The organism is Rouxiella sp. WC2420 (assembly GCF_041200025.1).
GTDB lineage: Bacteria > Pseudomonadota > Gammaproteobacteria > Enterobacterales > Enterobacteriaceae > Rouxiella.
This window is the reverse complement of record NZ_CP165628.1, coordinates 5224693-5274856: the sequence shown is the minus strand read 5'-3', so window position 1 is coordinate 5274856 and position 50164 is coordinate 5224693. Positions and strand designations below refer to the sequence as shown.

The 50164-nt window shown below is 49.8% G+C and carries 47 protein-coding genes, 1 tRNA gene, 2 rRNA genes and 1 pseudogene (1 of these 51 cut by a window edge); 20 read left to right on the top strand and 31 right to left on the bottom strand.

Features of this window, described 5'->3' with window-relative positions; all coding sequences use genetic code 11:
- Positions 1-763 precede the first annotated feature (763 nt).
- The 5 genes from rpmH to mnmE all read left to right on the top strand — a co-directional run bounded on the left by rpmH (position 764) and on the right by mnmE (position 4600).
- Positions 764-904, top strand: coding sequence for a 50S ribosomal protein L34 (gene rpmH / locus AB3G37_RS24285; protein ID WP_009637487.1), 141 nt, complete (start codon positions 764-766; stop codon positions 902-904).
- Between the two features lie 18 nt (positions 905-922).
- A complete protein-coding gene (gene rnpA / locus AB3G37_RS24280) occupies positions 923-1282 on the top strand; it encodes a ribonuclease P protein component (RefSeq protein WP_369789303.1) in 360 nt (119 codons plus the stop codon).
- Positions 1246-1503 (top strand): membrane protein insertion efficiency factor YidD, encoded by a 258-nt coding sequence (yidD, locus tag AB3G37_RS24275; protein WP_009637489.1) that lies wholly within the window; start codon positions 1246-1248, stop codon positions 1501-1503. The genes rnpA and yidD overlap by 37 nt, the downstream gene beginning before the upstream one ends.
- Positions 1504-1505: 2 nt before the next feature.
- Positions 1506-3140 (top strand): membrane protein insertase YidC, encoded by a 1635-nt coding sequence (gene yidC / locus AB3G37_RS24270; protein WP_009637490.1) that lies wholly within the window; start codon positions 1506-1508, stop codon positions 3138-3140.
- A 95-nt stretch (positions 3141-3235) separates the two neighbouring features.
- Positions 3236-4600 carry a tRNA uridine-5-carboxymethylaminomethyl(34) synthesis GTPase MnmE gene (gene mnmE, locus AB3G37_RS24265; protein ID WP_369789302.1) on the top strand — a complete coding sequence of 455 codons (1365 nt, stop codon included), beginning with the start codon at positions 3236-3238 and terminating at the stop codon, positions 4598-4600.
- A 67-nt stretch (positions 4601-4667) separates the two neighbouring features.
- Here mnmE and AB3G37_RS24260 read toward each other — a convergent pair whose 3' ends face one another.
- Complete coding sequence (locus tag AB3G37_RS24260; RefSeq protein WP_369789301.1) at positions 4668-5561, bottom strand: hypothetical protein; 894 nt, start codon at positions 5559-5561, stop codon at positions 4668-4670.
- Between the two features lie 498 nt (positions 5562-6059).
- Here AB3G37_RS24260 and AB3G37_RS24255 point away from each other — a divergent pair, with 498 nt between their 5' ends.
- Together AB3G37_RS24255 and AB3G37_RS24250 are read left to right on the top strand one after the other, a co-directional pair.
- Complete coding sequence (locus tag AB3G37_RS24255; protein ID WP_369789300.1) at positions 6060-6782, top strand: 4'-phosphopantetheinyl transferase superfamily protein; 723 nt, start codon at positions 6060-6062, stop codon at positions 6780-6782.
- A 41-nt stretch (positions 6783-6823) separates the two neighbouring features.
- Positions 6824-7393 (top strand): NADPH-dependent FMN reductase, encoded by a 570-nt coding sequence (locus tag AB3G37_RS24250; protein WP_369789299.1) that lies wholly within the window; start codon positions 6824-6826, stop codon positions 7391-7393.
- A 66-nt stretch (positions 7394-7459) separates the two neighbouring features.
- On the opposite strand, the gene AB3G37_RS24245 is transcribed toward AB3G37_RS24250, so the two are convergent.
- Positions 7460-8794 carry an NCS2 family permease gene (locus AB3G37_RS24245; RefSeq protein ID WP_369789298.1) on the bottom strand — a complete coding sequence of 445 codons (1335 nt, stop codon included), beginning with the start codon at positions 8792-8794 and terminating at the stop codon, positions 7460-7462.
- A gap of 266 nt (positions 8795-9060) precedes the next feature.
- On the opposite strand from AB3G37_RS24245, the gene yieH reads away from it, so the two are divergent.
- Complete coding sequence (gene yieH / locus AB3G37_RS24240; protein WP_369789297.1) at positions 9061-9726, top strand: 6-phosphogluconate phosphatase; 666 nt, start codon at positions 9061-9063, stop codon at positions 9724-9726.
- Positions 9727-9808: 82 nt separating this feature from the next.
- Positions 9809-10453, top strand: a complete 645-nt coding sequence (locus tag AB3G37_RS24235) for a TetR family transcriptional regulator (protein WP_192807952.1) — start codon at positions 9809-9811, stop codon at positions 10451-10453.
- A gap of 80 nt (positions 10454-10533) precedes the next feature.
- On the opposite strand, the gene phoU is transcribed toward AB3G37_RS24235, so the two are convergent.
- From phoU to glmU, 13 genes and pseudogenes are all read right to left on the bottom strand, one after another.
- Entirely contained in the window at positions 10534-11274 is a 741-nt protein-coding gene (gene phoU / locus AB3G37_RS24230) for a phosphate signaling complex protein PhoU (RefSeq protein WP_009637498.1), read from the bottom strand.
- A gap of 27 nt (positions 11275-11301) precedes the next feature.
- On the bottom strand, positions 11302-12069 hold the full coding sequence (gene pstB / locus AB3G37_RS24225) for a phosphate ABC transporter ATP-binding protein PstB (RefSeq protein ID WP_009637499.1): 768 nt from the start codon (positions 12067-12069) through the stop codon (positions 11302-11304).
- 42 nt (positions 12070-12111) lie between these two features.
- A complete protein-coding gene (pstA, locus tag AB3G37_RS24220) occupies positions 12112-12999 on the bottom strand; it encodes a phosphate ABC transporter permease PstA (protein WP_009637500.1) in 888 nt (295 codons plus the stop codon).
- A 1-nt stretch (position 13000) separates the two neighbouring features.
- Positions 13001-13957, bottom strand: a complete 957-nt coding sequence (gene pstC, locus AB3G37_RS24215; RefSeq protein WP_009637501.1) for a phosphate ABC transporter permease PstC — start codon at positions 13955-13957, stop codon at positions 13001-13003.
- 108 nt (positions 13958-14065) lie between these two features.
- Complete coding sequence (pstS, locus tag AB3G37_RS24210) at positions 14066-15106, bottom strand: phosphate ABC transporter substrate-binding protein PstS (RefSeq protein WP_009637502.1); 1041 nt, start codon at positions 15104-15106, stop codon at positions 14066-14068.
- Positions 15107-15379: 273 nt separating this feature from the next.
- Entirely contained in the window at positions 15380-15748 is a 369-nt protein-coding gene (locus AB3G37_RS24205; RefSeq protein ID WP_369789296.1) for a GNAT family N-acetyltransferase, read from the bottom strand.
- Positions 15684-15917 (bottom strand): GNAT family N-acetyltransferase, encoded by a 234-nt coding sequence (locus AB3G37_RS24200; protein ID WP_369791032.1) that lies wholly within the window; start codon positions 15915-15917, stop codon positions 15684-15686. The genes AB3G37_RS24205 and AB3G37_RS24200 overlap by 65 nt, the downstream gene beginning before the upstream one ends.
- The gene (locus AB3G37_RS24195) at positions 15917-16282 is read right to left on the bottom strand and encodes a hypothetical protein (protein ID WP_369791027.1); all 366 of its coding nucleotides are present in this window, start codon (positions 16280-16282) and stop codon (positions 15917-15919) included. Before AB3G37_RS24195 ends, AB3G37_RS24200 begins: the two co-directional genes overlap by 1 nt.
- A 195-nt stretch (positions 16283-16477) precedes the next feature.
- Positions 16478-17473 (bottom strand): annotated as a pseudogene (locus AB3G37_RS24190) (AMP-binding protein); the annotation flags it as partial.
- 48 nt (positions 17474-17521) lie between these two features.
- A complete protein-coding gene (locus AB3G37_RS24185) occupies positions 17522-18574 on the bottom strand; it encodes a hypothetical protein (protein ID WP_369789295.1) in 1053 nt (350 codons plus the stop codon).
- Positions 18561-19844 carry an aminotransferase class I/II-fold pyridoxal phosphate-dependent enzyme gene (locus AB3G37_RS24180; RefSeq protein WP_369789294.1) on the bottom strand — a complete coding sequence of 428 codons (1284 nt, stop codon included), beginning with the start codon at positions 19842-19844 and terminating at the stop codon, positions 18561-18563. The genes AB3G37_RS24185 and AB3G37_RS24180 overlap by 14 nt, the downstream gene beginning before the upstream one ends.
- Positions 19845-20273: 429 nt before the next feature.
- Entirely contained in the window at positions 20274-22103 is a 1830-nt protein-coding gene (gene glmS, locus AB3G37_RS24175) for a glutamine--fructose-6-phosphate transaminase (isomerizing) (RefSeq protein WP_369789293.1), read from the bottom strand.
- A gap of 224 nt (positions 22104-22327) precedes the next feature.
- Positions 22328-23695 carry a bifunctional UDP-N-acetylglucosamine diphosphorylase/glucosamine-1-phosphate N-acetyltransferase GlmU gene (gene glmU, locus AB3G37_RS24170; RefSeq protein ID WP_369789292.1) on the bottom strand — a complete coding sequence of 456 codons (1368 nt, stop codon included), beginning with the start codon at positions 23693-23695 and terminating at the stop codon, positions 22328-22330.
- A 21-nt stretch (positions 23696-23716) separates the two neighbouring features.
- Between glmU and AB3G37_RS24165 the strand changes: the two genes are divergently transcribed.
- Positions 23717-24001 carry a hypothetical protein gene (locus AB3G37_RS24165; RefSeq protein WP_369789291.1) on the top strand — a complete coding sequence of 95 codons (285 nt, stop codon included), beginning with the start codon at positions 23717-23719 and terminating at the stop codon, positions 23999-24001.
- Here AB3G37_RS24165 and AB3G37_RS24160 read toward each other — a convergent pair.
- From AB3G37_RS24160 to ravA, 15 genes are all read right to left on the bottom strand, one after another.
- Positions 23995-24420, bottom strand: coding sequence for a F0F1 ATP synthase subunit epsilon (locus tag AB3G37_RS24160; RefSeq protein WP_009637510.1), 426 nt, complete (start codon positions 24418-24420; stop codon positions 23995-23997). The two genes, AB3G37_RS24165 and AB3G37_RS24160, sit on opposite strands and share 7 nt — an antisense overlap.
- A 52-nt stretch (positions 24421-24472) precedes the next feature.
- Entirely contained in the window at positions 24473-25855 is a 1383-nt protein-coding gene (gene atpD, locus AB3G37_RS24155) for a F0F1 ATP synthase subunit beta (protein WP_009637511.1), read from the bottom strand.
- 32 nt (positions 25856-25887) lie between these two features.
- Positions 25888-26754 carry a F0F1 ATP synthase subunit gamma gene (atpG, locus tag AB3G37_RS24150; protein WP_009637512.1) on the bottom strand — a complete coding sequence of 289 codons (867 nt, stop codon included), beginning with the start codon at positions 26752-26754 and terminating at the stop codon, positions 25888-25890.
- Positions 26755-26811: 57 nt separating this feature from the next.
- Positions 26812-28353, bottom strand: coding sequence for a F0F1 ATP synthase subunit alpha (gene atpA / locus AB3G37_RS24145; RefSeq protein WP_009637513.1), 1542 nt, complete (start codon positions 28351-28353; stop codon positions 26812-26814).
- 12 nt (positions 28354-28365) lie between these two features.
- Complete coding sequence (gene atpH / locus AB3G37_RS24140; protein WP_009637514.1) at positions 28366-28899, bottom strand: F0F1 ATP synthase subunit delta; 534 nt, start codon at positions 28897-28899, stop codon at positions 28366-28368.
- Between the two features lie 14 nt (positions 28900-28913).
- Positions 28914-29384 (bottom strand): F0F1 ATP synthase subunit B, encoded by a 471-nt coding sequence (gene atpF / locus AB3G37_RS24135; protein ID WP_009637515.1) that lies wholly within the window; start codon positions 29382-29384, stop codon positions 28914-28916.
- Between the two features lie 65 nt (positions 29385-29449).
- Complete coding sequence (gene atpE / locus AB3G37_RS24130) at positions 29450-29689, bottom strand: F0F1 ATP synthase subunit C (protein WP_004093904.1); 240 nt, start codon at positions 29687-29689, stop codon at positions 29450-29452.
- A gap of 50 nt (positions 29690-29739) precedes the next feature.
- Positions 29740-30522, bottom strand: coding sequence for a F0F1 ATP synthase subunit A (gene atpB, locus AB3G37_RS24125; RefSeq protein ID WP_009637517.1), 783 nt, complete (start codon positions 30520-30522; stop codon positions 29740-29742).
- Positions 30523-30564: 42 nt separating this feature from the next.
- Positions 30565-30957, bottom strand: coding sequence for a F0F1 ATP synthase subunit I (atpI, locus tag AB3G37_RS24120; RefSeq protein WP_037378640.1), 393 nt, complete (start codon positions 30955-30957; stop codon positions 30565-30567).
- A 640-nt stretch (positions 30958-31597) separates the two neighbouring features.
- Positions 31598-32218, bottom strand: coding sequence for a 16S rRNA (guanine(527)-N(7))-methyltransferase RsmG (rsmG, locus tag AB3G37_RS24115; RefSeq protein WP_009637519.1), 621 nt, complete (start codon positions 32216-32218; stop codon positions 31598-31600).
- Positions 32219-32282: 64 nt separating this feature from the next.
- Complete coding sequence (gene mnmG, locus AB3G37_RS24110) at positions 32283-34172, bottom strand: tRNA uridine-5-carboxymethylaminomethyl(34) synthesis enzyme MnmG (protein ID WP_009637520.1); 1890 nt, start codon at positions 34170-34172, stop codon at positions 32283-32285.
- Between the two features lie 375 nt (positions 34173-34547).
- A complete protein-coding gene (mioC, locus tag AB3G37_RS24105) occupies positions 34548-34991 on the bottom strand; it encodes an FMN-binding protein MioC (RefSeq protein ID WP_009637521.1) in 444 nt (147 codons plus the stop codon).
- A gap of 88 nt (positions 34992-35079) precedes the next feature.
- Positions 35080-35541 carry a transcriptional regulator AsnC gene (gene asnC, locus AB3G37_RS24100; RefSeq protein ID WP_009637522.1) on the bottom strand — a complete coding sequence of 154 codons (462 nt, stop codon included), beginning with the start codon at positions 35539-35541 and terminating at the stop codon, positions 35080-35082.
- Positions 35542-35555: 14 nt separating this feature from the next.
- The gene (gene viaA, locus AB3G37_RS24095) at positions 35556-37025 is read right to left on the bottom strand and encodes an ATPase RavA stimulator ViaA (protein ID WP_369789290.1); all 1470 of its coding nucleotides are present in this window, start codon (positions 37023-37025) and stop codon (positions 35556-35558) included.
- Positions 37026-38534: an ATPase RavA gene (gene ravA, locus AB3G37_RS24090; RefSeq protein WP_369789289.1), complete on the bottom strand. Its 1509-nt coding sequence runs from the start codon at positions 38532-38534 to the stop codon at positions 37026-37028.
- A 323-nt stretch (positions 38535-38857) separates the two neighbouring features.
- Between ravA and kup the strand changes: the two genes are divergently transcribed.
- From kup to rbsR, 7 genes are all read left to right on the top strand, one after another.
- Positions 38858-40726: a low affinity potassium transporter Kup gene (kup, locus tag AB3G37_RS24085; RefSeq protein ID WP_009637525.1), complete on the top strand. Its 1869-nt coding sequence runs from the start codon at positions 38858-38860 to the stop codon at positions 40724-40726.
- A 251-nt stretch (positions 40727-40977) separates the two neighbouring features.
- Complete coding sequence (rbsD, locus tag AB3G37_RS24080; protein ID WP_009637526.1) at positions 40978-41397, top strand: D-ribose pyranase; 420 nt, start codon at positions 40978-40980, stop codon at positions 41395-41397.
- Positions 41398-41404: 7 nt separating this feature from the next.
- Entirely contained in the window at positions 41405-42910 is a 1506-nt protein-coding gene (gene rbsA, locus AB3G37_RS24075) for a ribose ABC transporter ATP-binding protein RbsA (RefSeq protein WP_369791026.1), read from the top strand.
- A gap of 6 nt (positions 42911-42916) precedes the next feature.
- Positions 42917-43891: a ribose ABC transporter permease gene (gene rbsC / locus AB3G37_RS24070; protein ID WP_369789288.1), complete on the top strand. Its 975-nt coding sequence runs from the start codon at positions 42917-42919 to the stop codon at positions 43889-43891.
- Positions 43892-43920: 29 nt separating this feature from the next.
- Complete coding sequence (rbsB, locus tag AB3G37_RS24065) at positions 43921-44811, top strand: ribose ABC transporter substrate-binding protein RbsB (protein ID WP_369791025.1); 891 nt, start codon at positions 43921-43923, stop codon at positions 44809-44811.
- Between the two features lie 52 nt (positions 44812-44863).
- Positions 44864-45793, top strand: coding sequence for a ribokinase (gene rbsK, locus AB3G37_RS24060; protein ID WP_369789287.1), 930 nt, complete (start codon positions 44864-44866; stop codon positions 45791-45793).
- Positions 45794-46798 carry a ribose operon transcriptional repressor RbsR gene (rbsR, locus tag AB3G37_RS24055; protein ID WP_009637531.1) on the top strand — a complete coding sequence of 335 codons (1005 nt, stop codon included), beginning with the start codon at positions 45794-45796 and terminating at the stop codon, positions 46796-46798.
- Positions 46799-46836: 38 nt separating this feature from the next.
- On the opposite strand, the gene AB3G37_RS24050 is transcribed toward rbsR, so the two are convergent.
- Complete coding sequence (locus AB3G37_RS24050; protein WP_009637532.1) at positions 46837-47526, bottom strand: FadR/GntR family transcriptional regulator; 690 nt, start codon at positions 47524-47526, stop codon at positions 46837-46839.
- A 535-nt stretch (positions 47527-48061) separates the two neighbouring features.
- On the opposite strand from AB3G37_RS24050, the gene AB3G37_RS24045 reads away from it, so the two are divergent.
- The 3 genes from AB3G37_RS24045 to AB3G37_RS24035 all read left to right on the top strand — a co-directional run.
- Positions 48062-49604: ribosomal RNA gene (locus tag AB3G37_RS24045) — 16S ribosomal RNA — on the top strand.
- A gap of 139 nt (positions 49605-49743) precedes the next feature.
- Positions 49744-49819, top strand: a tRNA-Glu gene (locus AB3G37_RS24040).
- A gap of 257 nt (positions 49820-50076) precedes the next feature.
- Positions 50077-50164: ribosomal RNA gene (locus AB3G37_RS24035) — 23S ribosomal RNA — on the top strand (it continues 2820 nt past the right edge of the window).
- The 16S and 23S rRNA genes sit together here with 1 tRNA gene alongside, the layout of an rRNA operon.

The following is a 50164-nucleotide window of genomic DNA, read 5'->3' as shown; positions in this document are numbered from 1 at the left end:
GGCGGACTCCACTCGAACAAGACCAAAAAAGAAAAAGGATCAGGATATTTTTTAAATCATGATTTTAGACACACGCCTCGCTCTGACATTTACAGCGATGCCACGGGATTTAACCGTAGTGGCTACTATAAATATTGAGGAGATGTCTTCAGGTCACCCTGTCAGCGACCAAAAGCGACGTGTGAACCGATTTATACGGTTTTTTGTCGGCTATAAGTTTCGTTTAAAAAATCTACAGGCCGATCAGGCGTCCGGGACGGATCGCGATCGGAATGGCGGATCATAACGCAAACCGCGGCAGAGATCCTCCCCTTCCTCACAGAATAGATCCATTTTATCCACAGGCGATGTCCAATGAGTGGGTAAGATTCGCTGAACCCGCGATTGAACCTATGAATAGTAGGCGGGTGTCAGCCGCTTTGCACCTAAAAATAAGTTTTCTCCTCAGGCCATTCACAGCTTTTCAACCGGGATCACAATAAGAATGTTCAAGGATCAAGCGGCGATCCTTGCGATTTGGGCAAGAGTCCGTATAATCCTCAGCCCTACGTGTGATACCTGTGCTCCTGATGGTCATCGGTGAGCACGGGAATATTTGGTAAACATTTAGGCACGCTTTCTAGCAATGTAAATTGACTCAGGACTGTACAATTATTACAATCCAGCTTCTTTATATGTTGCGACAAAGGCATCGGCTGCTTCGGCACCGAAAGCCCACGCGTTTACTGATCAGTTTTAATTTTAAGTTTAGGTAGAAATCGCCATGAAACGCACTTTCCAACCGTCCGTACTGAAGCGCAACCGTAGCCACGGTTTCCGTGCTCGTATGGCCACCAAGAATGGTCGTCAGGTTCTGGCTCGCCGTCGCGCGAAAGGCCGTACCCGTCTGTCTGCTTCTAAGTAATAAAAGCTAACCTGTTTAGTGGTTAAGCTAGCTTTTCCCAGGGAGTTACGTTTGTTAACTCCCCGTCATTTCACTTTCGTCTTCCAGCAGCCACAACGGGCCGGCACGCCTCAAATCACCATCCTTGGCCGCCTGAACGAGCTGGGGCATCCCCGCGTCGGTCTCACAGTCGCAAAAAAACATGTCAAACGCGCTCATGAACGTAATCGGATTAAACGCCTAACCCGCGAAAGTTTCCGGTTAAATCAGCATGCGCTGCCGTCAATGGATTTTGTCGTACTGGTGAAGAAGGGGGTTGCCGATCTCGATAACCGTGCGTTAACGGAAGCGTTGGAGAAATTATGGCGTCGACATTGCCGACAGGCTCCCGCATCCTGATAACCTTGATACGCGGGTATCAACTGGTTATCAGCCCAATGTTGGGGCCTCATTGTCGTTTTCGACCAACCTGCTCTCAATACGGTATTGAGGCAATTGGTCGTTTTGGCATGGTAAAAGGTAGTTGGTTGACGCTGAAGCGCGTATTAAAATGCCATCCTTTAAACCCAGGTGGTGATGACCCCGTACCGCCGAAAACCGACAATAACAGAGAACACTAACGATGGATTCGCAACGCAATCTTTTCCTCATCGCTCTGCTGTTCGTGTCTTTCATGATCTGGCAGGCCTGGCAAACGGACCACGCTCCGCAACCAGCCAATCAGACCACGCAACAGACTGCGAACACAGCCACCGGTGATGCTGCCAACCAGGCTGTTCCTGGAAGCGGACAGGGCAAACTGATCACTGTTAACACTGACGTTCTCTCTTTAACCATCAATACCCGTGGTGGCGATATCGAGAAAGCGCTGTTGACCCAATATCCGGTAGCGCTGAAATCTACGGCTCCATTCCAGCTGCTGGAAACTTCTCCTAATTTCGTTTATCAGGCTCAAAGCGGTCTGACAGGCAAAAATGGCCCAGACAACCCTGCTAACGGTGAGCGTCCTCTTTACACCACTAGCCAGGACACCTTTACTTTAGGTGAAGGCCAGACTGAATTGCGTATCCCGATGACCTACACGGCTCAGAACGGCGCAGTTTATACCAAAACTTTCGTTATCAAACGCGGCTCTTACGCGGTGAACGTTGACTATAACGTTAACAACACTACCAAAGCTCCGTTGGATCTGACCCTGTTCGGTCAGCTGAAACAAACTTCAGAACTGCCAAAAGATCGCGATACGGGTAACCACAGCTTTGCTCTGCATACCTATCGCGGTGCGGCTTACTCTTCCAGCGATGACAAGTATCAGAAATACGCGTTCGACAAGAGCGAAAATCTGAACGTCACCACGCAGGGCGGTTGGGTTGCAATGTTGCAGCAGTACTTTGCAACGGCGTGGATCCCTTCTGCGAAAGATACCAATACTTTCTACACCGCGACCAACGACGGTATCTCGTCTATCGGCTTTAAGGGCGCACCGTTTGTTGTTCAACCAGGCGCTCAGCAGCAGGTGGGTTCTACCCTGTGGGTTGGCCCTGAAATTCAGGACAAAATGGCCGCTATCGCGCCACACCTTGACCTGACTGTTGACTACGGATGGTTGTGGTTTATTTCTCAGCCGCTGTTCAAGCTGTTGAAATTTATCCATAGCTTCATCGGTAACTGGGGCTTCTCCATTATCATCATCACCTTTATCGTGCGCGGTATCATGTACCCACTGACCCGTGCGCAATATACGTCGATGGCGAAAATGCGTATGCTGCAGCCGAAGCTGGCCGCAATGCGTGAGCGTATCGGTGATGACAAACAGCGTCAGAGCCAAGAGATGATGGCGCTGTACAAGTCGGAAAAAGTTAACCCGCTGGGTGGCTGCCTGCCGCTGGTTATTCAGATGCCAATCTTCCTGGCACTGTATTACATGCTGTCTGGTTCCATTGAACTGCGCCACGCGCCGTTTATCCTGTGGATCCATGACCTATCAGCGCAAGACCCGTACTTCATCCTGCCAGTGATGATGGGTATCACGATGTTCTTCATCCAGAAGATGTCGCCGACTACCGTCACTGACCCGATGCAGCAGAAGATCATGACCTTTATGCCGGTTATCTTCACCGTGTTCTTCCTGTGGTTCCCGTCTGGCCTGGTGTGCTACTACATCGTCAGTAACCTGGTAACCATCCTCCAGCAGCAGCTGATTTATCGCGGTCTGGAAAAACGTGGCTTGCACAGCCGCGACAAGAAGAAAGCGTAAAAGTTAACGACGCTGTAGCTGTATAATAGGAATAAGCACACAGGAAGGCGGTCAATTAGACCGCCTTCTTTTTTAGTTTAAACACCGAGAATTCTATGAATACGTCAGACACTATCGTTGCTCAAGCTACGCCGCCAGGCCGCGGTGGCGTCGGTATTGTACGCATTTCTGGTCGTTCGGCCAGCCTGATTGCGCAGGAAATATTGGGCAAACTGCCCAAGCCGCGCTACGCCGACTATCTGCCGTTCCGTGATGCCGATGGCAGCACCCTGGATCAAGGGATAGCACTGTGGTTCCCAGGCCCTAACTCCTTCACAGGAGAAGACGTGCTCGAGCTACAGGGCCACGGCGGGCCAGTTATCCTCGACCTGTTGATCAAACGCATTCTGGCTATTCCCGGCGTGCGTATTGCCCGCCCAGGCGAGTTTTCCGAACGCGCGTTCCTGAATGACAAGCTGGATTTGGCACAGGCAGAGGCGATTGCCGACCTGATTGACGCCAGTTCCGAGCAGGCTGCACGCTCTGCCGTAAACTCATTGCAGGGTGCATTTTCTACCCGAATCCATCACTTGGTGGAAGCACTTACTAACCTGCGAATCTACGTCGAGGCTGCTATCGACTTCCCGGATGAGGAGATTGATTTCCTCTCTGATGGCAAAATCGAAGCCAAGCTCAATCAAGTGATCGGTGATTTAGATGCCGTGCGTACTGAAGCACGGCAAGGCAGCCTGCTGCGTGAAGGGATGAAGGTGGTAATTGCTGGTCGTCCAAACGCCGGTAAATCTAGCCTTCTCAATGCATTAGCAGGCCGTGAAGCCGCTATTGTCACCGATATTGCCGGCACAACGCGCGACGTATTACGCGAACACATTCATATTGACGGGATGCCGCTGCACATTATTGATACCGCCGGTCTGCGCGATGCCAGTGATGAAGTGGAGCGAATTGGTATCGAACGCGCATGGAATGAAATAGAACAGGCAGATACTGTGCTGTTTATGGTTGACGGCACCACCACTGAAGCCACTGAGCCTGCCGAAATATGGCCAGACTTTATGGCGCGCCTGCCGGCTTCTCTGCCGATCGTCGTTGTACGAAATAAAGCCGATGTGACAGGTGAGACAATGGGTAAGACAGAAGTGAATGGTCACTCACTTATTCGCCTGTCTGCGCGCACCGGTGAAGGAATTGACCTCCTGCGTGAACACTTAAAAGAGAGCATGGGCTTTAATCAGAACATGGAAGGCGGTTTCCTGGCGCGCCGCCGTCACTTGCAGGCGCTCGAAGAGGCAGCGCAACACCTGTTACAGGGCAAAGATCAGCTGCTGGGCGCGTGGGCGGGAGAGTTACTGGCCGAAGAACTGCGTCTTTCCCAGCAATCGCTGAGCGAAATAACGGGCGAATTCAGCTCCGATGACCTGCTTGGCCGTATCTTCTCAAGCTTCTGTATCGGTAAATAAGCCCTGCATGAAATGTAAGCACTTACTCACAATGGTTTAATAACCTTTGTGAATAAGTGCAATTTCATCAGCTCGACAACGTCTCCAGACGTTCTTGCTGAATTTCTAATAATTGGCTCAGGCTTAGAAGATTCTGCGGGATTTTTACAATTTCACTGGCATTCTCATCCATCGCTTTAAATTTTTTGCAGAAACTATCGATTAAGGTAATTAAAGCCTTAGCCTCATTGTAAACGCTAATGTTCATATTCGAGGTAATCTTAAGAATAGCGGCTTGCAGTGTGGCAATTTCTTGCTGAGCTTTTTTATAAAGACTAATCCGCTTTATGAATAACTCTCTCTGAGAGCCAGTCATTTTTTCTAAAGATTTATTATCATGAGAAATATTGGTTTCAAAACTGTTGAAGGATGCGGCGACATCTTTAATTATATGATCTATTATAATTAACCGCTTATTGTCTTTTGGGGTAGAAAGTACCCTGCGAGGAGGAAGAGGATTACTCCGGTTGGGTGACTTATTATAATCATCAATAACTTTTATGGCCAAGAGATGTTTAGCTTCCATCTTTCCAGAAAACCCACGGCTAAATCCCAGGTCTATAAGATTCTTATTCGATTCGTGGTTTCCCCGCCCCAGCAGGTTCTCAGCCTCCTCCGCCCTTAGAGCTCCTGAAGCATAGGCCATTGAGCCACCTATTAAAGCAATAGTCCCTAGAGCCATGAAAATTTTTAACGTGGGTAAAGGTTTCTGAATCTCATTTTGGCAGGGGGAATAAACTCTTTCCATATTTATGCCAATAAAAGGATCGGTGCATAGAATGTTACTTTCTGGTGATGAATTAGAATTATTTCCTACATTATTAACATGATTAGCCAAACTTGTTTTATTAGGGAAATCTTTCTCAATAGTTTTAACTGGCTTATAGCCTGGTATGTTATTTACATTAATAATTTTAGGCATGTTTAGCATCCCTCCTGGATAAGCATTATTCTCGCCAGCAAAGTACACTAATACAAACCAGCATTAATCATCAAATATGGACAGAATTACCCTTCATTGATCTAAATCAAATTTTTATATATTTATTCCTCGGCAGATATAAAGAAACTCCTAATAAAATGACTCTACATCCCTTTTAGAATTACTTTCCTACTTTCAACTCTATTAACTAACTAAACACTTATAGCTTCGAGATAATATATTCCCACCCACTATCCTCAAGTCGCTCCCTGGTAAACATTAGTAAAACCCTCTGATGTTAACGAGTAACAAAAATTAATTTTCTGTTAGAAAACAGTGGTAAGCAGTCAGGCAACTAACAGGTTATTCTTATTCAACTTTTAACCCGCTAGGTATAAAAAGCTAATCGATAAGTTATTTATATAATTTGCATTAAGATCGTACTATGGACAGACTTTAATCTAAGCCATGTACGAACCATTACTCAGGGAGTGAACAATGGCGTGCCACTTTGCAAGATGGGTTATGACGGATAACGAGCCAAATACTCACCGCCTGCCCGCTGACGTTCTGGATTTCGCCAATACCCTCTCCCCCAAGCTTCGCGTTCGATTTATACATGGCCGCGCACTTTTGGCTGAAATGATGTTTTATTTGTATGGTTCGACGCAGCTTCCGCAAGTAGTCACCCTGCCCAGCGGACGCCCAAGTTTTGCCAGCAGCGGACTGCCTGATTTTAGCCTTGCCTACGCCGGTAACACCATTGGTGTGATGCTCAGCAGCGAAGGCAAGGTGGGACTTGATCTCGAGATCCTGCATGCTCGCAGCCCTATTCATCAGTCGCGCCAGTCAGCACTTGCAGCGGTAGAGAAAACCTGGATCGCCATGCAAACCGATCCCGATGAGTCGGCATCCCAGTTAGAATGTATCCGGCAGAGCGTACATAAACTCTCGGGACAGAGTGATATCACCTCAGATACCCTGAGTCTGCACCCGAGTTCCGGTCGTTTGCGATCAAGCATTACGCCCAATGTGCAGGTCATGAGCGATATTGAAGGCGCGGAAATCTGGTCTTGCGCTCACACCCCGGCCATTCAGCGCCTGATCTGCTGGCGCTATACGCCAACAGAAGGTTTCACACGCCTGCAGACATTTGCTGCCCAGCAGCAGGTGGATTCACTACACTTTATGAAGTTAACCAGCTTGCCCCCGGCCAAGTAGCCTCCCTTTGTGCGTTTTAACCAATCAATCAGGAGTCGTTAATGTCTACTCAACCACTGAAGTTTGTCACGCTGTTAGGCAGCTTGCGTAAAGGCTCTTTCAACGCGATGGTTGCGCGTACGCTGCCAAAGTTATCCCCAGAAGGCGTCACGATTGAAGCACTGCCTTCTATTGGCGAAATTCCGCTATATGACGCAGACATTCAGCAAGAATCTGGCTTTCCCGCGACGATCGAAAGTATCGCCGAACAGATCCGTGCGGCCGATGGGGTGATCATCGTAACGCCTGAATATAACTATTCTGTACCCGGTGGTCTGAAGAACGCCATCGACTGGCTCTCGCGCCTGCCAGAGCAGCCGTTAGCAGGAAAACCGGTGTTAATTCAAACCAGCTCAATGGGGGCCATTGGCGGCGCACGCTGTCAGTATCACCTGCGGCAGATTTTAGTGTTCCTGGATGCCATGGTTCTCAACAAGCCGGAGTTTATGGGAGGAGTGATTCAGAGCAAGGTCGATGCGCAGCTGGGAGAAGTGGTTGATCAAAATACGCTGGACCATCTTACCGGCCAGCTCAGCGCGTTTTCAGATTTTACACGGCGCTTCAAGAAATAAGCAGGCTCTGGGAACCAAAAAGGCCGCGGCATGCGGCCTTTCTATTGAAAAATTGCTGACTGATCGTTATTTATCGATAAAGGCAATCTTCAATACAAACAAGATAGTTACCACCAGCACGCACGGGCTGATGTCTCTCCAGCGACCGCTTCCCAGCTTCATTACCACGTAAGAAATAAACCCCAGGGCAATCCCTTCTGTAATCGAGAAACTGAAAGGCATCATGACTGCGGTAACAAACGCAGGGACTGCTTCGGTTAAATCATCCCAGGTCACTCGCGCAAGGCTGGAAGTCATCAGCACGCCGACATAAATTAGCGCGCCTGCAGCAGCATAGGCTGGCACCATTCCGGCTAACGGAGAGATGAAAATAACCAGCAGGAACAAAAGCCCGGTGACAACGGCAGTCAGACCGGTACGACCCCCAATCGCCACGCCGGAGCAGCTTTCGATATAGGCGCTGATCGCTGAGGTGCCGATGAAGGAACCCACAACCGAGCTAACGCTATCGACAAACAGCGCCTGTTTCATCTGCGGGAATTTACCTTCACTGTCGGCAAGCCCGGCTTTATCGGTAACGCCAATCAGCGTGCCTGACGAGTCGAACAGATTGACCAGCATAAAGGAGAAAATAATCCCCGCCAGACCAATATTCAGCGAGCCTTTGATATCAACCTGCCCAACCACGCTGGTAACGCTTGGCGGCATCGACCATACTCCCGCGTAGTGAACGTCACCCAGCGCCCAGCCAATCAGAGTCGTGATAATGATAGAGATCAGCACCGCGGCATGAATGTTACGCGCCGCCAGAATAGCGATAATAAAGAAACCCAGCGCACCAAGCAGCACCGAGTGCGAGGTCAATTTGCCGATCGACACCAGCGTATCCGGGTTCGCAACGATAATACCGGCATTTTTCAGGCCCATCATGCCGATGAACAAGCCGATACCGCTGGTGATCCCGACCCTCAAGCTCACAGGTATATTCGCTATCATCCAGTAGCGAACGCGGAAAATGGTCAGCAGGAACAGGCCGACCGCGCCCCAGAAAATCGCGCCCATGCCGGTTTGCCATGAGATCCCCATCGCACCGACCACCACAAAGGCGAAGAAAGCATTCAGGCCCATCGCAGGTGCCAGCGCGACGGGCAGATTGGCGATAAGTCCCATCAAAATACTGCCGAATGCCGCAATCAGACAGGTAGTAACAAATACGGCCTGCTTATCCATCCCCGCCACGCCCAATATCTGCGGGTTAACGAAGACGATATACACCATGGTCAGGAAAGTTGTGAAACCGGCAACTGTCTCCGTTTTCAGCGTCGTGCCATGGGCGCTCAGTTTAAACCAGCGCTCTAACATCCCTTTACCTGCGCCGGCATTATTTTGTGGTGTGCTCATTATTGAGTTCCAAAGAGGGGGAAATTCGTCGGCCGCTATCCTAACCTAAATCCTCCGCCGATTGAGATGATTGCGCTGCTTTTTATTGCATGTTTACACTTTTTAGACCGCTTTTAGGAGCAACTGCTGGTTTTTAATGCTCATTATTTTAGCTTTTATCGCACGGTCTCCAGGATAAGGAGTTCGGAACAGGCGAGTATTTTCTGTAAGATACCTTCTGGAGTCATGTCATTAACTAAGCGGTTAATTCAGAAAAAGGATGAAATATGCCCCGGATAGAATGCGTTTTCTTTGACTGTGATGGCACACTAGTCGACAGTGAGCGGCTGTGCTGCGAGGCTTACGTCCTGATGTTTGCCCATTTCGGCGTGACCGTTTCCTATGATGAGATGTTTAAAAAGTACAAAGGCGTAAAGCTGTACGAAATTATCGATATTATTAATCAACAGCACGGTCTTAAAGCCGGAAAAGAAGAGATGGAAGCGGTTTTCCGTCAGCACGTAGCTCGGCTGTTTGATGAAAAACTCGAACCGATTGCAGGCGCAAAAGAACTGCTGGAGTCAATAACTGTGCCGATGTGTGTGGTCTCCAATGGTCCAGTGACTAAAATGCAGCACTCTCTGGGGCTCACCGGTTTGCTCCCTTTTATGAGAGATCGTCTTTACAGCGGTTACGATTTGCAGCGCTGGAAACCTGACCCGGCGTTGCTTTATCACGCAGCCGAGGCCATGCAGGTTTCAATCTCCACCTGCATTTTGGTTGAAGATTCTGTGGCCGGCGTTCAGGCGGGTATCGCAGCCAATATTCCGGTTTATTATTACTGTGCCGATACTCATAATCCGGTTATCGATCACCAGCTGGTTACCGCATTCACAGATATGCATCAACTTGCCGCTATCTGGCGCGAGAAAGGCTACAATATCGTCAAATAATGCGCTGGCATTTGATTTGTCACTGTATTTAGAGATAGTGACTGTTTTAAAAGACGACACCGATTCCGTTAAGGAGAAGACGCTGACTAGCCAAAGTCCCCAAACAACGGGGCGAAAGAACGATCCAATAGGCCTCAAGCAGCGCATTTTTGATAGCGCGCTTATCGAGTTCGCCGAGTCCGGATTAATGGGCGCACGGATGGAAAATATCGCCTCAAACGCTGATACCACCAAACGCATGGTGGTTTATCACTATAAATCGAAAGAAGCGCTCTACATGCAGGTGTTGGAGTATGTTTATCGCTGTTTGCGTAAACATGAACTTGAGCTGGATTTATCAGCCTATCCGCCTGCCGAAGCCATTGTTAAGCTGGTAGAGGCCAGTTTTGATTTTCACGTTTCGCACCCGGAATTTATTCGCATTGTCTCCACCGAGAATATGCTGCGCGGCCGCTTTATTCGTCAATCCACCAACATCCGCGCACTAAACCAAACGGCGCTAACCTTGCTGGATGATATTCTCGAACGCGGCAAGAAAGGTCATCTATTTAAAGAAGATGCCCAGGCGCGGGACGTGCACCGCCTGATCAGCAGTCTTTGTGTTCACCAGGTCGCCAACCAATACACCTTTGGTGCGTTGTTTGAGAATCCGGATGAGTTTGATACGCAGAATGCGCATTATCGCCAGTTGGCAGTGATGGTGGCGTTGCGTTATTTAATGATTTAGCAAGCTCTGCGATACAAAATAAAACGCCCGATAATCAATTTATCGGGCGTCTGCATTTGTTGTATTGGGAAAGGTTAAAGCTATTCTGTTTTGTTTTCTTTACCGCTTTTACCATCAACCAGCAGCTTCTCCAGCGCATCGCCCCCGACATGACGGAAATCTTGCCCCTTCACGAAGTAGAAAATAATCTCGCTGATATTCTGGCAACGGTCGCCGATACGCTCGATCGAACGGGCACAAAACAACGCCGTTAGAATGCTTGGGATCATGCGCGGGTCTTCCATCATATAAGTCATCAGCTGACGCACGATGCCCTCATATTCCTGATCGACCTTTTTATCTTCGCGATAGACGCGGATCGCCTCATCGAGATCCATACGCGCAAAGGCATCCAGCACGTCGTGCAGCATCTGTACGGTGTGACGGCCCAATGATTCCAGACTCACCAACAGCGGCTGATGCAGATGAGAGAATTTCTCCAACGCGGTGCGACAGATTTTATCGGCCACATCGCCGATGCGTTCCAGCTCGGAAATCGTCTTGATGATCGCCATAACCATACGCAGATCGCTGGCAGTGGGTTGACGTTTAGCAATAATCCGCACGCAGGCTTCATCAATCGCCACTTCCATCATGTTTACTTTGTCATCACCCTTGATGACACGCTCGGCCAGCTCAGCATCCTGATTGTGCATCGCGGTGATGGCATCGGTAAGCTGCTGTTCAACCAGGCCGCCCATCGCCAATACCTGAGTGCGGATATGTTCAAGTTCGGCATTGAACTGGGCTGAAATATGTTTATTGAGATTCAGATTGTCCATCTTGTTTCCTCTCTACCTTGAAGAGCATCAACCGTAGCGGCCAGTAATGTAGTCCTCGGTCTGCTTTTGAGCAGGTGAGGTGAACAATGAGTCAGTATCACTGTATTCAATCAATTCGCCGAGATACATAAACGCAGTGCGGTCCGAGCAGCGAGCTGCCTGCTGCATGTTATGGGTCACGATCACCACCGTATAGTCGGATTTCAACTCGGTAATCAGCTCTTCGATGCGGCCGGTCGAGATCGGATCCAGCGCCGAGCAAGGCTCATCAAGCAGTAAAACATCAGGACGAATGGCGATACCGCGAGCGATACACAAACGCTGCTGCTGACCACCAGACAAACTGTAACCGCTCTGATGCAGCTTATCTTTCGACTCATTCCAAAGTGCCGCTTTGGTCAAAGCCCACTGCACGCGCTCATCCATGTCGGTACGCGACAGCTTCTCAAATAAACGCACGCCAAAAGCGATGTTGTCGTAAATCGACATCGGGAACGGGGTCGGCTTTTGAAATACCATGCCGACCTTGGCGCGCAGCAGGGCGATATCCTGCTTATCTACCAGAATATTTTCGCCGTCGAGCAAAATTTCACCCTCGGCACGCTGATCAGGATATAGCTGATACATCTTGTTTAAAGTGCGCAGAAGCGTCGATTTACCGCAGCCAGACGGGCCGATAAAAGCGGTAACTTCGTTTTTGGCAATATCCAGGGAGATGTTTTTCAGCGCATGGAATTTGCCGTAATAAAAATTCAGATCGCGGACCTGGATTTTACTGTTGGATGCATCGGTCATTCGACTCATTAAGACATCTCTCTTTAATCAAAATTTTTATAATTACTGCTTTTTCTGGGCGAAGATCACGCGAGCAATGATGTTCAGCAGCAGTACGCATACAGTAATTAGCAGAACGCCAGCCCAGGCCAAGTCCTGCCATTCTGCAAACGGGCTCATGGCAAATTTAAATATGGTGACCGGAAGGTTGGCGATAGGCTGCATTAAATCGGTGCTCCAAAACTGGTTGGAGAGCGAGGTAAACAGCAGCGGCGCGGTTTCACCGGCAATACGCGCGATAGCCAGCAGAACACCCGTGATAATTCCAGAGACTGAGGCCTTCAGCGTAATGGCTGAAATCATTCTCCATTTCGGCGTTCCCAATGCATAGGCCGCTTCACGCAGACTGTCAGGCACCAGTTTCAGCATGTTCTCGGTGGTACGAATCACGATAGGAACCTGCAGCAGCGCCAGCGCCAGAATCCCCGCCCAGCCTGAAAAGTGACCCATTTTTGCCACTACAATGGTGTAAACAAACAGTCCGACCACGATGGAAGGAGCAGACAGCAGGATATCGTTAATAAAACGAATCACCTCGGCCAGCCAAGATTTACGCCCATATTCAGCAAGATACACACCGGCAAGGATCCCCAGCGGAGTACCAACCACTGTAGACCAGAGGATCAAAAGTCCGCTGCCGGCAATGGCGTTTGCCAAACCACCGCCTGCAGTGTTTGGCGGTGGCGTGTTTTGGGTAAACAGCGCCAGCGACATACCGTCGATACCTTTGGTTACCGTGGTAAACAAGATCCAAACCAGCCAGAACAGGCCAAAAACCATGGTCGCCATTGATAACAACAGCGCGATACGGTTCTTCTGGCGTCGCCAGGCCTGACGTTTGCGACGGGATTCAAACAGCGCATCGTTGCTTTGCATTTCAAGAGTTGCCATCTTAACGCCCCTCATTCTTAGCCAGACGCAGAATCATCAGCTTTGATAGCGCCAACACGATAAAGGTGATCACGAACAGGATCAGGCCTAGCTCCATCAGGGCCGAGGTATGCAGGCCCGATGCTGCTTCGGCAAATTCGTTGGCCAACGCCGAGGTAATACTGTTACCCGGCATGTACAACGAGGCACTATCGAGCTGGTAAGTGTTACCGATGATAAAGGTCACTGCCATGGTTTCACCCAAAGCGCGTCCGAGGCCAAGCATCACGCCGCCAATAACGCCGTTCTTGGTGAAAGGTAAAACGATACGCCAGATAACTTCCCAGGTCGTACAACCGATGCCGTAGGCCGATTCTTTCATCATCACTGGCGTCTGCTCGAACACGTCGCGCATCACAGAGGCAATGTAGGGGATGATCATGATCGCAAGAATTACGCCAGCCGCCAGGATACCAATACCAAACCCCGGACCCGCGAAAAGTGCACCAATAATTGGAATGCCTGAAAGAACATCGCCGACAGGTGTTTGAAAATAAGTCGCAAATAAAGGAGCAAAGACAAACAGGCCCCACATGCCGTAAACGATACTCGGGATAGCCGCCAGCAGTTCGATAGCGATCCCCAGGGGACGTTTCAACCAGTTAGGCGCCAGTTCAGTCAGAAACAGTGAGATACCAAAGCTGACCGGGACAGCTATCAGCAGAGCAATGACCGAGGTAACAATCGTGCCATAAATCGGCACCAGCGCACCAAATTGCTCATTGGGTACATCCCAGGTTTTATTCCACAGGAAAGAAAAGCCAAACTTTTCCATGCTAGGCAAGGAAGAAATGAATAACGAAACGATGATCCCGCCGAGCAGGAATAGCACAATCAGCGCAGCCAGTTTAACCAGCGCGCCGAAGATGATGTCACCGTTCTTGCTTGGTGCTTTGATGGACGGCGTTTTTTCAGCCATAACACTCTCTTCTTATTCAGATTTATTTCTCCCCCGACAAGGGTTTATCGGGAGAGATTGAGACAGAAGACTCGTACTTTATATCACCAGCAATCCTAAGCCAAAGGCTTAGTAGACTGACTTACCGCTGCTGTCTTTAACGTTGCTTTTCCAGGCTGTCTGGATTTGAGAAACAACAGACTGTGGTAAAGAAGCGTAATCCAGACCGGTAGTCAGCTTGTCACCGTTTTTATAGGCCCAGTCAAAGAACTTCAGCACTTCCGCGCCTTTGGCCGCGTCTTGCTGTTGTTTATAGACCAGAATAAAGGTGGTGGAAGAGATTGGCCACGCATTGTCGCCCTTCTGGAAAGTCAGATCCTGAGCAAAGGTTTTGCTCCAGTCTGCGCCTTTGGCTGCCGCGCTGAATGACTCTTCTGAAGGAGAAATCGCTTTACCGCTGGCATCAACCAGTTTGGTGTAAGTCAGATTGTTTTGCTTGGCGTAAGCATACTCAACATAGCCGATTGAACCTGGCAGACGTTGTACAAAAGCAGCAACGCCGTCGTTGCCTTTACCGCCTAAACCGACAGGCCAGTTTACGGTAGTACCCACGCCGATGTCTTTTTTCCAGTCCGCGTTAGCTTTGGACAGGTAGCTAGTAAATACGAAAGAAGTACCAGAACCATCGGCGCGACGAACCACGGCGATGTTGGTATCAGGCAGTTTTACGCCTGGGTTCAGCTTAGTTATCTCTGCATCATTCCATTTTTTGATTTTGCCCAGGTAAATATCACCCAGAGCTTTACCATCCAGAGTCAACTCACCGGATTTCACACCAGGAATGTTTACTGCCAGAACAACACCACCGATAACGGTAGGGAACTGGAACAGGCCGTTCTTCTCGAGATCAGCGTCGCTCATAGGCGCATCTGATGCTCCGAAGTCCACGGTTTTGGCAATAATCTGCTTTACGCCGCCGGAAGAACCGATGCCTTGGTAGTTAACTTGAACACCGGTAGATTTATTGTAAGCATCAGCCCATTTTGCATAAACTGGAGCAGGGAAAGTACCGCCTGCGCCAGTCAGATTAGTTGCTGAAAAGGCAGACATTGCTGTTAAAGAGAAAGTCGCTGCCACAATACCGGCGACAGTTGTACGCATCAGTTTCATATTCCACTCCTGGTGGTTATCTACCCTATGACATTGGAGTTGCAGCAACACAGTAAGTGAACGAATCCCGATAGGCCTACAGTAGTAAGTAATTCGGGTAAGCGAACGTCGCTGATACAGCTGTAGCTTCAATTACAACGGATAATTTTGATTCGACTCAAGTCGAAGCTTAGTAAAGTGTTTAGCACAGGAGCAAAATAGGACAGTTTAGTGACACTAAAATGTAGGTTATATGACAGTTTTGTGACAGCGTGCAATTTATGAACTTATACGTTACCGAATAACCTCCCGCAACCCCAGGCGCAGCTGGTAATCGCCGTAGGCGATCGATTTTTCGAAGGTAAATCCGCTTTTAATAGCTTGTTTAATCGCAACAATATTATCGGGCATCACAAGACAACAAACAGGACGGCTCAACGTTTTATCCTGCCAGTCGAGGATGGCACATTTCGCTTCATAGCCATAACCAAAACCGTGGAAGTCAGAGTGTAATAATGTCCCAATTTCCAACATGTCAGGCATTGATGGCATGGTGTCTCGCTTAAAGTCTGCGAATCCTATCTCACCGATAATAGTATTACAGGGTTTCAGTTTGATTATCCAATACCCAAAACCCAAAACCCAGCGTTGCCCACATGCCATGGTACTGTAACCACAGTGACCAGCAAGCCTCTCGCCCTATCACCCCTGGAGGAACAAATCGCATAGCTATATCATCTTGATAGATATGCAACATTGCAGGAAAATCCTCCACACTGCACCCGCAGAGAATTAATCTGTCTGTTTCGATAATTGGTATGACGCTTTCCATTATGATTCCTTCGCCAATTTAACATAATTCGCTTGTGAGGTTTTTATCTCGGGCTTGGATTTCAGCTGGTTTTTGCATGCCTGTTTCAACCAGACGCGATCAATTTTACCGGTTGCCGTTTTAGGCAATTCTTCCATCACCGTAAAATCGTAGGGCAACATGTAGTCGGGTAGAATTTCAGCGATTTTTTCCTGTATCAGCGCTAACCCTTGATTGACGTCTTTAAGACTCAGGCAAACGTGAAGCGTTGCGCCGTATTTTTCATGAGGTAAAGAGACAACAGCCACCTCTTCGACTTCTTCAATAGATGTAAACGCGTTCTCAACGTCGCCAATTTCGACCCGATAACCGCGGGTTTTCACCATATTATCCATCCGGCCTTTGTAAATGATCTCCCCTTTTTCATTGATATAACCATAATCTCCGGTGCGAAACGCCAATGTCGGATACTGATGAAAGGGGCTTTGGATCAGCTTCTCGCGCGTCAGTTCAGGCGCGGTAAAATACCCGGCAAACACCGTACTGCCACGCACCAGGATCTCCCCTGACTCGCCGTGTGGCAGTAAATTCATTGCTTCATCAACGATATAGATTTCCGTATCGTCGACAGGGAAACCGATCGGTATTTCGCTAGTTTCCGTAGTTGGCTTTGAAACGTGCTGGCAGGTCACGATGTTAGTTTCTGTTGGACCATAAATGTTGGCCACGGCGGTAGTCGGCAGACAGTCCATGACGCGGCGCAGCCAGCAGGGCGAGAAAGGCTCTCCGGCGTAAAGCAGCGTTCGCAGACTCGGTATTCCGCGCTGCAATTCACCTTTACTTAACCAGCGGATATAGGCCGAAGGCACGGTGTACACCACGCTAACGTTTTTATCACGCATATAGCTCACCACATTGAGCGGCGAGTTATCAAAATTCTCGGGGACGATGACCAGACAAGCGCCGCTGAGCAAGGTAGTAAAAATATCAAACACTGAAAGGTCAAACTGCAAAGGCGCGCGACTGAACACTCGATCGCCTGGCGTAATGGCAAACTCTTTTTGCATCCAGCAGATAAAAGAGCAAGCATTGCGGTGTGTGATCATGATGCCTTTCGGCTAGCCAGTCGATCCTGAGGTATAAAGGATATAGGCTACGTTATCGCTTAGATTCTTTTCATACAACGTGGTAGTTAACGAGTTGTCCTGTGCTGAGAAATTATCTAGCAATGTCACAAATGCATTATCTCCAGGCGAATCTAATATTTCCCGGTATTTATTCTGCACCATGATATGTTTCAGTTCGGCAGATATAATTAAATCACTGACCCAGGCATTTGGTGCGTGTATATTAATGGGTATATAAATTAGCCCAGCGGATAATGCACCCAACATTGCGCCAATCGCCATAGGTGTGACATCGGAAAGAATACCGATATGATCACCTTTTTTTAAACCATGCGATTGGTAATAACGACAAAAACCTTGGCTTAGCTTTTCAATATATTGATAAGTAAATTTCTGATCGCCGTACTCAACGGCAATATTATCCGAGAACCGGCGTAATCCACCTGCCATTAATTCTGGTAAGGTCACCGCGTTTAATAAAAGCATACATTGCATCCATTAATGTGTGTTAATCAGTAAACTGACTGTTCCGGGAGCCTGATTCGACAGGGTTACCTGAGAAATCGTGCCGGTGGCAATTAGCGGAACGGCATCATCCCGAGCGGCAGAAGAAATCAGCCAGGCCAGTGCCCCTTCTCGCCAGCCAACGTCATTGGCGTTGACCGAAAGCTGGCCGGCATCTTTTCCCAATCCCCATGCTGTGGACTGGATATGCCCCATCAGATCGTGATTTTTTCCCTCCTCGACAAATCCCTGCAACAGAAATTGCTCTTGATTGGCAACGGGAGCTGGCAACGACATTTCAGGGCTGAGATGGAAAGGGGTGAAAAAGAACAGTTCGCCAATGGCAGAATGAGAGATACGTTTGGTCAGTCGGAAGCCAAACTCATTTAGCAATAGCTCCAAAGCACCAGATTGGTAAGCCAGAGATTCAAGAAACTCGCTTGATGAAATCTGTACCCCTCGTTCGGTATGCTGACTACTAAGATCGGTGCAGCCACATTTAGCGTAATAAGCCATTCTTGCGCTGGTGGTCTGCTCGCTGCTGGAAAATCCGGAGATAATAACCTCGGTATTTCGCCCCTTCAGCTCGGACAGCACTCGCAGCGGGTCACTTAGGTTGCCAAAACAGTTGAAGGGAAAGAACACGCAACTTTTTGAGGAAATATCGTGCTCACTATAGGGCAGCACGCAATGAAGATGATCCGCCGAAAGATGTTCTATCTGCGCGCTACAATTTTCGGGCAGCTGGCAGGCAGCAATTCTGGCTTTACCCAGCTCCGCCAACCAACGAACCAGCTCGACACCGCGATAATTCACTTTATATTTCAACGCGACGTGAAGGTAACGGCCATAACCACAGCCGATTTCTACAAACTGACTCAGCCCGCTGGCCGAGTTTTCCAGATAGCCGGCTATCTGGCGTTTTTCCTCATTCAAATACGCGGTGACTTCGGGAGTCAGCATTCTAGCGTCAAACATTCGCCAGCCATTTTTTTGGCCATAGAACATTTCGACACGGTCTTTTGCAGCAACATCATACGTGAGCATAACTTTCCCCGTCTGGCGTCAATGCAACTCCCGCCCGCTGCCATTGCTGCTTGATATCGGCAAACAGCATTAGCATGTGATCAATTTGCTGCTGGGTATTCAGAGCTGTCACGGTAATGCGCAGCGCTTCTTTTCCCCTGGGCATGGTTGGATAAGGACAAGCAGTCAGGAAAATACCTTTTTGATAGAGATACTTAGAGGCATTGATAAGCGTTTGAGTATTTCCCGCCCAAACAGAAATAATCGGAAACAGTGTCTGCGTCATAACGTGGAAACCGAGACCACGCAGCCCTTCCACCAGCGACACAGTAAGTTTATAAACGTCGGCGCGACGCTGTTCACCGATTTTTGGTAATAAATCGAGAGCCGCATCGAGCACGCCGAGGCAGAACGGAGTAGAGGGATGGGTATAGTCCAGAGGTTTGGCGTAGGCCATCAGATACTCTTTCATCTCTGGCGTAACCGCGGCGAATGCGGCACTGGCTGCGAGACCTTTGGCAGTACCGGCGACATACATGGTATTGGCCGGCGAGGTTCCCTGATGGTTGATAATGCCGTTACCTTTGCTACCGTATGGGTGCTGCACATCAGGATTTTCACCGACAAATCCAAACCCATGGCCGTCATCAACATAAAGCAGTGCCTGATATTTTTCGACCAAGGGAGTCAGCCCCGCGAGATCGGCATAATCGCCGGTCATGCTGTACACGCCATCTACGCAGACCATTTTTCTCGGGCAATGACTATGGGTTTTCAATAAAGTTTCCAGCGCATCCATATCTCCCTGGGCAAAGCTTTTTAGAATCGCCCCCTTGTCCCGCGCCATCTGTGCAGCCTGATACATCGTGGCATGTGCTGATTTATCAAGGATTATCAGATCTCCCTTTTGCACCAACGCCGGAATAATGCCGATACTGGTCAGCGTGGTGTTGGGAAACAGCAGCGTATCCTCGGCACCGATAAAGGTAGCGAGTTTCTTTTCAACCTGAGTGAAAAGTTCGTGGTAGCCCATTAATCGGGCACGGCTAGTATGCATGCCAAAAGCCTTGGCAGCCTGCACGCCTTTATCGAGGAGCACCTCCTGTTCACAGTCAAAACCGAGATAATTACAGGACGCAAAATCGAAAAGCTTCTTACCATGCACGTCAGTGAGCTCACGATGTTCAACTTTAGTAATGCGCACATCATATTGCTGGCTCTGCTTAAGCACTAAAAGCAGCGGATCGCGCTCACTGGAGCTTGCTTGCAAAAAACTGTTTTGAATATTCATTTTCATCTTCTTATATTTAGCAGAAATTACGTTGGATTAATAAAAACCAATCCGGAGACACAACAACGCCGAATTCCCTAAGAATTAGAGAAATTAAATTAAAAAATGATGTAATAAAACCTGTAATTATTAAAATTAATGATATTGAAGCAATTGTTTTGTTTGCACTAATAAAACCCTGCATCTTTAATGATTTATTTATAAATTATATATAGCACCTCATATAATAGATAATAAATATAGATTGATTCAGTAAAGTAAACTTCGCGACAACTATATTTTATTTCCGCCGATATAAATATCAAAAAACACTTTTCAATACTAATCTGGGAGATGTCTTGGGAAAATAAAAAAACCTCCTATGCAAAAGCAACAGGAGGTTTATAACTAACGAACAGCTCGCCGCCAGTAACAGGCTTTGAGTACGACTTATTCCACGGTTACCGATTTCGCCAGGTTACGAGGCTGATCGACATCGGTGCCTTTGATTAACGCGACGTGGTAAGACAACAGCTGTAACGGCACGGTGTAGAAGATTGGCGCAACAATTTGCTCGACGTGTGGCAGCTGAATAACTTTCATGCCGTCACTATCTGTAAAGCCTGCGTCCTGATCGGCGAAGACGTAAAGCTGACCGCCGCGAGCACGTACTTCTTCAATGTTGGATTTCAGTTTTTCCAGCAGCTCGTTGTTTGGAGCAACAACAATTACCGGCATATCGGCGTCAATCAACGCTAATGGGCCATGTTTTAACTCACCGGCAGCATAGGCTTCAGCGTGAATATACGAAATTTCTTTCAGCTTCAGCGCCCCTTCCATCGCGATCGGGTACTGATCGCCGCGACCCAGGAACAGTGCGTGATGTTTGTCGGAGAAGCCTTCAGCCAGCGCTTCGATGGTTTTATCCAGTGACAGCATCTGCTCGATGCGCGCAGGCAACGCCTGCAGGCCATGAACGATATCGTGTTCAACCTGCTCGCTCATGCCTTTCAAACGGCCAACGCGCGCCACCAGCATCAGCAGAACGGTTAACTGAGTCGTAAATGCCTTGGTAGACGCTACACCGATCTCAGTTCCCGCTTTGGTCATCAGCGCCAGGTCAGATTCACGCACCAAAGAGGAGCCGGCTACGTTACAAACGGCAAGGGAGCCCAGGAAGCCCAGCTCTTTAGAAAGACGCAGTGCAGCTAACGTATCGGCGGTTTCACCGGACTGAGACAGAGTGATGATCAGGCTGCCAGGACGAACGGCAGATTTGCGATAGCGGAATTCAGAAGCAATTTCTACGTCGCACGGCACACCGGCCAGCGCTTCAAACCAATAACGCGCCACCATACCTGAGTGATATGAGGTGCCGCAGGCAATGATCTGTACGTGTTGAACTTTAGCCAGCATCGCGTCTGCATCGGCTCCCAGCTCGCTGAGATCAATTTGACCGTGGCTGAAACGCCCTTCAAGGGTATTTTTAATCGCCTGAGGCTGTTCGTAGATCTCTTTTTGCATGTAATGACGGTACGCGCCTTTATCACCGGCGTCATACTGTACTTGAGATTCGATTTCAGGACGCTCGACCGGCTTGCCGGTTTTATCAAACACGTTAACTTCACGGCGTTTTACTTCTGCAACGTCGCCTTCTTCAAGGAACATAAAACGACGTGTTACAGGCAGCAAGGCCAGCTGATCGGAGGCAATAAAGTTTTCACCAACACCACGACCAATGACCAGTGGGCTACCAGATCGCGCAGCCACCAGCACGGAAGGATCGCGTTTGTCCATCACCACAGTGCCGTAAGCGCCACGTAGTTGAGGAATGACGCGAAGTACCGCTTCCAGCAAAGTACCACCTTGCAGCAGCTCCCAGTGCACCAGATGAGCGATAACTTCGGTATCAGTTTGCGACTCGAAGCGATATCCGCGCTCGATCAGCAATACTCGCAGCGGTTCGAAGTTTTCGATAATGCCGTTATGCACAACCGCAATGTAATCAGACACGTGCGGATGAGCATTAACTTCAGATGGTTCTCCGTGAGTCGCCCAACGGGTGTGAGCAATACCGGTACCACCGTGCAGTGGATGAGCTTCCAGCGCATCAGCCAGCTTCTGCACTTTACCAACACGGCGCAAGCGGCCCATGTGACCTTCGTTATCCACTACTGCCAAACCAGCAGAGTCATAGCCGCGGTATTCCAGACGGCGTAATCCTTCCAACAGAATTTCAGCTATATCGCGTTGCGCTACTGCGCCAACAATTCCACACATCGGTTTTATTCCTATAGAAGGTCTGTTCGCAGACCTTTTTTGATGCCTTGACCTGATTGATAGCCGCTCCGGTCATGGTTCCATGCCGTGCGGGTTCCCCGAGCCTGTAGAGAAGGGGATTATTATGTTTTGCGCTGACCATAACGTGGTGACGGGCAGAGCAAAACACAATGACGCCGAATAAAACGGGTGCAGCAAACTGCACCCTTGACGCTTACCGACTATTATCGTTTGGACGGATGCTTCCAATTTGGCTTATGCACCTGAGTCACGCGGCTTATCACCAGGCCGCCGTCTGGAACATCGCGAACGACCGTGGTTCCGGCAGCAATACTCACATTGTTACCGACGTTAACCGGAGCCACCAGCTGAGTATCCGAGCCGACAAAGACGTTATCGCCAATCGTCGTTTGCCATTTATTCACGCCATCATAGTTACAGGTGATCGTACCTGCACCAATATTAACGTTATCGCCGATCACCGCATCGCCAAGATAGCTGAGGTGTCCGGCTTTGGTGCCAGTTCCGAGACGCGCTTTCTTGATTTCAACAAAGTTGCCGACGTGCGCTGCCTGACCCAGCTCGGCGCCAGGGCGCAGACGAGCAAACGGACCAACAGTACAATCTGCCTGCACGATAGCCCCCTCGAACACGCTGTAAGGACTGATCACACAGTCATCGCCGATGGTGCAGTCTTTCAGCACGCAGCCTGCGCCGATAGTGACACGATTACCCAGCTTGACCTTGCCTTCAATAATTACGTTTACGTCGATGCTAACGTCAATGCCGTGCGACAGTTCACCGCGTAAATCGAAACGAGAGGGGTCCATCAGCATTACGCCCGCCAGCAGCAAACGTTCGGCTTGCTCCTGTTGATAAACACGCTCAAGACGAGAAAGTTGCAGGCGGTTGTTCACACCTTCAACTTCGCTAAGGCGCGCGGGATGCACGGTGGCAATCTTATGGCCTTCTGCATGCGCCATCGCAATGATATCGGTGATGTAATATTCACCCTGCGCATTATTGTTTGAAAGCTTGCTCAGCCAGCGCTTGAACGATGCACCGTTGGCGACGAGTATACCGGTATTAATCTCATTGATTTTCAGCTGCTCGGCCGAGGCATCTTTCTGCTCGATAATGCCGACTACCTCACCGTTTTCACGGACAATGCGGCCATAACCGGCAGGATCGTCCAGCTTGACGGTTAGCAAACCAATTCCACCCTGTGGCTTGGCAGACAGCAGCTTTTGCAAAGTCTCAACGGAAATCAGCGGTACATCGCCGTAAAGCATTAACACATCTTCGTCATCAGCAAAGTGAGGCGCAGCCTGCTGCATTGCGTGTCCGGTACCCAATTGCTCAGCCTGCAACACCCAGTTTAAACAGCTGGTGGCCAGATTCTGCTTAAGCAGGTCTCCACCATGGCCATAAACCAGATGCACATTGCTTGCCCCCATACGAGTGGCAGCATCAATAACATGCTGAACCATCGCTTTTCCGGCAAGCGGATGCAGTACTTTGGGAAGATTGGAATACATGCGTGTGCCCTTGCCTGCGGCGAGGACCACGACACTTAATGCGCTGTTAGACATAAGCAACCTGACAAATCCAGTTTGATTGACAAAAGTAACCCGTTAGCCGATCGGATTACTACATATTTTTCATTAAAAACTACCCCCAAGCCGCACTGGGCAAGGGTTGAACACTCTGTAAACGACTCAGCAGGAATCGCGCTAAAAGTGTCTCCAATAGTAGACAGTATTTCATTGAAACGGCCGGAATTGAATGAAGAAGATGCTGAAAACAGGGCTTTTTTAAAGATAAAAAAAAAGCGACCCGAAGGTCGCTTTTCAACTGGCAGTGCGTTTATCACCAATACGGCTTTCGCCAATCAGTAACCCGCTTTCCTGGTCAATTCGATCACGCGAAGTTTCGCGAGCGCTTTGGCCAGTTCTGCAGACGCCCGAGCATAGTCGACGTCGCCGTTAGAACCATTGATATGTTCTTCCGCTTTACGCTTAGCTTCAAGCGCGCGCGCTTCGTCGAGGTCTACTCCACGGATTGCAGTGTCAGCCAACACGGTAGTTGCGTTCGGTTGCACCTCAAGGATGCCGCCGGAGAGATAGATATACTCTTCTTCGCCGTGTTCTTTAACAATGCGCACCATGCCAGGCTTGATGGCGGTGAGCAGCGGGGCGTGACCAGGGAAAATACCCAGCTCACCTTCGCTACCCGTCACCTGGATTTTCTGCACCAGGCCGGAATACATTCTCTTTTCCGCGCTGACAACATCCAGATGGTAAGCTTTTTCAGCCATGTCACCTTCCTCTCTCAATACTGCAACGATCTTTATCCCCTAAGGGAGAACATTACAGTTTTTTGGCTTTTTCCACAGCTTCTTCGATCGGACCAACCATGTAGAACGCTTGTTCTGGCAGGTGGTCGTAGTCGCCTTCGATGATGCCTTTGAAACCACGAATGGTATCTTTCAGCGGTACGAATTTGCCTGGAGCGCCGGTAAATACTTCAGCAACGAAGAATGGCTGAGACAGGAAACGTTCGATTTTACGCGCACGGGATACAACCAGCTTGTCTTCTTCAGCCAGCTCGTCCATACCCAGGATCGCGATAATATCTTTCAGTTCCTTGTAACGCTGCAGAACAGACTGCACGCCACGAGCCACGTCATAGTGCTCTTGACCTACTACCAGCGGATCAAGCTGACGGCTGGTTGAGTCAAGTGGATCTACCGCTGGGTAGATACCCAGAGAGGCGATCTGACGGCTCAGTACCACGGTCGCATCCAAGTGGGCGAAGGTGGTTGCCGGAGATGGGTCAGTCAAGTCATCCGCAGGAACGTAAACGGCCTGAACAGAGGTGATTGAACCGTCTTTGGTAGAGGTGATACGCTCTTGCAGAGCACCCATCTCTTCCGCCAGCGTTGGCTGATAACCTACCGCAGATGGCATACGACCCAGAAGTGCAGACACTTCGGTACCCGCCAGGGTGTAACGGTAAATGTTATCGATGAACAGCAGAACGTCACGGCCTTCATCACGGAATTTCTCCGCCATGGTCAGGCCAGTCAGTGCTACGCGCAGACGGTTACCCGGTGGCTCGTTCATCTGACCGTAAACCAGTGCAACTTTGTCGATAACGTTGGAGTCAGTCATCTCGTGGTAGAAGTCGTTACCCTCACGAGTACGCTCACCCACGCCTGCAAACACAGAGAAACCTGAGTGCTCGGCCGCGATGTTACGGATAAGCTCCATCATGTTTACAGTTTTACCAACACCAGCACCGCCGAACAGGCCGACTTTACCGCCCTTGGCGAACGGACACATCAGGTCCATTACCTTGATACCGGTTTCCAGCAGTTCCTGGGAGTTTGCCAGCTCTTCGTAAGAAGGAGCAGCACGGTGAATACCACGACGTTCTTCTTCGCCGATTTCACCTTTCATGTCGATTGGTTCACCCAATACGTTCATGATGCGACCCAGAGTCGCAGTACCTACCGGTACTTCGATTGGGTGTTGCAGGTCGTTCACTTTCAGACCGCGACGCAGGCCATCTGATGTACCCATTGCGATACAGCGAACAACGCCACCGCCGATCTGTTGCTGAACTTCGAGCACCAGCTTGGAGGTACCGTTTTCTACCTCAAGAGCAGTGTACACTTTAGGTACTGCATCTTGAGGGAACTCGACGTCCACCACGGCGCCGATTACCTGGATAATCTTTCCAGTAGCCATCTTGAATCCTCTACGTAATTCGTAAACCTAGCTTAAACCGCGGAGGCTCCCCCGACGATCTCGGTGAGTTCCTGAGTGATGCTGGCCTGACGAGCTTTGTTGTATACCAACTGCAGCTCTTTGATCAGGCTGCCGCCGTTATCGGTGGCGGCTTTCATCGCTACCATTCGCGCGGCCTGTTCGCTGGCCAGGTTTTCTACGACGCCCTGATAAACCTGAGACTCTACGTAGCGACGCAGGAGGACATCCAGCAGCGCTTTAGGGTCTGGCTCATACAGGTAATCCCAGGACTTGTTCGCCAGCCCGCCGTTTTCTTCCGCAGGCGGAAGTGGCAGCAGCTGCACGATTCTTGGTTCCTGAGACATGGTATTGACGAATTTGTTGCTAACAATGCACAGCTTGTCTAAACGACCTTCATCGTAGGCTTGCAGCATCACTGCTACCGGACCGATCAGTTCTGACAGAGAAGGGTTATCCCCCATGCCAGTAACCTGGGCAACGACGTTGCCACCCACGGAACCGAAGAAAGATGCAGCTTTAGAACCGATCAGAGCCAAGTCAACCTCGACGCCCTGCTCAGCCCAGCCTTTCGCTTCTGTCAGCAGTTTCTTGAACAAGTTAGTGTTCAAGCCGCCACAAAGACCGCGATCGGTAGACACGACCAAATACCCAACGCGCTTGATTTTACGCTCGTCCAGGTATGGGTGCTTGTATTCCAGATTACCTTGCGCAAGGTGACCAATCACTTTGCGAATGGTGTCTGCATAAGGACGGCTGGCCGCCATGCGTTCCTGCGTTTTACGCATTTTGGAGGCGGCGACCATTTCCATCGCTTTAGTGATCTTTTGCGTGTTTTGCACGCTGCCGATCTTACTACGTATCTCTTTTCCGCCGGCCATCTCTGCTTCTCCTCATTACTAACTGCCCTACCGAATTAACGGTAAGGCAGTTAAGTATTACCAGGACTGGGTTGCTTTGAAGGTCTCAAGGATAGATTGGAATTTACCCTCGATTTCCTTGTCGTACGCACCAGTTTGGTTGATTTGTTGCATAAGCTCAGCGTGCTCGCGGTCAGCATAAGCCAACAGCGCAGCCTCGAAGCTACCCACTTTAGACAGCTCGACGTCTTCCAGGAAACCACGTTCTGCAGCGAACAGAATCAGTGACTGTGCAACGATTGACATCGGTGCGTACTGTTTCTGTTTCAGCAGCTCGGTCACTTTCTGACCGTGGTTCAACTGTTTACGGGTCGCTTCATCCAAGTCGGATGCAAACTGTGAGAACGCAGCCAGTTCACGATATTGTGCCAGAGCGGTACGGATACCACCGGACAGTTTTTTCATGATCTTGGTCTGTGCAGCGCCACCAACACGGGATACGGAGATACCCGGGTTAACCGCTGGACGAATACCGGAGTTAAACAGGCTTGATTCCAGGAAGATCTGACCATCGGTAATCGAGATTACGTTGGTCGGAACGAACGCGGAAACGTCACCAGCTTGCGTTTCGATAATCGGCAGTGCAGTCAGAGAGCCGGTTTTACCTTTCACTTCACCCTTGGTGAATGCTTCAACGTAATCAGCGCTAACGCGAGATGCACGCTCCAGCAAACGGGAGTGGAGGTAGAACACGTCACCTGGATAAGCTTCACGACCTGGCGGACGACGCAACAGCAGCGAGATCTGACGGTATGCAACAGCCTGTTTAGACAGGTCATCGTATACGATCAGTGCATCTTCACCGCGGTCACGGAAGTATTCACCCATCGCGCAACCAGAGTATGGTGCCAGGTATTGCAGCGCAGCTGATTCAGATGCGGTAGCAACAACAACAATGGTGTTGGCCAGTGCGCCGTGCTCTTCCAGTTTGCGAACCACGTTGGAAACGGTGGAAGCTTTCTGACCGATAGCGACGTAAATACATTTGATACCGGAATCGCGCTGGTTGATGATCGCATCAATAGCCAGAGCAGTTTTACCGGTTTGACGGTCACCGATTACCAGTTCACGCTGACCACGACCGATTGGGATCATGGCATCGACTGACTTGTAGCCAGTCTGAACAGGTTCGTCAACGGATTGACGATCGATAACGCCCGGTGCGATAGCTTCTACAGGAGAGAAACCGTCGTTTTCAACCGGACCTTTACCATCAATTGGTGCACCCAGGGTGTTAACCACACGGCCCAGCAGGCCACGGCCTACTGGAACTTCAAGGATACGACCAGTACATTTTACTTTCATCCCTTCGGCGAGGTCTGAGTAAGGGCCCATAACTACGGCACCTACAGAGTCACGCTCCAGGTTCAGGGCGATAGCGTAGCGGTTACCCGGCAGCGCAATCATTTCGCCTTGCATGACTTCGGCCAGGCCGTTCACGCGGATGATCCCGTCAGAGACGGAAACGATAGTACCTTCATTGTGAGCTTCGCTCACCACATTGAACTGAGCAATGCGCTGCTTGATCAGTTCGCTGATTTCGGTGGAATTCAGTTGCATGCTCCAGTCCCCTTAAGACTGCAAGACGTCTGCCAGGCGTTCTAGACGACTGCGAACGCTGCCATCAATCACCATATCACCTGCACGGATTACGATCCCGGCAAGAACAGACTTGTCAATTTTGCAATTCAGCTTAACTTTGCGAGACAAACGTTTTTCCATCGCAGCAGCGATTTTCGCCTGCTGTTCTTCAGACAGAACGTTGGCAGAAATAACTTCTACTTCAACGGTCGCCTCCAATGCTGCACGCAGTTCAATAAACTGCTCCAGCACTTCAGGAAGAACGCGTAAACGTTTGTTGTCAGCCATAACCTTAATCAGGTTCTGACCCGCTTCGTCGAGTTGTTCACCACATACGCCGATAAAAACATTCGAAAGCGCTTCAGGTGCCATAGCACCTGTGAGCAACTCTGAAATCTGTTTATCGCGTGTGACTTCAGCCGTGAACGCGAGCATTGACTGCCAGCGATCCAAGCTTTGGTGCTCAACGGCAAAGTCAAAAGCTGCTTTGGCGTAGGGGCGAGCTACCGTAGTAAATTGTGACATCAGCCCCTCCCTCCTTACAGTTCAGCGACCAGTTTATCAACGATGTCGCTGTTAGCAGCTTCATCCACGGAACGTTCGATGATTTTCTCGGCGCCAGCAATAGCCAAAATACCGACTTGTTTACGTAACTCTTCACGAGCACGTTGACGTTCTGCGTCGATCTCTGCCTTCGCTTGCGTCACGATTTTGTTACGTTCCTGCTCAGCTTCAGTTTTAGCATCTTCGATGATCTGAGTTCTGCGCTTGTTGGCTTGCTCAATGATCACCTGGGCTTCCGCTTTGGCTTTAATCAGTTGGTCGGTCGCATCGGCTTGCGCTAAATCCAGCTCTTTTTTGGCTTGTTCTGCGGAAGATAAACCGTCAGCAATTTCTTTCTGACGCTTTTCGATGGCAGCCATAATTGGCGGCCATACGTACTTCATGCAGAACCAGACAAACAGGACGAACGCGATAGCCTGGCCGAGGATTGTTGCGTTAAGATTCACAGCACAATGCCTCTTTCAAAGTGAATTAGTTGATGTCTATCGTTTAACTCAGAGCGAACTCTGTGTTAGGCAACAGCGAACATCACGTACAGGCCCAGACCAACAGCGATCATCGGGATGGCGTCGACCAGACCCATAACGATAAAGAACTGTGTACGCAGCAGAGGAATCAGGTCAGGCTGACGAGCAGCGCCTTCCAAGAATTTACCACCCAGGATGCCGATACCGATCGCAGCACCGATTGCCGCCAGGCCCATCATCACAGCGGCAGCCATGTACAGCAGATCCATACTCAGGTTTTCCATGACAGTCTCCAGTTTGTTTCAGTTAAAACGCAGTAGTGTTGAAAGAAAAATCAGTGTTTTTCAGATGCCATCGACAGATAGACAATCGTCAGAACCATGAAGATAAAGGCTTGCAATGTAATGATCAGGATGTGGAAAATGGCCCAGGGCACACTTAGAATCCACTGTGACCACCACGGCAGCAGGCCAGCAATAAGGATGAAGATCAACTCACCCGCATACATATTGCCAAACAGTCGCAGACCCAGTGAAACTGGTTTGGACAGCAGGCTGACACCTTCAAGAATCAGGTTAATCGGAATGAAAACCGGATGATTGAAGGGTTGCATTGTCAGTTCCTTAACGAAACCGCCAACGCCTTTCATCTTAATGCTATAGAAAAGAATCAAAATGAATACGCCCAGAGCCATCGACAACGTAACGTTTACGTCAGCGGTAGGCACAACACGCAGAGCTGGCAAACCGATTACATGCTCGCCAATGTATGGCAGCAGGTCGATAGGCAGCAAATCCATCAAGTTCATCAAGAACACCCAGACGAACACAGTCAGTGCGAGAGGCGCGATCACTTTGCTTTTGCCGTGATACATGTCACGCACATTGCCGTCGACAAAACCGACAATCAGCTCTACAGCCGTTTGCAGTTTACCGGGAACACCACTAGTGGCGTTTTTGGCGACGCGATGGAAAATAACCAAAAAGAGTACCCCGAGGACCACGGAGAAAAACATCGAATCGATGTTAATCGACCAGAATCCCGTCCCAACCTGAAGCTGTGTCAGATGGTGACCGATATACTCTTGTGGAGTAGAGATTTCTCCTGATGCAGACATGATGCCTCTTACCCTTTAGTAGTTAAGTACGGTTATCTACGGTTACGACCGGTTAATTAAGGCCGGAGCTACTATCTGCGTGATTAGCACAGATAAATAGGCCACACCCAACGGAGCTAAAGCAGCCTTGAAAAGGCCCAGCGCGATAACCAGCAAAGTTATGGTGACCACAACTTTCAGCGCTTCTCCAATGGCAAATGACCAGGCAACTCGTCCAGAGACCGTTGTTTGCGCCTGTTGGCGCCACGCATACAGCATAAACAGTGCATTCGGTAACCAGGCAGCCATTCCCCCCATAAGAGCGGAGGTAGACCACGACAGGCTTTTAAATCCAAATGCTGCACTGAGAAGGACAAACGTCAATAGCTGCAGTATTAACAGCTTTCTCGCTACTTTCCCGCCGTTCTTATCGTATAAGGAGTAAGACACAGACATGACGTTTATTCTCTCGTACCTAACTGGAGGTATGCTGAATGCCGTATAACACTGCCTTACCCCTAAAGAGTCAAGCAGCAAAAAACGTGCAAATTATACGGGCCACTCAAACGAATTCAATGGATAAGTAGCGAAAAGGTGAACAATTATTTAATTTGACCTTTTTAGAGCTATTTTCATAAGGAAACTATAGCCCTGAATAACTACAAATCGACTGTCGAATTATTCCATAGCCTAACAAATATACGTGCGCGAGATCACAAAACTACTATTTTCATGCCAGTTTATTTGCAAGCCGTGAATAATCTAAATTATTAAACTGTTATTAATGTCCTTATAAAACAACATGTTGTAGGTGTTATTTTTTTATAAAAATGCAACAATCAATTACCCGGCTGTTTTTTCACAAACACATAACAAATAACAACAACTTGATTACATCAAAAATATCGGCCACTTAAAGGAAATTCAATTTCAACAGTGATTATTTCGCATTGGATTAAAGCCAAAAGGTCAATCCGATGATACTGGAGTGTAAAACTCCAGTAAAAAGCTATTAAATAACCAAACTAGTTAGCTTGCTTATTTTTACCTTAATTAAACATCCGCTTTATGACCGATTTATTGATGCAGGACAAACTTAGTTCGCTGTTAAAATCACCAGATGTCTTTCGCCTTCTAATTCTGGTACCCGCAGCTTGATAATCTCTTGTAGCTTAACGTTTTCTGGCAAAGTAGCTAATTCTTCATTCGGGCTTAATCCCTTCAGCGCATAAAAACGCCCCTGCCCTTTTACCGGCAAATGATGACACCAGGTAAGCATGTCTTGCAGCGAAGCAAAAGCACGGCTGATTACGCCGTCAAACGCAGGCTCGGGAATAAACTCCTCTACCCTACTCTGCACCGGCTCGACATTTTTCAGCCCCAACTCATGCTGCACCTGACGCAGGAAGCGTACGCGCTTGCCCAGGCTGTCTAACAGGGTGAAATGCGCATCGGGACGCACAATCGCCAGTGGGATGCCCGGAAGCCCCGGCCCGGTGCCGACGTCGATAAAACGGCTGCCCTGCAGATGTGGATTAACCACGATGCTGTCAAGAATGTGACGAACCAGCATTTGCATCGGATCACGCACCGACGTCAGGTTGTAGGTTTTATTCCATTTATGCAGCAACTCAACGTAGCCAATTAGCTGTTGTTTTTGTTGATCGGGTAGCGCTATTCCTGCCGCAGCAAGCAGCGAGTCCAATTTCTTTTGCATGGGTTATCCTTGAGACAATCTGCTGCCACCGCCGCTTTCAATAAAACCGCGGTGGCAAAGCTGATTAGGCACTGCGACGCAGCAGGCCTTGCTTTTTCAGCCAGACTAAAAGTATTGATATTGCAGCCGGGGTAATTCCCGAAATGCGGGTAGCTTGCCCGATTGACGTTGGACGATGATCGTTAAGTTTCGCGATCACTTCATTCGACAGGCCGTTAACCTGCTTGTAGTCCAGCGTTTCCGGCAGCAGCGTATTTTCATTGCGCTGCTGTTTTTCGATTTCTTCCTGCTGACGAGCGATATAACCCTCGTACTTCACCTGGATCTCGACCTGTTCTGCGGCCTGAGCATCACTCACCGCTGGCGCGAAGGCCTCGAGGCGAGTCAGCAGATCGTAGGTCATCTCAGGTCGGCGCAGCAGCTCTTCAGCACTGGCTTCTTTTGACAGCGGAGCAGAAAGTCGGGTATTGATTTCAGCAACCTGAGCGTGGTTTGGGCTAACCCAGATGCCACGCAAGCGCTGACGTTCCAGCTCGATCATTTCACGTTTTTCGTTGAATCGCGCCCAACGAGCATCATCAACCAGACCCAGTTCACGGCCTTTTTCCGTCAGACGAAGATCGGCGTTGTCTTCACGCAGCATCAAACGGTATTCGGCACGGGAAGTAAACATGCGGTACGGTTCTTTGGTACCCAGCGTGCACAGGTCGTCAACCAGCACGCCCAGATAAGCCTGGTCACGACGCGGCGCCCAGCCTTCCTGTTCGGTGGCGCTACGTGCAGCATTGAGGCCGGCAAGCAGGCCTTGAGCCGCAGCTTCTTCGTAACCTGTCGTTCCATTGATTTGTCCGGCAAAGAACAGACCTTGAATAAATTTGCTTTCCAGCGTCGGTTTTAAATCGCGAGGATCGAAGAAATCGTATTCGATGGCATAGCCAGGTCGAACGATCACTGCGTTTTCCATGCCTTGCATCGAACGGACGATTTGCATTTGCACGTCGAACGGCAAACTGGTGGAGATCCCGTTTGGATAAACTTCGTTGCTGGTCAAGCCTTCAGGTTCAAGGAAGATCTGGTGAGCGTTACGATCCGCAAAACGCATGACTTTGTCTTCGATCGATGGGCAATAGCGTGGTCCGATCCCTTCGATGATCCCGGCATACATTGGGCTGCGATCCAGGTTATTACGGATCACATCATGCGTTTTTTCGTTAGTGTGCGTGATGTAACAAGGGATCTGACGCGGGTGCTGTGCAGCATTGCCCATGAACGAGAATACTGGAGCTACCTCATCGCCGTGCTGTTGACCAAGTACGCTGAAATCGATAGTACGGGCATCGATACGTGGTGGAGTTCCGGTTTTAAGGCGATTAACGCGCAGCGGCAGTTCACGCAGACGTTGTGACAGTGAAATGGCAGGAGGATCTCCCGCACGGCCACCGCTGTAGTTTTCAAGGCCAATGTGAATCTTGCCGTCCAGGAAGGTTCCCACGGTTAAAACTACTGCTTTGGCACGGAATTTAAGGCCCATCTGAGTTACAGCGCCGACAACGCGATCGTTTTCGACGATCAAGTCTTCAACAGGCTGCTGGAAGATCATTAGATTTGGCTGATTTTCTAAAGCTGTACGCACTGCCTGCCGGTAAAGTACGCGGTCTGCCTGAGCTCGAGTGGCTCGTACAGCGGGTCCTTTACTGGCGTTTAGTATCCTAAACTGGATGCCGGCATGATCGATCGCCGTAGCCATCAAACCACCGAGTGCGTCCACTTCTTTTACCAGATGTCCTTTCCCGATCCCGCCAATGGCTGGGTTACACGACATTTGTCCAAGCGTGTCGATATTGTGGGTTAACAACAGGGTTTGACGTCCCATTCTGGCTGAAGCCATGGCCGCTTCAGTGCCTGCATGGCCTCCACCGATGATGATGACGTCAAATTGATCTGGATAAAACATGGTACTGCACCTCGAAGTTCAACGAACGATCGTATTGCGTTGGGAAAACGGATTCTACGCGAGTTTGGAGCTTCCACAAGCCCTAGGGGATCGTCACTAATTAAAAGAAGATCTTTTTATTTAAAGATCTCTTACTACTAACTCTTATTAGGATCGCGATCCTCTGTGTATAAGTCATTATTGTCTATTTAGATCAATATGCTATAGAGGATCGAATGCTGTGAATGATCGGTGATCCCATTGCGTATAAGCTGGGATCTAAATGGCGACTTATGCACAGCACCAAAAGCGGGCAAGGGTTGTTAGAGGGATAACTACCGGTTTTACACCGCTTTAGAGCATAGTTATCCACATCTGATCGGGTAAAATTTACACTTATCTGAGCAAATTAATCCAATTTAGTACCCAAACCTCGGCCGGATCTTCAGGAATTTCGTGTTGGGTCACGTCGATCTCTAAGCGATCGCCAATTCTTTGAGCACCTAAAGCTGTCAATTTTTGATCCAAAGTGCGGATCGCACCATTAAATGTGTCGTATTCACTGCTGCCTAAACCGAGCGCACCAAAGCGAACATTGGACAGATCCGGTTGCTGATCGTCAATTTGCTCAAGAAGAGGCTGAAGGTTGTCAGGAAGCTCTCCGGCACCGTGAGTTGAGCAAACCACCAGCCAAATACCGCTGGTTGGGAGTTCATACAGTTCAGGGCCGTGAAAAAGCTCAGTCGAAAAACCGGCTTCTTTAAGCTTCTCTTCTACATGTTCAGCGACATATTCTGCGCTGCCAAGCGTACTGCCACTGATCAGGGTGATGTCAGACATAAGGCTCTTACCCAAAAAAGAATGGCTATTGTACGCTGTGAATCAGCTGGGATCTACCTGTGGATAATAAGGTATTAAAATTTATTACTCAGGGCTGGATCGTACGCATGATGGGGTTCTGTAAGGAGATTAGTGTTTCTGTAGACTGAATTTCGTCGATGGTCTGGATCTTGTTGATAAGTACCTGTTGCAGGGCATCGATTGATCGGCACATGACTTTAATGAAGATGCTGTAATGGCCTGTGGTGTAATAGGCTTCCACAACTTCTTCCAGGCTTTCCAGGCGTCTCAGGGCCGAGGGATAGTCTTTGGCGCTCTTGAGAATGATGCCGATAAAGCAGCAAACGTCATAGCCGAGACGCTTGGGATCGACGTTTACACGGGTGCCGGTGATGATCCCCGCCTGTTTCATTTTCTCGACTCTGACGTGAATAGTGCCTGGACTGACGTTAAAAGACTTGGCCAATTCGGCATAGGCCACGCGCGCGTTGTCCATTAATGCGTTTAGAATTCCGCGATCCAGATCGTCAATTTGATAATTATCAGACATTAATTAGGTTCTCATTAGTGACGTTTCCATCGTCGTTGAACACGGCTTTTCATTCCTGTATCGAAACGCCAGATATGATCGAAGATACGCATGATTGCTGGTTTTCCATACTGCGACATAGCCAGCGCATGAAAACGATGATGATGCTGGACCTGCTGTTGTTTGACCCGTTTTTGAACCTCATCCGGTAATCGCTGGGCGATAAAGTCAGAAATGATCACCGCGTCTGCATCCTGCCATTCCGGCGTGGCCAGCTTGTCCAGTGTTGCAGTCAGGCAGGCACTGAGATCGGTGCCGCCTCTGAAATGCTGCCCCAAAAAGCGCATTGCCTGTTCCAGCCCGCTGGCCGAGGTCAGCTCATAATGAATCACTTCGCTGGCAAATAACATAATGTAGCAACGGCGATTATCCGCCAGTGCAATCCGCAGTAATGCCAGGCAAAAGGCTTTCGAGCACTGTTCGTTAAATCCACCCATTGAACCTGAGGTATCCACGCAAACCACAAATGGACCGCGCGGTTGTGGTTCCTGCTGTTGATAAACTACCGGCCGCATGACGACTTTCTCGCGCCAGACATCGCCCTGCAGCTGATAGGTCATCAGGCGCTTTTCCAGCAAGCGGCGATAAAACTCGACTTCAAGTTCCGGGATACCCAGCGTTGCCAATTCAGTTGGCAGCAGGCGCAAAATATCATCGCTTTGATGAATACCGTTGACCTCTTCCGGCACCGTCGCAGGTTCTCTGACCATCAGACGATGCGGTTCCAGACTGGCCTCTTCATGCGGATTGGCTTTGGCGGTCTGACTGCGGCCCAGCTGTTCGGCCAGATGCTGCAATTCAGGTTGCTGCTGGAGAAAAGTACCGTAGCGGATTAACGATTGGTAATCGCCACGCTGACGCCTTCCTTTACTCATGTCCCACAACCGACCGGCGGCGGCATCATTTTCCGCTAATAAAGGAGAGAGTTCACCGCTTAGCTCAAGCCGCTGTTCTAGCTCGTTTTGCAGTTGTTCTTGTTCCTGCTCTAGCAGCTGATGATGCAGGGTGACGGTTTGAAAGGTGATGTTCAGCCGCCAGCGCTGCATAAACAGGCCATGGAAGCTGTCATTAATCAGTGATTTACTCTGCGTAGATATATTTTCGCGCAGCGAGCGAGCCTCGGTCGCAAACGGAGAATTGAGCTGGGTCAGTTGATCAACAGTATCTTCAAGCTCACTGGTAAAGAGCGAGGTACTGCTCTGCTGGCAGTGCTGATAAAGATAGAACTCTTTTGCCAGTTCGGATGGAACCGGCGTATCGTGGATCCGCTGCTTTAACCTGAAGCGCCACTCGGGGACGTCTTTAGTTAGCGCCCGTCTAAGTCTTGGGAATTTCTCAAAGAAAGCCTGTAACTGCGGAGCAGCCAAAAGCGCGACGATCAACTCGTCGATCAGTTCGGCTTCCTTTATAGCCAGCATCACATCCAGTGTTTCGAGGCTAAACATTTAGTTTTTACCGAACAACTGTTGTTGCTGGAGAAGCTGTTCATTTACGCGGATCAGGCTGGCTTCAATTTTAGTGGTCCATTCAACCGGCACAAACAGGCACGGATGATGCTGATTAAACTGCTGACGCTGCTGGATTAACGATTCGCCGATAGTGGCCAGCGTGGTTTTCATCTCTTCTGGCACGCTAATATGTTCGCTGCCGGGCATGGTTAGATAGCTCGGCTGGCGGCTGATGTCGAAAATCACCAGTTGGAGTTTGTCATCGACTTCAACATCAATCACCTGAGCAAAACCGATGCCGTTGAGTTTGCCTTTAAGCTGCCCACCTTTATTTAACCAGTCGGCCATATGTTCACGTTCCACCAGCACGTGAGTTACCTGAATGTCGTGCAAATGCAAAGGCTGCTGTAAAAGCAGGGTCAGAACTGAAGAAGACAGCGAATCAGGCAGCTGGTATTGCGGTTTGCGGCTGAACATTCCTGATTTTTTACTGACTTTTATGGCCTGACGAGTACTTTGCTGCTGCTGATAATGATTCCACTGCTGGTTGAGTTGCTGAATCTTTAAACTTAAGGTTTGCTGCAGGTAAGCTTGTTCAGTAATGCTCTGTTCTATCTGTGTTTGTAACAAATGATAAGAGCTCATGTCATGCCACAGGCAGTCTTTCAGTAGTATCAAGTCGACTGGCGACACCGATTGGCGTCCGCTGAAAAAAGCACAGGCCTGAAGCAATCTCAGGGCTTTCTTCCATCGACGGTCGGAAACGTAAGGCGCATTATCCAGCGCAGCAAGACGCTGACGCAGCTGAAAAATCAGTTCGAAGCAGTGTTCAGTCAGATTGACTTTTTCAATCTCATGCTGCCATTGTTGATACTCTTCATCGGTGATACTGAGGTTTTCGGCCACCGGATGGGTGTTCTCTGAATGGCGGCTGGTAAGCAGCGAGCGGAAGTTTTGTTTATCCTGTACACGGTCGAGCCACAGGCGAATTAGCATACGGTCATAGAGGGCTTCCAAACCGCCATCGGCTTCGGGGAGTTCGTTGGAAGCACTGACCAGTAGGCGCATCGGGATCGCCGCTTCGCTATCGCCGTTGCGAAAACGCCGTTCATTGATGGCGGTCAGCAACGTATTAAGGATGGCCGGACCGGCTTTCCAGATTTCATCGAGAAAAACAATTTCGGCTTCAGGCAGATAACCTTGAGTCAGTCGCTGGTAGCGGCCGTGGTCTTTCAAGGCTTGAATGGAGAGTGGACCAAAAACTTCTTCCGGCGTGGAGAAGCGGGTCATCAGATATTCAAAAGCCCGGGCATCGCGGAAGGCGTATTTCAAACGCCGGGCGATCAGACTTTTGGCGATACCCGGTGGGCCAAGCAGGAACACACTTTCACCGCAGAGCGCGGCCAGCAGGCAGAGACGTATTGCTTCCTGCCGCTCATAGAGGCCATTTTCCAGCGCATTCGCCAGTCGGGTGATTCGTTCTGCCAAAACAGGTGATTGCGCCATAATGTATTTTAAACTGCCCCAAATAGTGACTTACGTGATGGAATAGTGGACTGCAAGGCGATAATAAACCATGATTTTTATTGGCGATATAGCTTGTTGATTCTTAGAATCTTTCCATTCGCTGAAATGTGATCCGATCGGATGAATTGTTTGCTTGTCTTTGTATTAAAGGGTAGGCAATCTTATTTATTCGTGCATACTGTGCGCCTTTTGGTGGGTTTAAAGGAACTGCCAACCCACATAGCTTACGGATTTTTGGGCCAAGATTTTTTTTAGCCAAATACTCAAGTCAGCCAAATGACAAAGCATAAAAGAAACCAATTATGAGCACAGAACATAAACGGTCACTCCCAGCAGTAACCCTGGCCGCCATCGGTGTGGTTTATGGTGATATCGGTACTAGCCCCCTTTATACATTGCGAGAATGTTTTTCGGGCCACTACGGTTTTAATGTCGAACCCAGCGTTGTCTATGGTTTCCTCTCTCTGATTTTCTGGCTGTTGGTCATTGTGGTATCAGCCAAGTACCTGTCTTTCGTTTTACGTGCGGACAACGCCGGCGAAGGCGGGATATTAACGTTGATGTCACTGGCCGGCAGGAATACCTCGGCTAGAGCCACTGCTGTCCTGGTAATTCTTGGTCTGATAGGCGGTAGCTTCTTCTACGGCGAGGTGGTCATAACCCCTGCTATGTCGGTGCTATCCGCGATGGAAGGTCTCGAAATCGCTGCGCCCAATCTTGATTCATATATTGTCCCGCTCTCCATTTTCGTTCTGACTTTGCTGTTTTTCATTCAAAAGCACGGTACGGGGCTGGTGGGCAAACTGTTTGCGCCGGTAATGCTGCTTTGGTTCCTGGTACTTGCGGTGTTAGGGATTAACAGCATTATTCATAATCCTGAAGTGCTGCGCGCCATTAACCCGATGTGGGCATTTAGCTTCTTCATCGAGCATAAAGGTTTTGCCTTCCTGGCACTTGGCGCCGTAGTGCTGTCGATTACCGGGGTTGAAGCGCTGTATGCGGATATGGGCCACTTTGGTAAACTGCCTATTCGCCTAGCCTGGTTCAGCATCGTGCTGCCTTCTCTGATCCTGAACTATTTTGGTCAGGGCGCGCTGTTGCTGAAAAATCCTGAAGCCATCAAAAACCCGTTTTTCCTGCTGGCTCCGGATTGGGCTTTGATACCGATGCTGATTCTGGCAACGCTTGCGACCATCATTGCTTCTCAGGCGGTTATTTCCGGCGTGTTCTCCTTGACCCGTCAGGCTGTGCGTCTGGGTTATCTGCCTCCCATGCGCATCATCCATACCTCCGAGATGGAAGCTGGTCAGATTTATGTGCCGGTGATTAACTGGTTGCTCTATTTCGCGGTAGTGATTGTTATTCTCGGCTTCGAGCATTCAAGTAATCTGGCTGCGGCCTATGGTATCGCCGTAACCGGCACCATGGTGCTGACCACGATTTTGTCTTGTACCGTGGCCTACAAGAATTGGCATTGGAAAGGTTTTATCGTTGCCGTGCTGGCTGCGGTGCTGCTATTCATTGATGTGCCACTGTTTGCCGCCAATGCGACCAAAATCCTCTCTGGCGGTTGGTTGCCGCTGGTGCTGGCGCTGATGATGTTTATCGTCATGACAACCTGGAAGAGCGAGCGTTTCCGCCTTATGCGTCGTATGCATGAGCACGGTAACTCCCTTGAGGCGATGATTGCCTCGCTGGAGAAATCACCGCCGGTCCGCGTGCCGGGCACTGCGGTGTATATGTCTCGTGCCATCAACGTCATTCCTTTTGCGCTGCTACACAACCTCAAGCACAACAAGGTGTTGCACGAACGTGTGGTGTTGCTGACTCTGCGTACCGAAGATGCGCCGTTTGTGCATAACGTTCGTCGTGTCACGATTGAGCAGATGTCACCTACCTTTTGGCGTGTAGTGGCGAGCTACGGTTTTAAAGAAACGCCAAACGTGGAAGAAGTCTTCCACCGCTGCGGATTGGAAGGCCTATCATGCCGAATGATGGAAACTTCGTTCTTTATGTCGCATGAATCGCTGATTCTGACCAAACGTCCCTGGTATCTTTATTTCCGCGGCAAGCTGTTTATCGCCCTGAGCCGCAATGCCCTGCGCGCACCTGACCAATTTGAGATCCCGCCGAACCGCGTGATTGAGCTTGGTACCCAGGTCGAGATATAGGTTTTTTGGTCGTAAACATTAAACGCCGCTAGGTTAAAACCTGCGGCGTTTTTCGTTTGGTCTTTGGCTCTTCGATTAATCCGCCCGCCTGTTCTCCGATTCTCGTTTTATTCCACTTAAGTGTTTACCTGTTGTTTATCGTTCAGCGAAACGTTTCGACGGCGATCACAAATTCATCTTCTGCTCGTTGCCAGCGGCGACTTATTTCCTAGAATCACTGCAAGCGAAACGTTTCGCTGTTGGAGCCGATAATGAAGAAAGCCATGTTATTGAATGCCGAAGTCTCACAGCTGATTGCCAGTTTGGGTCATACCGATCGAATCGTGATTGCCGATGCCGGTTTGCCTGTTCCTGCCAGCACCCAGCGTATCGACCTCGCCCTAACCCACGGCGTGCCGAGTTTTTTACAGGTTTTTGCGGTGGTCACCGATGAGATGCAGGTTGAGCATGCCGTTCTTGCCGAAGAGATAAAACAGCATAACCCAGAGCTCCATGAAACGCTGATCGGTCAGTTGAAACAGCTTGAGCAACACCAGGGAAACACCATTACGTTGGAATATGTTAGCCATCAGGCTTTCAAACAACAGACTCAAACTACGCGTGCCGTCATCCGCAGCGGAGAGTGTTCGGCTTATGCCAACATTATTCTGTGTGCTGGCGTTACGTTCTGAGGCCCATATGCAACCTTTACTGCAACTCTCAGGGATTGATAAAGCCTTTCCCAGCGTGAAAGCGCTGTCGGGTGCCGCGCTGAGCGTGTATCCAGGAAAAGTCATGGCGCTGGTGGGGGAAAACGGCGCGGGCAAGTCAACCATGATGAAAGTGCTCACCGGGATCTATCAAAAAGATGCCGGTTCGCTGCATTTTCTCGGTAAGGAAGCCAGTTTTACCGGTCCCAAGGATTCTCAGGAAGCGGGGATCGGCATTATCCATCAGGAACTTAACCTGATCCCTGAACTAACCATCGCCGAGAACATCTTTCTCGGCCGTGAGTTTGTTAACGGCTTCGGGCGCATCCAGTGGAAAAAAATGTATGCCGAGGCTGACAAGCTGCTGGCCCGTTTGAATCTGCGTTACAGCAGTCACCGGCTGGTGGGCGATTTGTCGATCGGCGATCAGCAGATGGTCGAGATTGCCAAAGTGCTGAGCTTCCAATCACAGGTCATTATCATGGATGAGCCTACCGATGCGCTCACCGATACTGAAACTGCCTCTTTATTTAGCGTTATCAACGAGCTCAAAGCCGCGGGTTGTGGCGTGGTGTATATCTCGCACCGTCTGAAAGAAATTTTCGAAATCTGCGACGACGTCACCGTGTTTCGCGACGGGCAGTTTATTGCCGAGCGCCCGGTCAGCGAGCTGCAGGAAGATACGCTGATAGAAATGATGGTTGGCCGCCGTCTTGAGGAACAGTATCCGCGCATTAATCACGAACGCGGATTGTTGCGGCTCTCGGTTGATGATGTCTCAGGACCGGGCGTTAAAGACGTTAGCTTTAAACTTTACGGTGGCGAGATCCTTGGCGTTTCCGGACTGATGGGGGCCGGACGCACCGAGTTGATGAAGATCCTTTACGGCGCACGCAAGAAAACCGGCGGATCTATCACGCTGGACGGCAAAGAGATTAACCCTCGTACGCCGCAGGATGGATTGGCCAACGGCATCGTTTATATCTCTGAAGATCGCAAACGTGACGGTCTGGTATTGGGGATGTCGGTTAAGGAAAACATGTCGCTGACCGCGCTGCGTTATTTCAGTCGCCTGGGTGGCGGTTTGAAGCACGGTGAAGAGCAACAGACGGTGGGCGATTTTATTCGCCTGTTCAATATTAAAACCCCGTCAATGATGCAGCCGATTGGCCTGCTTTCTGGCGGTAATCAGCAGAAAGTGGCGATCGCTCGCGGATTGATGACACGTCCGAAAGTGCTGATCCTCGATGAGCCGACGCGCGGTGTCGATGTCGGGGCAAAAAAAGAGATCTACCAGTTAATTAATCAATTCAAGCGCGAAGGTCTGAGCATCATTCTGGTGTCCTCGGAAATGCCGGAGGTGATCGGCATGAGCGACCGCATTCTGGTGATGCATGAAGGCCACTTAAGCGGTGAATTCCCTATAGAACAGGCGACGCAAGAAGCATTAATGGCTGCCGCTGTTGGCAAGCGATACGGCGTGAAGCAGGAGTAAGCAACGATGAGTTCTCAAATTTTACCGGCTAATAAAAAACGCTGGATCAGTAAAGAATGGTTGTTAGAGCAGAAATCCCTGATTGCGCTGCTGGTGCTGATTGCGGTGGTCTCTTCAATGAGCCCGAACTTCTTCACAGTTAATAACTTATTTAACATTCTGCAGCAGACCTCAGTCAACGCCATCATGGCAGTGGGTATGACGCTGGTGATACTGACTTCTGGTATTGACCTTTCCGTCGGCTCGCTGCTGGCGTTGACTGGTGCGGTGGCCGCGTCTGTTGTCGGCCATGAATCCAGCGCGTCATTGGCCGTAGTTGCTTCTCTGGCATTGGGCGCGGCGGTGGGCGGTATCACTGGCGCGATTGTCGCTAAAGGCAAGGTGCAGGCATTTATCGCTACGCTGGTGATGATGCTGTTACTGCGCGGTGTCACTATGGTTTATACCAACGGTAGCCCTATTAGCACCGGCTTCAACGACGTGGCCGATACTTTTGGCTGGTTCGGTATTGGTCGCCCGTTGGGCGTTCCAACGCCGGTATGGCTGATGGCGGTAGTGTTTATCGCTGCCTGGTACATGCTACATCACACCCGTTTGGGTCGTTATATCTACGCGTTGGGTGGCAATGAAGCCGCGACCCGTCTTTCCGGCATTAGTGTCGATAAAGTCAAAATCATCGTTTACTCACTGTGTGGACTGCTGGCTGCGCTTGCCGGGATCATCGAAGTTGCCCGTCTCTCCTCGGCACAGCCAACCGCCGGGACCGGCTATGAGCTAGATGCTATCGCCGCAGTGGTTCTGGGCGGCACCAGCCTGTCTGGTGGCAAGGGCCGGATTATCGGCACGCTGATTGGCGCGCTAATCCTCGGCTTCCTTAATAACGGTCTGAATTTGTTGGGCGTGTCTTCTTATTTCCAGATGATTGTTAAAGCAGTTGTGATTCTGCTGGCAGTCCTGGTCGATAACAAAAGCAATAAATAACCTCCCCTACAGGAATGATTAACATGACGATGTCTATGAAGAAAGTTGCATTATGGGTTTCTGCTGCGGCGTTGACCGCCTCATTCAGTGCCAACGTGCTGGCGAAAGACACCATTGCGCTGGTGGTATCGACGCTAAACAATCCGTTTTTTGTTTCCATGAAAGAAGGCGCACAGCAGGAAGCCGATAAGCTGGGCTACAACCTGGTGGTGCTGGATTCGCAGAACAACCCGGCCAAGGAATTGGCTAACGTTCAGGATCTGACTGTGCGCGGCACCAAAGTACTGCTGATTAACCCAACTGACTCTGACGCGGTAGGCAACGCGGTGGCGATGGCTAATCAGGCCAAGATCCCGGTGATTACTCTGGACCGTCAGGCGTCAAAAGGTCAGGTGATCAGTCATGTCGCTTCTGACAACAAAGTCGGAGGTAAAATGGCGGGTGACTACATCGCCAAGAAACTGGGTGATAATGCCAGAGTTATCGAGCTTGAAGGTATTGCGGGCACCTCAGTGGCCCGTGAACGCGGTGCCGGTTTTAAAGAAGCGGTAGACGCGCATCATTTTAAAGTGCTGGCCAGTCAACCGGCAGATTTCGACCGTACTAAAGGTCTTAACGTGATGCAGAACCTGCTCACCGCGCATCCAGATGTACAGGCAGTATTTGCCCAGAATGATGAAATGGCGCTGGGTGCGTTGCGAGCCTTGCAGACTGAGGGTAAAACCGACGTGCTGGTGGTGGGCTTCGATGGCACTGAAGATGGCCTTAAAGCCGTAAAAGGTGGAAAACTGGGGGCTACTGTTGCTCAACGTCCCGATCAAATTGGTATCATTGGCGTTGAGACCGCAGATAAAGTGCTGAAAGGCCAGGCTGTACCGGCGATTAACCCGGTTGCGCTGAATCTGGTTACCCAACCTTAATGAATACGGCGCCACTTTCATCGGTGGCGCATTAAAAGCAGGAATGAAGGCAATGGATAAAGGTAAGCTGGTGGTTCTGGGCAGCATTAACGCTGACCACGTGCTGAATGTCAGGCAATTTCCGCAGCCTGGCGAAACGGTGATGGGCTCACAGTATAATGTCGCCTTCGGCGGTAAAGGGGCTAATCAGGCAGTTGCAGCTGGAAGAAGCGGTGCCGATATTTCATTTATTGCCTGTGTAGGAAGTGACGAAATCGGCGAGCAGGTTCGCAATCAGCTGGCCAGCGACAATATCGATACCCGCCCAATCGAAGCAATTAAAGATACCACCACAGGTGTTGCACTGATTTTCGTTAATGCCGAGGGCGAAAACGTCATTGGCATTGATGCTGGAGCAAATAAGTCTCTGACTCCAGAGTACCTGCAACGTTATCAGCAGCATATCGTCGATGCCTCTGCTTTATTGATGCAGCTTGAATCACCGTTGGAGTCGGTGATCGCCGCGGCACGTATTGCCCACGAGAATAATACTCAGGTTATTTTGAATCCGGCTCCGGCCTGTGAATTGCCCGATGAACTGCTTTCGTTGGTGGATATGATCACTCCAAACGAAACCGAAGCAGAAAAGCTGACTGGCGTGAAAGTTTCTACCGCCGATGATGCCGCGCGTGCGGCAAAAATGTTGCACGATAAAGGCATTGCGACGGTAATCATCACGTTAGGCAGCAAAGGCGTCTGGCTGAGCCAGCAGGGTGAAGGCCGCAGCGTTCCCGGTTTCAAGGTTAAAGCCGTGGATACCATTGCCGCTGGCGATACCTTTAACGGCGCGCTAATTACCGGGCTGCTCGAAGGTAAGCCGATGGACCAGGCGGTGCGTTTTGCTCACGCAGCGGCGGCGATTGCCGTGACTCGAGCCGGTGCTCAGCCTTCGGTGCCGTGGCGCAATGAGATTGACGATTTTCTTGCGCGTCAGGAGTCTTAGTTGCCAACCATGAAAGATGTCGCCCGTCTTGCGGGCGTCTCCACTTCGACCGTCTCCCATGTGATTAACAATAATCGCTTCGTGAGTGAGGCTATCCGCGAAAAAGTTAACGCCGCCATTGGTCAGCTTAATTACGCACCTTCCGCGTTGGCTCGCAGCCTTAAGCTTAATCAGACTCGCACCATCGGCATGTTAATTACCTCCAGCAGTAACCCTTTTTACTCGGAAGTGGTGCAAGGCGTTGAAAGAAGCTGTTATGAGCGCGGCTATAGTTTGATTTTATGCAACACCGACGGCGACGAAGAGCGGATGAATCGTTGTATTGAAACGCTGATGCAAAAGCGCGTCGATGGGCTGATCATGATGTTTACGGAAAATCACTGCCCTTCGCAGGAAACACTGAGCCGCTATCCGACGGTACCGGTAGTGATGATGGACTGGGCGCCGTTTGCCGGGGTGAATGACATTATTCAGGAGAACGCGTTTATCGGCGGCAAAATGGCCACTGACTATCTGATTGCTCAGGGATATCAACATATTGCCTGTATTACCGGTCCATTGGATAAGACGACGTCTCAACAGCGGCTCGACGGTTATCGTCAGGCCATAAGGGATGCGGGTCTTGTTTCTCGTTCGGATTTTGAAGTGACGGGAGATTTCGAATTTGCGGGCGGATTAGCGGCGATGCAGAAACTGCTGGCGCTGCCTCAGCCGCCGGATGCGGTATTTGCCGGTAACGATGCGATGGCTGTTGGCGTTTATCAGGCTGTTTATCAGCAAGGTTTGCGTGTGCCGCAAGATGTTGCGGTGATGGGCTACGATGATATTCAGCTGGCGCAATACATGACGCCGCCTTTAACGACGATTCACCAGCCGAAAGATGAGCTTGGCGAGCTGGCCATCGATACGTTGCTGCATCGCCTGAAAGACCCCGAAGCCGAAGCGCAGGTTCTGGTATTAACTCCGGAGCTGGTGGTTCGTGGGTCAGTCGGCAAAAAAGGGTAATCTCTTCTATATATACACTTTATATATAGAAGAAAGATTTACGCGGGGTCACGCAGCAAGGTTACGCAGGCTTCTAATGCCTCATTGGCATCACTCGCCAGAATAGCATCGACGATGCGCTGGTGATGTTCGAGCTTAATCACTTTATTGTCGGTGATTGCTCGAAAGTAACTTTGATAGACCGAGCTAAACAAATTGGCGAAAGAGGTGAGGAACGGATTTTTCCCCGCCTCATAGATAAGCTGATGAAATTGGGCATCAACGTTTATCCATCGTTCACGATCGAAGTTTTCATGCAGCTCGCGCATTTCCGACATATATAGAGAGAGTTGTTGTTTCTGCTGCGGGGTTGCCTGCACGGCGGCCAATGAACAGGCTTGCGGTTCCAACGCCTTGCGTAACAGAACGAAGTGCGACATTACCTGATCGAAATTCTCGCGGGTCATCCACCAGGTCAGGAGTTCCTGGTCGAGGAAGTTCCAGTTACTTTGCGGCATCACTCGCGTACCAATTCTTGGTCTAGGTAAAAGCATGCCTTTTGCGGTTAATGTTTTAACTGCTTCACGTACCGCAGTTCGACTTACGCCAAATAACTCACCTAATTCAATCTCGCCCGGCAAGATACTTCCCTCTATATACTCGCCAGACAATACGCGCTGGGCGATATTCTCTGCTAATTGATAGGAAAGGTTGCGTTGAGCAGCCTGTTGTTGGGCGTTAAGCGACATGAGTTGCATCCTATGCGAGTTAATTTCTCGTTATTCATTCCAGTTTACTCCACTAAAAGCGAAGTAAAGGGGGTAATTATGGCTAAAAACGGTGTTTTATTGGGCGTTCATAGCGTATTTGTAGAAAAAAGAAACGGTTAGAAAGTTTTTTTAAATAAACGCTTGCGGCTCCTCAGAAACTCCCTATAATGCCGCTCCATCGACAGGGAACAACGCAGCAGCAACGCGGTGTGAACAAGTCGGAAAGCATTGAAAATGATGATGACCGCGAAAATAAACGGTTGACATCAAAAGAGGAAAGCGTAGAATACGCCACCTCGAGTTAGCAAGCGAAAGCGCGTAACTCACTGCTCTTTAACAATTTATCAGACAATCTGTGTGGGCACTCACAAGACGATATCAGCCACTTCGGTGGCAACAGAATATCAAAGGCAGCAATGCCAAGTCTTAGAGTGACCAAGCAGTAATTCATTTTTGAATTATTACGAAAGTAAACTTTGAGCACCGCTTAACTTGTTTAAGCAAATCGAACTTTTAATTGAAGAGTTTGATCATGGCTCAGATTGAACGCTGGCGGCAGGCCTAACACATGCAAGTCGAGCGGTAGCACGGGAGAGCTTGCTCTCTGGGTGACGAGCGGCGGACGGGTGAGTAATGTCTGGGAAACTGCCTGATGGAGGGGGATAACTACTGGAAACGGTAGCTAATACCGCATGATGTCGCAAGACCAAAGTGGGGGACCTTCGGGCCTCACGCCATCGGATGTGCCCAGATGGGATTAGCTAGTAGGTGGGGTAATGGCTCACCTAGGCGACGATCCCTAGCTGGTCTGAGAGGATGACCAGCCACACTGGAACTGAGACACGGTCCAGACTCCTACGGGAGGCAGCAGTGGGGAATATTGCACAATGGGCGCAAGCCTGATGCAGCCATGCCGCGTGTGTGAAGAAGGCCTTAGGGTTGTAAAGCACTTTCAGCGAGGAGGAAGGCGTTGTTGTTAATAGCAGCAGCGATTGACGTTACTCGCAGAAGAAGCACCGGCTAACTCCGTGCCAGCAGCCGCGGTAATACGGAGGGTGCAAGCGTTAATCGGAATTACTGGGCGTAAAGCGCACGCAGGCGGTTTGTTAAGTCAGATGTGAAATCCCCGAGCTTAACTTGGGAACTGCATTTGAAACTGGCAAGCTAGAGTCTTGTAGAGGGGGGTAGAATTCCAGGTGTAGCGGTGAAATGCGTAGAGATCTGGAGGAATACCGGTGGCGAAGGCGGCCCCCTGGACAAAGACTGACGCTCAGGTGCGAAAGCGTGGGGAGCAAACAGGATTAGATACCCTGGTAGTCCACGCTGTAAACGATGTCGACTTGGAGGTTGTGCCCTTGAGGCGTGGCTTCCGGAGCTAACGCGTTAAGTCGACCGCCTGGGGAGTACGGCCGCAAGGTTAAAACTCAAATGAATTGACGGGGGCCCGCACAAGCGGTGGAGCATGTGGTTTAATTCGATGCAACGCGAAGAACCTTACCTACTCTTGACATCCACGGAATTTGCTAGAGATAGCTTAGTGCCTTCGGGAACCGTGAGACAGGTGCTGCATGGCTGTCGTCAGCTCGTGTTGTGAAATGTTGGGTTAAGTCCCGCAACGAGCGCAACCCTTATCCTTTGTTGCCAGCGAGTAATGTCGGGAACTCAAAGGAGACTGCCGGTGATAAACCGGAGGAAGGTGGGGATGACGTCAAGTCATCATGGCCCTTACGAGTAGGGCTACACACGTGCTACAATGGCGTATACAAAGAGAAGCGAACTCGCGAGAGCAAGCGGACCTCATAAAGTACGTCGTAGTCCGGATTGGAGTCTGCAACTCGACTCCATGAAGTCGGAATCGCTAGTAATCGTAGATCAGAATGCTACGGTGAATACGTTCCCGGGCCTTGTACACACCGCCCGTCACACCATGGGAGTGGGTTGCAAAAGAAGTAGGTAGCTTAACCTTCGGGAGGGCGCTTACCACTTTGTGATTCATGACTGGGGTGAAGTCGTAACAAGGTAACCGTAGGGGAACCTGCGGTTGGATCACCTCCTTACCTAAAGATACGCATTGTGCAGTGTCCACACAGATTGTCTGATGAAATTAACGAGCAAGAGCACCTGTTGATGCAGTGGGGGAAACCCTGCGCTGATACGAAAACGTGTCGAGTCAGTGATTCGAGACGGCATTTTCGTGTCCCCATCGTCTAGAGGCCTAGGACACTGCCCTTTCACGGCTGTAACAGGGGTTCGAATCCCCTTGGGGACGCCATCCGATAATGTGTGAAAGACATTATCACTCTGCACCTTCACGGGTCAGAAACTATCGTAAAGATGACTTTATTGAGTCGTGTTTACGATATTGCTCTTTAACAATCTGGAACAAGCTGAAAAATTGAAATGATACAGCTGAACATAACTCTCCGTAGAAGTTTTGAGTTATGCGCACCTGTATTAGAGTCTCTCAAATAATCACGGCTACGAACGGCGTCACTCTTTATGAGTTTAAAAGACACCTTCGGGTTGTGAGGTTAAGCGACTAAGCGTACACGGTGGATGCCTAGGCAGTCAGAGGCGATGAAGGGCGTGCTAATCTGCGAAAAGCGTCGGTAAGGTG

What these genes read in the sequence shown, in the direction of transcription:
- rpmH (WP_009637487.1), top strand. Translation starts at nt 764, where the DNA reads ATGAAACGCACTTTCCAACCGTCCGTACTGAAGCGCAACCGTAGCCAC.
- yidD (WP_009637489.1), top strand. Translation starts at nt 1,246, where the DNA reads ATGGCGTCGACATTGCCGACAGGCTCCCGCATCCTGATAACCTTGATA.
- yidC (WP_009637490.1), top strand. Translation starts at nt 1,506, where the DNA reads ATGGATTCGCAACGCAATCTTTTCCTCATCGCTCTGCTGTTCGTGTCT.
- mnmE (WP_369789302.1), top strand. Translation starts at nt 3,236, where the DNA reads ATGAATACGTCAGACACTATCGTTGCTCAAGCTACGCCGCCAGGCCGC.
- AB3G37_RS24260 (WP_369789301.1), bottom strand. Translation starts at nt 5,561, where the DNA reads ATGCCTAAAATTATTAATGTAAATAACATACCAGGCTATAAGCCAGTT.
- AB3G37_RS24255 (WP_369789300.1), top strand. Translation starts at nt 6,060, where the DNA reads ATGGCGTGCCACTTTGCAAGATGGGTTATGACGGATAACGAGCCAAAT.
- AB3G37_RS24250 (WP_369789299.1), top strand. Translation starts at nt 6,824, where the DNA reads ATGTCTACTCAACCACTGAAGTTTGTCACGCTGTTAGGCAGCTTGCGT.
- AB3G37_RS24245 (WP_369789298.1), bottom strand. Translation starts at nt 8,794, where the DNA reads ATGAGCACACCACAAAATAATGCCGGCGCAGGTAAAGGGATGTTAGAG.
- yieH (WP_369789297.1), top strand. Translation starts at nt 9,061, where the DNA reads ATGCCCCGGATAGAATGCGTTTTCTTTGACTGTGATGGCACACTAGTC.
- phoU (WP_009637498.1), bottom strand. Translation starts at nt 11,274, where the DNA reads ATGGACAATCTGAATCTCAATAAACATATTTCAGCCCAGTTCAATGCC.
- pstB (WP_009637499.1), bottom strand. Translation starts at nt 12,069, where the DNA reads ATGACCGATGCATCCAACAGTAAAATCCAGGTCCGCGATCTGAATTTT.
- pstA (WP_009637500.1), bottom strand. Translation starts at nt 12,999, where the DNA reads ATGGCAACTCTTGAAATGCAAAGCAACGATGCGCTGTTTGAATCCCGT.
- pstC (WP_009637501.1), bottom strand. Translation starts at nt 13,957, where the DNA reads ATGGCTGAAAAAACGCCGTCCATCAAAGCACCAAGCAAGAACGGTGAC.
- pstS (WP_009637502.1), bottom strand. Translation starts at nt 15,106, where the DNA reads ATGAAACTGATGCGTACAACTGTCGCCGGTATTGTGGCAGCGACTTTC.
- AB3G37_RS24205 (WP_369789296.1), bottom strand. Translation starts at nt 15,748, where the DNA reads ATGGCATGTGGGCAACGCTGGGTTTTGGGTTTTGGGTATTGGATAATC.
- AB3G37_RS24200 (WP_369791032.1), bottom strand. Translation starts at nt 15,917, where the DNA reads ATGGAAAGCGTCATACCAATTATCGAAACAGACAGATTAATTCTCTGC.
- AB3G37_RS24195 (WP_369791027.1), bottom strand. Translation starts at nt 16,282, where the DNA reads ATGGTGAAAACCCGCGGTTATCGGGTCGAAATTGGCGACGTTGAGAAC.
- AB3G37_RS24185 (WP_369789295.1), bottom strand. Translation starts at nt 18,574, where the DNA reads ATGCTCACGTATGATGTTGCTGCAAAAGACCGTGTCGAAATGTTCTAT.
- AB3G37_RS24180 (WP_369789294.1), bottom strand. Translation starts at nt 19,844, where the DNA reads ATGAATATTCAAAACAGTTTTTTGCAAGCAAGCTCCAGTGAGCGCGAT.
- glmS (WP_369789293.1), bottom strand. Translation starts at nt 22,103, where the DNA reads ATGTGTGGAATTGTTGGCGCAGTAGCGCAACGCGATATAGCTGAAATT.
- glmU (WP_369789292.1), bottom strand. Translation starts at nt 23,695, where the DNA reads ATGTCTAACAGCGCATTAAGTGTCGTGGTCCTCGCCGCAGGCAAGGGC.
- AB3G37_RS24160 (WP_009637510.1), bottom strand. Translation starts at nt 24,420, where the DNA reads ATGGCTGAAAAAGCTTACCATCTGGATGTTGTCAGCGCGGAAAAGAGA.
- atpD (WP_009637511.1), bottom strand. Translation starts at nt 25,855, where the DNA reads ATGGCTACTGGAAAGATTATCCAGGTAATCGGCGCCGTGGTGGACGTC.
- atpG (WP_009637512.1), bottom strand. Translation starts at nt 26,754, where the DNA reads ATGGCCGGCGGAAAAGAGATACGTAGTAAGATCGGCAGCGTGCAAAAC.
- atpA (WP_009637513.1), bottom strand. Translation starts at nt 28,353, where the DNA reads ATGCAACTGAATTCCACCGAAATCAGCGAACTGATCAAGCAGCGCATT.
- atpH (WP_009637514.1), bottom strand. Translation starts at nt 28,899, where the DNA reads ATGTCACAATTTACTACGGTAGCTCGCCCCTACGCCAAAGCAGCTTTT.
- atpE (WP_004093904.1), bottom strand. Translation starts at nt 29,689, where the DNA reads ATGGAAAACCTGAGTATGGATCTGCTGTACATGGCTGCCGCTGTGATG.
- atpB (WP_009637517.1), bottom strand. Translation starts at nt 30,522, where the DNA reads ATGTCTGCATCAGGAGAAATCTCTACTCCACAAGAGTATATCGGTCAC.
- atpI (WP_037378640.1), bottom strand. Translation starts at nt 30,957, where the DNA reads ATGTCTGTGTCTTACTCCTTATACGATAAGAACGGCGGGAAAGTAGCG.
- rsmG (WP_009637519.1), bottom strand. Translation starts at nt 32,218, where the DNA reads ATGCAAAAGAAATTGGACTCGCTGCTTGCTGCGGCAGGAATAGCGCTA.
- mnmG (WP_009637520.1), bottom strand. Translation starts at nt 34,172, where the DNA reads ATGTTTTATCCAGATCAATTTGACGTCATCATCATCGGTGGAGGCCAT.
- mioC (WP_009637521.1), bottom strand. Translation starts at nt 34,991, where the DNA reads ATGTCTGACATCACCCTGATCAGTGGCAGTACGCTTGGCAGCGCAGAA.
- asnC (WP_009637522.1), bottom strand. Translation starts at nt 35,541, where the DNA reads ATGTCTGATAATTATCAAATTGACGATCTGGATCGCGGAATTCTAAAC.
- viaA (WP_369789290.1), bottom strand. Translation starts at nt 37,025, where the DNA reads ATGTTTAGCCTCGAAACACTGGATGTGATGCTGGCTATAAAGGAAGCC.
- ravA (WP_369789289.1), bottom strand. Translation starts at nt 38,534, where the DNA reads ATGGCGCAATCACCTGTTTTGGCAGAACGAATCACCCGACTGGCGAAT.
- kup (WP_009637525.1), top strand. Translation starts at nt 38,858, where the DNA reads ATGAGCACAGAACATAAACGGTCACTCCCAGCAGTAACCCTGGCCGCC.
- rbsD (WP_009637526.1), top strand. Translation starts at nt 40,978, where the DNA reads ATGAAGAAAGCCATGTTATTGAATGCCGAAGTCTCACAGCTGATTGCC.
- rbsA (WP_369791026.1), top strand. Translation starts at nt 41,405, where the DNA reads ATGCAACCTTTACTGCAACTCTCAGGGATTGATAAAGCCTTTCCCAGC.
- rbsC (WP_369789288.1), top strand. Translation starts at nt 42,917, where the DNA reads ATGAGTTCTCAAATTTTACCGGCTAATAAAAAACGCTGGATCAGTAAA.
- rbsB (WP_369791025.1), top strand. Translation starts at nt 43,921, where the DNA reads ATGTCTATGAAGAAAGTTGCATTATGGGTTTCTGCTGCGGCGTTGACC.
- rbsK (WP_369789287.1), top strand. Translation starts at nt 44,864, where the DNA reads ATGGATAAAGGTAAGCTGGTGGTTCTGGGCAGCATTAACGCTGACCAC.
- AB3G37_RS24050 (WP_009637532.1), bottom strand. Translation starts at nt 47,526, where the DNA reads ATGTCGCTTAACGCCCAACAACAGGCTGCTCAACGCAACCTTTCCTAT.